The following is a 55,773-nucleotide window of genomic DNA, read 5'->3' as shown; positions in this document are numbered from 1 at the left end:
GCAGCGGCGGGTCCAGGAGACGGACCGTCACCGGCAGGCCGTCCATCGCCGAGAACAGCTCCACGAAGTCCTGCTTCTGCAGCGGGAGCAGCGCCTTCAGGGACTCCTCGCGCTCGTCCTGGGTGTCCGCGAGGATCAGGCGCTCGACCAGTTCGCGGCGGTCGCCGAGGAACATGTGCTCGGTGCGGCACAGGCCGATGCCCTGCGCGCCGAAGCGACGGGCGCGCAGCGCGTCCTCGGCGTTGTCGGCGTTGGCGCGCACCCGCAGCCGGCGCTTGCGGTCGGCGAACGCCATGATCCGGTGCACGGCCTCGACCAGTTCGTCGGCGTCCTGGGCGCCGGCGTGCATCCGGCCCTCGAAGTACTCGACCACGGGGGACGGGACCACCGGCACCTCGCCCAGGTAGACCTTGCCGGTCGAGCCGTCGATGGAGATGAGGTCGCCTTCCTCGACGACCCGGCCGCCGGGCACCGTCATCCGGCGGCGCTTGGTGTCGACCTCCAGCTCCTCCGCGCCGCAGACGCAGGTCTTGCCCATGCCGCGGGCCACGACGGCGGCGTGCGAGGTCTTGCCGCCGCGGCTGGTCAGGATGCCTTCCGCGGCGATCATGCCGTCCAGGTCGTCGGGGTTGGTCTCGCGGCGGACGAGGATGACCTTCTCGCCCGAGCGGGACCACTTCACGGCCGTGTACGAGTCGAAGACGGCCTTGCCGACCGCCGCGCCCGGCGAGGCGGCGATGCCCCGGCCGACCTGCTCGGTCTTCGCGTGCTCGTCGAAGCGGGGGAACATCAGCTGCGCGAGCTGGGCGCCGGTGACGCGCTGGAGGGCCTCCGTCTCGTCGATCAGGCCCTGGTCGACGAGCTGGGTGGCGATGCGGAAGGCGGCGCCGGCCGTGCGCTTGCCGACCCGCGTCTGGAGCATCCACAGCTGGCCGCGCTCGATCGTGAACTCGATGTCGCAGAGGTCCTTGTAGTGGTTCTCCAGCGTCTCCATGATCTGCATCAGCTGGTCGTACGACTTCTTGTCGATCCGCTCCAGCTCCGCCAGCGGGACGGTGTTGCGGATGCCCGCGACGACGTCCTCGCCCTGGGCGTTCTGGAGGTAGTCGCCGTAGACGCCCTGGTGGCCGGAGGCGGGGTCGCGGGTGAAGGCGACGCCCGTGCCGGAGTCGGGGCCCAGGTTGCCGAAGACCATGGAACAGACGTTGACGGCGGTGCCGAGGTCGTGCGGGATGCGCTCCTGGCGGCGGTACAGCTTCGCGCGGTCGCCGTTCCAGGAGTCGAAGACGGCCTTGATCGCGAGGTCCATCTGCTCGCGCGGGTCCTGCGGGAAGTCCCGGCCGGCCTCGGTCTTGACGATCTTCTTGAACCGGGTGACGAGCTTCTTGAGGTCCGCGGCCTCCAGCTCGGTGTCGACCGTGACCTGCTTGGCCGCCTTCGCCGCCTCCAGGGCCTCCTCGAAGAGGTCGCCGTCGACGCCGAGGACGGTCTTGCCGAACATCTGGATCAGGCGGCGGTAGGAGTCCCAGGCGAAGCGGTCGTCGCCGGCCTGCTTGGCGAGGCCCTGGACGGACTTGTCGGAGAGCCCGATGTTGAGGACGGTGTCCATCATGCCCGGCATCGAGAACTTCGCGCCGGAGCGGACCGAGACGAGGAGCGGGTCGTCGGCCTGGCCGAGCTTCTTGCCCATCTTCTCCTCGAGGGCGACGAGGTGCGCACTCACCTCGTCACGCAGTGCCGCCGGCGCCTCCCCGCTGTCGAGGTAGACCTTGCAGGCCTCGGTGGTGATCGTGAAGCCCGGAGGGACGGGAAGGCCCAGGTTGGTCATCTCGGCGAGGTTGGCGCCCTTGCCGCCGAGGAGGTCCTTGAGGTCCTTGTTGCCCTCGGTGAAGTCGTAAACGAACTTCACGCCCTCAACGCTCGCTGCCTGATCGGCTCCGCGGAGATCTTTGTTTTCCGACACGGGTCTCGACTCCTCGAGGACGCGGTGGCTGCCCTGACGGCGAGGAACATACCCAGATCGAAGGCGTCTGGGTACGTCCACTTGTGCGTCATGCGCCTGTAACCGGTCGTCCGCCAGGAGATCAAAAGTCAAGGCGGGGCAAGCGCTGAGCTGCCTTTGTTTTCACTTCTTGAACGCGACCACGCTCATGGGTACCGTTTTATCGCTCATATGAGCGCACCACAGCGCGTCTGATTTCGATCGATGAACGATCAAGGCGTGGCACTGAGTGCCACCCCTTGAGGAAGTGCAGTCGCCCATGATCCGCTCATCTGAGCGTCACCCCTATCAAGGGTGGCGAGAATCACGCTCCCACACCCGGCCCGAGACCACCATGCGGACGTGCCCCGGGAGGGGAAACGCGCCTGTCACACGCCGGATACCCCTCACACCCCGAGCGCCCGCAGCCGCTCCTCCACCCGCTCCGGCGCGTACAGGTGCTCCACGACCAGCGCACCGGCCCCCACCAGCCCCGCACGCTCCCCCAGCCGTGAGGTCACCACCTCCAGGCGGGCGGTGGAGCGGGGCAGCGCCCGCTGGTAGAGCAGCTCGCGCACGCCCGTCAGGAAGGGGGTGCCGGCCAGGTCGCCGGCGATCATCAGGACCCCGGGGTTGAGCAGCGTCACGACCGTCGCCAGCACGTCGCCGACCTGCCGCCCGGCCTCCCGGGCCAGTGCCGCCGCCCCCGGGTGCCCGGCGGCGAGCAGGTCCCGCACGTCCGAGCCCGAGGCCGCGGGGACCCCGGTCTCGGCCAGTTTCCGGGCCACGGCGCCACCGCTCGCGACGGCCGCGAGACAGCCGTGGGAGCCGCAGCGGCACAGCGCCTCCGCGCCGACGCGGATGTGGCCGATGTCGCCGGCCCCGCCGTCCAGGCCCCGGTAGACCGCGCCGTCGACGACGACCCCGGCGCCGATGCCCGTCGACACCTTGACCAGCACGAACGCCGGGCAGTCCGGGTACCCGGAGCGCTGCTCGCCGTACGCCATGAGGTTGGCGTCGTTGTCGACGAGGACCGGGACCGGCGGGGCGCCCGTGCGTTCCGTGAACGCCCTGGCGAGGCGGCCGCGTATGTCGTAGCCGTCCCAGCCGGGCATGATCGGCGGCTGGACGACCCGGCCGGTCTCGCTGTCGACCGGGCCGGGGACGGCGAGGCCGATGCCGCAGACCTCGTCCGCGCGGTGGCCGGCCTTCTCCAGCAGCTCGGCGAACCAGCGGCCCAGCTCGCCGAGGACGGCGTCCGGGCCGTCCTCGACGGCGAGCGTGCCCGAGTGTTCGGCGAGGAGTTCGCCGGTCAGGGAGAGCACGGCCGCGCGGGCGTGCCGGGTGTCGAGGTCGGCGGCGAGGACGACCGCGTGGGCGTCGTCGAACTCGAGGGTGATGGAGGGGCGGCCGCCGAGCGGGGAGTCGACCGGGCCGCCGGCACCCTCGCGCAGCCAGCCGGCCCGGAAGAGCCGGTCCAGGCGCTGGCCGACCGTGGCCCGGGAGAGGCCGGTGGCCTGCTGGAGGGCGCCGCGCGTCGTCGCCCGCCCCGTGCGCACCAGTGCGAGCAGGTCTCCGGCGCCTGTCCGATCCCCGCTCCTGCCGGTCCGTCCCGGCCGTCCGGTCATGCGCACCCCCTTGTGTTTCTCAAGCCTGCATTACATATTGAGTTTTGCGTGTTAAATAGACGTAACCCTACGGTAGCCACTGCCGAACCAGGTCGGCGGTGCCGTCGTCGTCGCTCTTCGGGGAGCCCCGAGTGGATCGCACCGCCCAGTTCGCCGCCCGTGCGGCGGAGTACCCCGCCGTATACGATCCGGCCCCGCCGACGGGGTCGTTGCACCTCAGAGCGGTGAACGTGCTCGAGGGCAACTGGACCGGGGCCTCGACGGTGCCCTCGCGCTCCCTGTACCCGCACCAGTGGTCCTGGGACTCGGCCTTCGTGGCGATCGGGCTGCGGCACGTCTCGCCGCACCGGGCCCAGAGGGAGCTGGAGACGCTGCTGGACGCCCAGTGGGGCGACGGACGGATCCCGCACATCGTCTTCAACCCCTCCGTGCCGCTCGACGCGTACTTCCCGAGCCCCGACTTCTGGCGCTCCTCGACCGCGGGGCGCGCTGCGGGCGCCCCGCGCACCGTACAGACCTCCGGCATCGTGCAGCCACCGGTGCACGCGCTGGCGGCCTGGCTGGTGCACTGCGCCGACCCGGAGCTGTCGCGGGCGCGCGGCTTCCTGGCCCGGGTGTACCCCCGACTGGCCGCCTGGCACCGCTATCTGCTGCACCGGCGCGACGCGGGCGGGGGCGGGCTGGTGTCCGTCGTGCACCCGTGGGAGCAGGGCATGGACAACGCCCCCTCGTGGGACGCCCCGCTCTCCCGGATCACCCCGGCCCCGGCCCGCTCCTTCCGCCGCGCCGACCTCGACCACGGCGCCGCGGAGGACCGGCCGACGGACCTGGACTACGGGCGGTACGTGCGGCTGGCGACGGACTACCGGGACGGCGGGTACGCCGACGGGGCGGGCGACTTCGCCGTCGAGGACCCCGCCTTCAACGCCCTGCTGATCGCCTCCGAGCACGCGCTGGCGCGCATCGCGCGTCAGTTAGGAGCTCCCGGCACGGCCCGGCACGCACGGGCCGAGCGGCTGACGTCGGCACTCGTCGACCGACTGTGGGACCCGGCGGCGGGTCTCTTCTTCTGCCGGGACGTGCGCGGCGGGGGGCCGATCCGTGAGCGCGGGGTGTCGGGCCTGGTCCCGCTGCTGCTGCCGGGCCTGCCGCGCGAGGTCGCCGCCGCCCTCGTACGGACCTTGTGCGGCCCGCACTTCGGGATGGGCGCCACCACCCGTCTCGTGCCCAGCTACGACCTGCTGGGCGAGGCCTTCGACCCGCACCGCTACTGGCGCGGCCCGGCCTGGTTCAACACGAGCTGGCTGCTGGAGCGGGGCCTGCGGGCGCACGGCGAGCGGGCGCGGGCGGACGCGCTGCGCGCGGCCGTGCTGGAGGTCGCGGACACCTCGGGGTTCGCCGAGTACGTCGACCCGTACACCGGCGAGGCCTGCGGGGCGACCGGCTTCAGCTGGACGGCCGCGCTCGCGCTCGACCTGCTGCACGACACGAACGACCTGCACCGCCTGCTCCACGACCCGCACGCCCGGCTGCACGGCCGGCCCCACGACCCGCTCGGCCGGCCCCACGATCAGCGCCACGACCCGCTCGACCTGCTCCACGACTCGGACGACACCGCACTCAAGGGAGGGGACCGGGGATGACGAACCGGCATCATCTGCTCGTGTACGGCGGGACGTTCGCCGCCGTCGGCGACCGCGGGGACATCGTCGGCGTGCGGGGCGCCGGCTCCCCCGACGGGCTGTTCGTCAGGGACGCGCGCCACCTCAGCCGCTGGCAGCTCACGGTCGACGGGGCCGTGCCGGACGTCCTCGCCCCGGTCGCCGACGGGGACGCCGCGCGCTGTGTGCTCGTCCCGCGCGGCGGCCGCACCGAGCCGCCGGCGTGCACGGTCTTCCGGGAGCAGGCCGTCGGGGACAGCTCCTTCGTGGAACTGCTGCGGGTGGTCGGCAACCGCCCGGTCCCGCTGACGGTCCGTCTGGCGCTCACCGTCGACGCCGACTTCACCGACCAGTTCGAACTCCGCTCCGACCACCGCACCTACGCCAAGGCCGGCGCCGTCCGCCGCCGTCAGGTCCTCGACCACGGCGTGGAGTTCAGCTACCAGCGGGGCGAGTGGCGGTCCGTGACGACGGTGACCGCCGAGCCCGCCCCGGACGGCGTCGAGGAGACCGGCACCGGCGCCCGCCGTCTGGTGTGGACCGTCGACCTGGAGCCGCACGGGTCCGCCGAGCTGACGCTGCGGGTGATGGCCCGCCCGCACGGCGAGAAGCGGGCGCTGCGGGTGCCCGGCTCCCCGTCGGCGCTGACCGAGAGGCTGCTCGTGCAGGAGGGGGAGTTCGTGGAGGGCGTGGCCTTCCCGACCGGCTGGCCCGAGCTGGCCGCCGCCTGTGCCCGCGGCCTGTCGGATCTGGCCGCGCTCCAGGTCCCGGCGAACGGCCCGGACGGCGAGGAGCTGCGCGTCCCGGCGGCCGGCGCCCCCTGGTTCCTGACCCTGCTGGGCCGCGACGCCCTGCTCACCTCCCTGTTCGCCCTCCCCTACCGCCCCGGTCTGGCCGCGGCCACCCTCCCGGCGCTCGCCGCGACCCAGGCCACGGAGACCGGCGTGGAGTCGGTGTCCCAGCCCGGCAAGATCGTCCACGAGGTCCGGCACGGCGAACTCGCCCACTTCCACCAGGTCCCCTACGGCCGCTACTACGGATCGGTGGACGCGACCCCGCTCTTCCTCGTCCTGCTCGGCGCGTACGTCGAGCAGACCGGCGACGCGGCCCTCGCCCGCCGCCTGGAGCCGAACGCCCGCGCGGCCGTCGGCTGGATGCTCGACCACGGCGGACTCACCTCGCGCGGCTACCTGGTGTACCGCGCCGATCACGGCGGCCTCGCCAACCAGAACTGGAAGGACTCCCCCGGCGCCATCTGTTCGGCCGACGGCACCCGCCCGCACGGGCCGGTGACGGCGGCGGGGGCCCAGGGCTACGCGTACGACGCGCTGCGCCGCACGGCGTGGGTGGCCCGCACGGTGTGGGAGGACGAGACCTACGCGGCCCTGCTGGAGCAGGCCGCCGCCGATCTGCGCGACCGCTTCCAGCGGGACTTCTGGATGCCGGAGCACTCCTTCCCCGCCCTCGCGCTGGACGGCCGGGGCCGGCGGGTCGACGCGCTCGCCTCCGACGCCGGGCACCTGCTCTGGTCCGGGCTGCTGGACAAGGAGTACGGGGAAGCGGTCGGCCGGCGCCTGCTGGAGCCGGACTTCTTCTCCGGCTGGGGGGTGCGCACCCTGGCGGCCGGGCAGCCGGCGTACCACCCGCTGTCGTACCACCGCGGTTCGGTCTGGCCCCACGACAACGCGCTGATCGCCCTCGGCCTGGCCCGCTACGGCCTGCACGACGAGGCCCGTACGGTCGCCCACGGCCTGGTCGACGCGGCCACCGTGACCGGCCACCGGCTGCCCGAGGTCCTCGCGGGCTACGGCCGCGACACCCATGCCGAGCCGGTGCCGTACCCGCACGCCTGCCTGCGGGAGTCCCGCTCGGCGGCGGCCCCGCTGGCGCTGCTCACGGCCGTGGGCGGGGCGTAGACGGGGCAGTTGGCCGAGCGTTTGCGCGGTGTTTGCCGAGCGCTGGCCGAGCGGGGTGAACACCGGCCGGGGGCAAGCCGTACGGAACGGTGGTGGATCCGGGACGCCCCTCGGATCCACCGATCCACCCGGCTCCGTACGGAAGGACCCCTCGGGTGCCCGTCTTCGCTCGCGCTCGTCAACTGCCCGACCGGTCCGACCCGAAGGAACCCGAGGAGTCCCCGGGGACCGCGGAGACCGCGGAAACCGCGGAAACCGCGAAAGCCGCGCCGGACACGGCGCCGGATGCGGCCCCGGACGCGGTGCCGTCGCCCGGGGCCGCCCGGCGCTCGTGGCGGGAGCGTGTCGCGCACTGGCGTGCCTGGCGCGCCCGGTATCCGCGGGTCGCGCGGGTCCTGTGGTGGACGGCGACCGTGCTGTCGGCCGTGCTCGTGATCGGGGCGATGCTGCTGCCGAACCGGCTGTTCGCGCTCCAGGTCCACCGGTTCGTGCGGCTGCCCGGTGAGGCGGTCGTGGGAGCGGCCGTGCTGCTGGCGCTGCCCCGCCGGCCGCGGGTCGTGGTGGCGGCGCTGACCGGGGTGTCCCTCGGGGCGCTGACCGTGCTGAACCTGCTCGACATGGGCTTCGTGGACTACCTGGGCCGGGACTTCAACCTGGTTCTGGACTGGGGCCTGCTCGACGACGCCCAGTCGTACGTGGCCGACTCGATGGGCCGCACGACGGCGATCGCCGCCACGGTGGGCGTGTTCCTGCTGGTCGCCCTGCTGTGCACGGTGATGGCCCTGGCGACGGTCCGGCTCTCCGGCCTGCTGGTCCGCGACGTCCCGCTGGCGACCCGGGCCACTTTGGCCTCCGGCACGGTCTGGATCACCTGCTCCGCCCTCGGTCTGCAGTACGCGGGGCTGCCGGTCGCCTCCGACCAGGTCGCCGACACGCTCACCACCGAGGCCAGGCGGGTGCGGGACACCCTCAGGGACGAGGCCGCGTTCGCCGAGGAGGCCCGTACCGACACCTTCGGCAACACCCCGCCCGCGCAGCTCCTGCCCGATCTGCGCGGCAAGGACGTGCTCTTCACCTTCATCGAGAGCTACGGCCGCAGCGCGATCGAGGACCCGGTCATGGCACCGGGGGTGAACCAGACGCTCGACGCGAGCACCGAGGCCCTGGCGAAGGCGGGCTTCCACGCCAGGAGCGGCTGGCTGACCTCGGCGACCTTCGGCGGCAGCAGCTGGCTCGGCCACTCCACCACGTTGACGGGCCTGTGGGTCGACAACCAGCAGCGCTACCGCACCGTGATGGCCAGCGACCACCTCTCCCTCACCAAGGCCTTCCAGAAGTCCGGCGCCTGGGACACCGTCGGGATCATGCCGGGCGTGCAGAAGGGCTGGCCGGAGCAGAAGTACTACGGCCTCGACAAGGTCTACAACGCCTTCCAGATGGGGTATCAGGGGCCGAAGTTCAGCTGGTCGACCATGCCCGACCAGTACGCGCTGGAGGCGTTCCAGCGGCTGGAGCACGGCAAGGAGCGCGACAAGCCGCTGATGTCGGAGATCATCCTGACGTCCAGTCACCAGCCGTGGGCACCGGTGCCGGAGATGGTCGACTGGGACGAGGTGGGCGACGGCTCGGTCTTCGAGGGCGTCGAGAAGGCGGGGCGGAAGGCGTCGGAGGTCATCAACGACTCCGGGAAGTCCAAGGAGGAGTACGGCAAGTCGATCCGGTACTCGGTGACCGCCCTCACCCAGTGGCTGGAGCGCTACGGCACCGACGACACCGTCCTGGTGTTCCTCGGCGACCACCAGCCGATCGCCCGCGTCAGCGGCGACAACGCCAGCCGGGACGTGCCGGTGTCGATCGTCGCCAAGGACCCGAAGGTCCTCGACAAGATCGCCGGCTGGAAGTGGACGGAGGGGTTGGCGCCGGCGCACGACGCCCCGGTCTGGAAGATGAGCTCGTTCCGCGACCGCTTCCTGCTGGCGTACGGGTCGACCCCGAATCCGTCGAAGGGGTGACCCCGGGGCCGGGGTGGGCGGACCTCGCCCCCGCCGCCCCTGCCCGTCCCGTCCCCAGGGGCTCCGCCCCCGCACCCCCTGTGGGGCTGCCGCCCCGCACCCCGCTCCGGCCCCGAACGGGCCTCGTCCTCAAGCGCCGGACGGGCTGAGACGCCGCGAACGGCGCGAGGAGCCGGACCTCCGAGGACACGGGGGCCTCGGGGCACGGGGGACACGGCCCGGAGAACGGTCACCCCGTGGCCGACCGAGTCGGACGGGCGGGCGCCCCACCGGGGTCCGGGGCGCAGTCCCCAGGGCCTGCTCCCCTGGCCGGCCGAACGGACCCGCGGGGCGCAGGGGGCGCGGCCCCCGCCCGGGTCCGGGGCGGAGCCCCGGGGGCCGTCGCCCTCCGGCCGACCGGGTCGGGCGGCTGGGTGGGCGGAAGCCGCTCAGCCGCCGGAGGTGTCCAGCTCCGCGTCCTCGCTCACGCCCGCGCAGTCGTACGGGTCCTTCAGCCAGCCGTCCGGCAGGACGACCCGGTTGTTGCCGGACGTCCGGCCCCGCGGCCCGGCGGCGCCGACGGGCCAGGGCTGGTCGAGGTCGAGCGAGTCGAGGCCGGCGCGGAGTTCCTCCAGGGAGGAGGTGATCGCGAGCCGCTTGCGCATCTCGGAGCCGACGGCGAAGCCCTTGAGGTACCAGGCGACGTGCTTGCGGAAGTCGACAACGCCCTTGGTCTCGTCGCCGGCCCACTCGCCGAGGAGGCCGGCGTGGCGGACCATGACGTCGGCGACCTCGCGGAGGGAGGGACGGGCGATGTCCGCCGTCCGGCCCTCGAAGGCGGCGACCAGGTCGGCGAAGAGCCAGGGCCGGCCGAGGCAGCCCCGGCCCACCACCACTCCGTCGCAGCCGGTCTCCCGCACCATCCGCAGCGCGTCCTGCGCCGACCAGATGTCGCCGTTGCCGAGCACCGGGATCTCCGGCACGTGCTCCTTGAGGCGGGCGATGGCGTCCCAGTCGGCGGTGCCGCCGTAGTGCTGGGCGGCGGTGCGGCCGTGCAGGGCGATGGCGGTCACGCCCTCCTCGACGGCGATCCGGCCGGCGTCGAGGTAGGTGATGTGGTCGTCGTCGATGCCCTTGCGCATCTTCATCGTCACCGGCAGGTCCCCGGCGCCGCTCACCGCCTCGCGCAGGATGGCGCGGAGCAGGTTGCGCTTGTAGGGGAGGGCCGAGCCGCCGCCCTTCCGCGTCACCTTGGGGACCGGGCAGCCGAAGTTCAGGTCGATGTGGTCAGCGAGGTCCTCCTCCGCGATCATGCGGACGGCCTTGCCGACGGTCGCCGGGTCGACGCCGTACAGCTGGATCGAGCGCGGCTTCTCGGTCGCGTCGAAGCGGATCAGCTGCATGGTCTTCTCGTTGCGCTCGACCAGCGCCCGGGTCGTGATCATCTCGCTCACGAACAGGCCCTTGCCGCCGCTGAACTCCCGGCACAGCGTGCGGAAGGGCGCGTTGGTGATCCCGGCCATCGGGGCGAGGACGACGGGCGGCCGGACGGTGTGCGGGCCGATCCGGAGGGCCGTGTTCTGCGGGGACGCGGTCGTGGGCATTGCCCCATTGTCCCGCACGCGGGGCGGTGCCCGGGCATCACCGGCATTATCATGTAACAGTCATTAGTTAGTCGCACTATTGATGTGGGCGTACGATGGACCCCATGCCCGAGCTCAGCCATCGCCGACGTCTGCTCGTGCTCGCGATCTGCTGCATGAGCCTGCTGATCGTGAGCCTCGACAACACCGTCCTCAACGTCGCCCTGCCCGCGATGGAGCGCGATCTGCACGCGAGCACCTCCGGCCTGCAGTGGACGATCGACGCGTACACGCTGGTGCTGGCCATGCTGCTGATGCTCGCGGGCTCCACGGCCGACCGGACGGGCCGCCGCAGAGTCTTCATGACGGGCCTGGTCGTGTTCTCGGCCGGCTCCCTGCTGTGCTCCCTCGCGCCGAACCTGGACCTGCTGATCGTGGCCCGGACGGTGCAGGCGGTCGGCGGTTCGATGCTCAACCCGGTCGCCATGTCGATCATCACCAACACCTTCACCGACCCGCGCGAGCGCGCCCGCGCGATCGGCGTCTGGGGCGCGGTCGTCGGCATCTCGATGGCCGCGGGACCGCTGGTGGGCGGTCTGCTGGTGGAGTCCGTGGGGTGGCGCTCGATCTTCTGGCTCAACCTGCCGGTCGGCCTCGCGGCCCTGCTGCTGACCCTGCGCTTCGTCCCCGAGTCCCGCGCGCCCAGGGGGCGCCGCCCCGACCCCGTGGGGCAGCTTCTGGTCATCGCGCTCTTCGGCTCCCTGACGTACGCGATCATCGAGGCGCCGGAGGCCGGGGCGGCGGTCAGCGGGCCCTTCGCGGCGGTGGCGCTGGCCGCGCTGCTCGGTCTGCTGTGGTACGAGCCGCGCCGGGACGAACCCCTCGTCGACCTGCGGTTCTTCCGGTCGGCGCCGTTCAGCGGGGCCACCGTGATAGCGATCAGCGCGTTCGCCGCGCTGGGCGGGTTCCTCTTCCTGTCGACGCTGTACCTGCAGAACGTGCGCGGTCTGGACGCCCTGCACGCGGGCCTGTGGATGCTGCCGATGGCCGTACCGACCTTCCTGTGCGCGCCCCTGTCCGGGCGGCTCGTGGGCAGCAGGGGACCGCGGCTGCCGCTGCTGGTCGCGGGGTGCGCGATGACCCTGAGCGCGGTGATGTTCGCCGTCTTCGACGCCGAGACGTCCGATGCCACGCTCTTCCTCGGGTACGCGCTGTTCGGCGTCGGCTTCGGCTTCGTGAACGCGCCGATCACCAACACGGCGGTGTCGGGGATGCCGCGCAGCCAGGCGGGGGTGGCGGCGGCCGTCGCCTCCACCAGCCGGCAGCTGGGGCAGACCCTCGGGGTCGCGGTGGTCGGCGCGGTCCTGGCGGCGGGCGTGAGCGCCTCGGCGTACCGGGAGACCTTCGTCTCCGCCGCCGTGCCCGGCTGGTGGGTGCTCACCGGCTGCGGTCTGGCGGTCCTCGTCCTCGGCGCCGTGACCACCGGGCCGTGGGCGCGGCGGACGGCCGAGCGGACGGCGCGCCGGCTGGAGGCGCGGGAGGTCCGGGAGGCGGCGGGCGTCAGCGCCTGAGCGGCACGGTCCGCCGCGCGGAGGCCGCCGCCCGGCCGTCGTCGGTGTAGTCGAAGAGGGCGACGGCGGCCACCCCGATGCCGAGCAGCGCCACGGTGGCGCCTCCGCCGGCGGACGCGGACGCGAGGGGCGACGCGCCGAGCACGGCGGCCGTCGGTCCGGCGGCGAAGCCGAGGGGCTGGGTCCGGTCGCGGCCGGTCTGGCGCTGGCGCCGATGGCGCTCGCGTTCTTCGCCGCCTCGCTCGCCGGCCCCCGGCTCGTGGCCCGGTACGGCGCCCGGGTGGTGACGGCGGGTGCGGTGGTGCAGGGCGCGGGCGTGGCCCTGATCGTGCTGGCCGTCCGGCACGGCTGGCCGGACCTGGGCGTCGTCGAGCTGCTGCCGGGTGCGGCGGTGGCCGGCGCGGGCCAGGCGCTCCAGCTTCCCGTCGTGATGCGGATCGTGCTGTCCGAGGTGCCGCCGGTCCGCGCGGGCGTCGGCGGCGGTGTGATGGTGACGACTCAGCAGGCCTCCCTGGCGCTGGGCGTGGCCACCCTCGGCACCCTGTTCCTGTCCCTGGTGCCGGGGATGGGCATGCGGGACGCGCTGATCACGACGCTCCTCGTGCAGGTCGCCGGGGTGGTCGTCACCGGTCTGCTGAGCCTGCGGCTGCCGCGCAGGGTCGGCTGAGGCGGGACGGGCGGAACCGGGGCACGGGCACGGCGGGGGGCCGGACAGGACACGGGTCGGTCACTTCGCCGCCCGGCGGCCCCTGCCGGTGGTGGACTGTGGTGCCGCGCGAGCGGAGTCGATGTCCTCGGACGCGGGAGGCGTCATGCCGGCGGTCAACACGAGCAGGGTGCGGCGCTGGGACCAGCACGGGCGGGAGCACGTGGTCCGGGTGGAGCGCAGCGGTGTGCAGCGCACGATCCGGTGCGGCACCTGCGGCTGGCGCAGGAACGTCCAGTTCCTGCCGTGGCTCAAGGCCGAGGAACACCTGGCGCAGGCGCACCAGGCGACGGTGGATCCGACGGCTGCGTAGGCGACCCCACGGCCGCGCAGGAGACGCACGGCGGCGCACGGGGGTCCCCGGCCGGGTGCGTGCCGGGCCCGCGGCCGCCGGGCGCGGGGGTCAGGCCCGCAGTCCGCGCAGCACCAGGGCGATCACCGCCGCGCAGTCCTCCCGGGCTCCGGGCTGCTGCCACTCGCGGGCGTGGCACGGGTCGTGGAAGCGGGCCGTGGCCTGGAAGACCGCGCGGGCGGCGGCCGCCGGGTCGGGGGCGGTGAAGGCGCCCGCCGTCACGCCCGCCTCGACGATCCCGGCCAGCTGGCCGGTGAGGTCGGCTATGTGTCCGGCGACCGCCTCGCCGTTCTCGCCGGTGAGCACCGTGTAGGTGGCGAACAGCTCGGGGTCGTCGCCGGCCTTGCGGCGCTTGGCCTCGAAGAGGGCGGCGAGCCAGTCGTGCAGCCGGGTCCCCGGGTCGCGGTCCTCGTCGGCGGCGATGCCCGCCAGCGCCTGTGCCGTACGGTCCAGCCAGCGCTTGGTGACCGCCTCGCGCAGCGCCGCCTTCGTGCGGAAGTGCCGGTAGACGCTGCCGTGGCTGACGCCGAGCGCGCGGGCCACGTCCACCACGGTGGCCTTGGCCGGGCCGTGGCGGCGCAGCACCTCCTCGGTCGCTTCGAGGATGCGCTCGGCGGTCAGGGTCTCGCTGGTCGGGGCCATGGGAGAGACGGTACCCGGCGCCCGGATCAGCGTTCGCTGTCGAGGTGGGTCATCTGACCGGCCGGGTAGCGGTCGCCGGCCGCCGCGTCCGCGGGGACGGCCTCCTCGATCGCGGCCAGGTCGGCGGCGTCCAGCGTCACGTCCAGCGCGCCGAGCGCCTCGGTCAGGCGGTTCCGGCTGCGGGCGCCGACCAGCGGCACGACGGTGGCGCCGTGCCGCGGCCCCTGGGCCAGCACCCAGGCGATGGCGATCTGGGCGACCGACACGCCCTTCTGCTCGGCGATCTTCCTGAGCGCCTCCACCAGGGCCAGGTTGTGCCGGAGGTTGTCGCCCTGGAAGCGCGGCGAGAGGGCCCGGAAGTCGTTCGCGGCGAGCTGCCGGTCCGCGGTGAAGTGGCCGGAGATCAGCCCGCGGGACAGGACGCCGTACGCGGTGACGGCGATGCCCAGCTCGCTGACGGCCGGCAGGATCCGCTCCTCGATGCCGCGGGAGATCAGCGAGTACTCGATCTGGAGGTCCGCGATCGGCGCGGTCGCCGCGGCCCGGCGGATCGTCTCGGCGCCGACCTCGCTGAGGCCGATGTGCCGGACGTACCCCTGCTCGACCAGCTCGGCGATGGCGCCGACCGTCTCCTCGATCGGCACGTCCGGGTCGAGCCGGGCGATGCGGTAGACGTCGATGTGGTCGGTTCCCAGGCGCTGGAGGGAGTAGGCGGCGAAGTTCTTCACGGCGGCGGGCCGGCCGTCGTAGCCCAGCCAGGAGCCGTCCGGGCCGCGCAGGGCGCCGAACTTCACGCTGACCAGTGCCTGCTCACGGCGGGCCGCGGGGGCGGTGCGCAGGGCCTCGCCGACGAGCAGCTCGTTGTGCCCCATGCCGTAGAAGTCGCCGGTGTCCAGCAGGGTCACGCCGGCCTCCAGGGCCGCGTGGACGGTCGCGATCGATTCGGCCCGGTCCGCGTCGCCGTACAACGCGGACATGCCCATGCAGCCGAGGCCGAGGGCGGAGACCTGGGGGCCGGTGGTGCCGAGGGTACGCGTAGGAGTGGTCATGCGGACAGCTTGGCATGACAGCTGACAGATTTCAATATCTGTCAGCTGTCATTTGTCATGCGCCGCCGCGCCGCAGCCGGTTGCCGCGGCGCGACGACGCACGGCCCCGGCGGCGCGCGGCCCCGGCGGCGCGCACACCGTCCGCGGAAGACGAAAGGCCGGCTCCGGCGGGGGGATCCCCGCCGGAGCCGGCCTTTCGCGTACGCGGTGCCTAGCAGCCGATCAGACGGGCGGCCAGGTAGCCCTCGATCTGGTCGAGGGACACGCGCTCCTGCTTCATCGAGTCACGCTCGCGCACGGTGACCGCGTTGTCCTCGAGGGTGTCGAAGTCGACGGTGACGCAGTACGGCGTGCCGATCTCGTCCTGGCGGCGGTAGCGGCGGCCGATGGCGCCGGCGTCGTCGAACTCGATGTTCCAGTGCTGGCGCAGCGCCTGGGCGAGGCCCTTGGCCTTCGGGGACAGCTCCGGGTTGCGGGACAGCGGGAGCACCGCGACCTTCACCGGCGCGAGACGGTGGTCGAGGCGCAGGACCGTGCGCTTCTCCAGCTTGCCCTTGGCGTTGGGCGCCTCGTCCTCGACGTAGGCGTCGAGCAGGAAGGCGAGCATCGCGCGGCCGACACCGGCCGCCGGCTCGATGACGTACGGCGTCCAGCGCTCGCCGGCCTCCTGGTCGAAGTAGGAGAGGTCCTGGCCGGAGGCCTTGGCGTGGGCGCCGAGGTCGTAGTCGGTGCGGTTGGCGACGCCCTCCAGCTCGCCCCACTCGTTGCCGCCGAACTGGAAGCGGTACTCGATGTCAGCGGTGCGCTTGGAGTAGTGGGAGAGCTTCTCCTTCGGGTGCTCGTACCACCGCATGTTCTCCTCGCGCAGGCCGAGACCGGTGTACCAGTTCCAGCGCTGCTCCATCCAGTACTCCTGCCACTTCTCGTCCTCGCCCGGCTTGACGAAGAACTCCATCTCCATCTGCTCGAACTCGCGGGTGCGGAAGATGAAGTTGCCGGGCGTGATCTCGTTGCGGAAGGACTTGCCCATCTGCGCGATGCCGAACGGCGGCTTGCGGCGCGAGGTGGTCTGCACCTGGGCGAAGTTGGTGAAGATGCCCTGGGCGGTCTCGGGGCGCAGGTAGGCGATGGAGCCGGAGTCCTGCGTCGGGCCGAGGTGGGTGGAGAGCAGGCCCGAGAACTGCTTGGGCTCGGTGAAGGTGCCCTTGTTGCCGCAGTTGGGGCAGTTCAGGTCCGCCAGGCCGTTCTCCGGCAGGCGGTTGTGCTTGGCCTCGTAGGCCTCCTCCAGGTGGTCCGCGCGGAACCGCTTGTGGCAGGAGGTGCACTCGGTGAGCGGGTCGGTGAACGTGGCGACGTGACCGGAGGCGACCCAGACCTCGGGGGCCAGGATGACGGACGAGTCGATGCCGACCACGTCCTCGCGCGACGTCACCATGTAGCGCCACCACTGGCGCTTCAGGTTCTCCTTGAGCTCGACACCCAGCGGTCCGTAGTCCCAGGCGGCACGCTGGCCGCCGTAGATCTCACTGCAGGGGAATACGAAGCCACGGCGCTTGCTCAGGCTGACGATGGTGTCGATCTTGTCGGCGGCCACGGTGCTCTCTTCATTACGACGACGGGCGACGAAGCGAGATGCTTCCAGCGAATGATTCAGGGTACCGGCGGGGGCTCCCCCTCGACCAAATCGGTGCCCCCTCCAGCCATCCCCGGGCCCCGGTCCGGGGATGACCGGCGTCTTGTTGACAACGGTTTCCATATTTGTTGAAAATGACTGTCATGAACGTGCGACGACTCATACCGGGCACCGCGATCGCGGCGGTCACGGCACTCGGCCTCTCCACCCTCACCGCCTGCGCCGGCCAGAGCGCCGCGGCCGGCAACACGGACAAGTTCGACGTCGTCGCGTCGTTCTACCCGATGGCCTTCCTCGCCGAGCGGATAGGCGGCGACCACGTGAAGGTCAGCAGCCTCACCGAGCCCGGCCAGGAGCCGCACGACCTGGAGATGAGCACCAAGCAGCGCGTCCAGGTCGAGGAGGCCGACGCGGTGCTCTACCTCAAGAGCCTCCAGCCCGCCGTCGACGACACGGTGGCCCAGTCCGAGGTCAAGACGAAGATCGACGCCGCGACGCTCACCTCGCTCGAGGAGCACGGCGACGAGGCCGGCGGCCACGCGGCCGAGCACGACGGCCACGACCACGACGAAGAGGGCGGCAAGGACCCCCACGTCTGGCTCGACCCGGTCAAGTACGCCGAGATCGCCGAGGGCGTCGGCGCGGCCTTCCAGAAGGCCGACCCCGACCACGCGGCCGACTACAAGAAGAACACCGCCACCCTGGTCTCCGAGCTCGACGCCCTGGACACGAAGTTCAGGACCGGCCTGGCCGGCACGAAGACCAAGGTCTTCATCACCACCCACGCCGCCTTCGGCTACCTCGCCGAGCGCTACGGCCTGACCGAGGAGGCCATCAGCGGCCTCGACCCCGAGTCGGAGCCCAGCGCCGCGCGCGTCAAGGACCTTGAGAAGATGGCCGAGGCCGACGGGGTCACGACCGTGTTCTACGAGACGCTCGTCAGCGACAGGACCGCGAAGACCATCGCCGGGGACTCCGGGCTGAGGACGGACGTCCTCGACCCGATCGAGGGCATCACGGACCAGTCCCGCGGCCAGGACTACTTCGCGGTCCAGGAAGCGAACCTCAAGGCGCTGCAGACCGCCCTGGGAACCAAGTGATCGTCACGGAGGACGTCATGGACGCACAGGGCGAGCCCGTCATCTCGCTGCACGGCGTGCGCGCCGAGCTCGGCTCGCGCCCCGTCCTGCGCGGCATCGACCTGACGGTGCGCCGCGGCGAGGTGGTCGCGCTGCTCGGCGCGAACGGCTCCGGCAAGTCCACGGCCGTCCGCAGCGTCATCGGCCAGGTGCCGGTCAGCGCCGGGCGGATCGAGCTGTTCGGCACGGACCGCCGGCGCTTCCGGGACTGGCGGCGCGTGGGCTACGTACCGCAGCGCACCACCGCCGCCGGCGGCGTCCCGGCGACCGTCACCGAGGTCGTCTCCTCGGGCCGGCTGTCCCGGACCCGCTTCGGCATCCTGCGCAAGGCCGACCACGAGGCCGTACGGCGCGCCCTGGAGCTCGTCGGCATGGCCGACCGGGCCAAGGACTCCGTGGGCGCCCTCTCCGGCGGCCAGCACCAGCGGGTGCTCATCGCCCGCGCGCTCGCCGCCGAACCCGAGCTGCTGATCATGGACGAGCCGATGGCGGGCGTCGACCTGGCCAGCCAGGAGGTCCTCGCGCGGACCCTGCGGGAACAGGTCGCGGCCGGGGCGACGGTCCTGCTCGTCCTGCACGAGCTGGGCCCGCTGGAGCCCCTCATCGACCGGGCGGTCGTCCTGCGCGACGGTTGTGTGACGCACGACGGCCCGCCCCCGCGCGCGGTCGGCCAGCACGCGCTGCCCGGCCACGACCACGTACACCCGCACGCGCCGGCGGGCGCCGAACCGATCCGCACGGGACTGCTGAGCTGATGGAACTCCTCGACTACGCCTTCATGCAGCGGGCGCTGCTCGCCGCCGTCCTGGTCGGCGTCACCGCCCCCGCCGTCGGCATCTACCTCGTGCAGCGCCGCCAGGCGCTCATGGGCGACGGCATCGGCCACGTCGCGATGACCGGCGTCGGCCTCGGCTTCCTGCTGTCCTGGTCCCCCGTGTGGATGGCGACGGCCGTCTCCGTCCTCGGCGCGATCCTCATGGAGCTGATCCGCTGGTACGGCCGCACCCGCGGCGACATCGCCCTCGCCATGCTCTTCTACGGCGGCATGGCCGGCGGCGTGATGTTCATCAACCTCGCGCCGACGGGCTCCAACGCCAACCTGAACTCGTACCTCTTCGGCTCCCTGTCGACGGTGTCGGAATCGGACGTGACGGCGATCTGCGTCCTCGCGGCCTTCGTCGTCCTGGTCACCCTGGGCCTGCGCCGCCAGCTGTTCGCGGTCAGCCAGGACGAGGAGTTCGCCCGCGTCACCGGGCTGCCGGTGCGCGCCCTGAACCTGCTGACGGCGGTCACGGCGGCGGTCACGGTGACGGTCGCCATGCGGGTCGTCGGCCTGCTGCTGGTCTCGGCCCTGATGGTGGTCCCCGTGGCCGCGGCCCAGCAGCTCAGCCGCAGCTTCGCCGCCACCTTCGCGATCGCGGTGGCCATCGGCATCACCGTGACCATCGGCGGCACCGTGACCTCGTACTACCAGGACGTTCCGCCCGGCGCGACGATCGTGCTGCTGACCATCGCCGCGTTCGTCGCGCTGACCGCGCTGGCGGCGCCACTGGCCCGGCGGCGCGCCCGCGCGCTCGCCGCCGGACAGCCCGCGGGGGACCCCGCCGAGTGCGCGATTCCGGCCACCCGGGCGGCCGACGACACCGCGGACGTCTGACCCGCCACAGCCCGGGCTGGCACAATGGCCCGGGCCAGGCGCAGACGTGAGGAGGCAACGGTGACGACCGCTGGATCGCCCGTGAAGGGCCGCGCCACGCGGCAGCGCGCCGCCGTGGCGGCCGCGCTCGACGAGGTCGACGAGTTCCGCAGCGCGCAGGAGCTCCACGACATGCTGAAGCACAAGGGCGATTCCGTCGGGCTCACGACGGTCTACCGCACGCTCCAGTCCCTCGCCGACGCCGGCGAGGTCGACGTCCTGCGCACCTCCGACGGCGAGTCCGTCTACCGCCGCTGCTCCAGCGGCGAGCACCACCACCACCTCGTCTGCCGCGGCTGCGGCAAGGCCGTCGAGGTCGAGGGCCCGGCCGTGGAGAAGTGGGCCGAGGCCATCGCCGCGGAGCACGGCTTCGTGAACGTGGCGCACACCGTGGAGATCTTCGGTACGTGCGCCGACTGCGCGGCCTCCTGCGGCGGCTGAGCCGTCGTTCGCCCGCCGTGGGCCCACGGCGGAGCCGCACGACGCCGACGCCCCGCGGGACTGCGGCGCCGCGCTCCCGGGGAGCTGCGGCGCCCCTGCCCGCGCGGCCCGCGGGGGCTACGAGGTGGCCTGCTGGTCCGGCGTCCTTCCCTCCATGGCCAGCAGCTCCTCGTTGGGGATCGCCCCGCCGAAACGGCGGTCCCGGGAGGCGAACTCCACGCAGGCCCGCCACAGGTCGCGGCGGTCGAAGTCCGGCCACAGGACGTCCTGGAAGACCATCTCGGCGTAGGCGCTCTGCCAGATCAGGTAGTTGGAGGTGCGCTGCTCGCCGCTCGGGCGCAGGAACAGGTCGACGTCCGGCATGTCCGGGTAGTACAGGTACTTCTGCAGGGTCTTCTCGGTGACCTTGGACGGGTCGAGGCGGCCCGCCTTCACGTCCTCCGCGAGGGCCTGCGCCGCGTCGGCGATCTCGGCGCGGCCGCCGTAGTTCATGCAGAAGTACAGGGTGAGCCGGTCGTTGTCCTTGGTCTGCTCCTGGGCGATCTGGAGCTCCTTGGCGACCGACTTCCACAGCTTGGGCATCCGGCCCACCCAGCGCACCCGGATGCCGAGCTCGTCGAGCCGGTCGCGGGTCTTGCGGATGAAGTCGCGGTTGAAGTTCATCAGGAAGCGGACCTCGTCGGGCGAGCGCTTCCAGTTCTCGGTGGAGAACGCGTACAGCGAGATGTTCTTCACGCCGATCTCGACCGCGCCCTGGAGGACGTCGAGGACGCGCTCGGCGCCGACCTTGTGGCCCTCGGTGCGGGGCAGCCCGCGCTCCTTCGCCCAGCGGCCGTTGCCGTCCATGACGATCGCCACGTGCTCGGGGACCAGTTCGCCGGGGAGCTTCGGCGCGCGGGCGCCGGACGGGTGCGGCTCAGGTGCCTTGTACTCCCGGCGCTGCCGCCCCAGGAACCCGCGTACGACCATGTGCTTCTCGTCTCCTTCGCTGCTTACTTTTCCACGTACCGAAGGGAGCGCAGTCCGCGCTCCAGGTGCCAGTGCAGGTAGGCGGACACCAGCCCGCTGCCCTCCCGGACGTAGCGCGCCTCGCACGCGTCCGCGGTCTCCCAGTCTCCCGTGAGCAGCGCCCCGAGGAGCTCCAGGGTCCGCGGCGACGGCACGACACTGCCGGGCACCCGGCAGTCGGCGCACACGGAGCCGCCCGAGGCCACGGAGAAGAACCGGTTCGGGCCGGGCATGCCGCACTTCGCGCAGTCGCCGAAGCTGGGCGCGTACCCGTTGACCGCGAGGGAGCGCAGCAGGAAGGCGTCGAGGACGAGGTGGGGCGCGTGCTCGCCGCGGGCGAGGGTCCTGAGCGCGCCGACGAGCAGCAGGTACTGCTGGACCGCCGGCTCGCCCTCGTGGTCGGTGAACCGCTCGGCGGTCTCCAGCATGGCCGTGCCGGCCGTGTAGCGCGCGTAGTCGGTCACGATCCCGCCGCCGTACGGCGCGATGGTCTCGCTCTGCGTGCACAGCGGCAGCCCGCGTCCGACCAGCTCGCTCCCCCGCGCGAAGAACTGCACGTCGACGTGGGAGAAGGGCTCGAGGCGCGCCCCGAACTTCGACTTCGTGCGCCGCACCCCCCGGGCCACGGCCCGCACCCGGCCGTGCCCACGCGTGAGGAGCGTGATGATGCGGTCGGCCTCACCGAGCTTCTGGGTCCGCAGGACGATGCCGTCGTCCCGGAAGAGACTCATCGCACACCCCCACGGCACCGCTGGGGGCGCGGGGGTCGCCCCCCGCACCGACGCAGCATGACGCGGTCGGCCTCACCGAGCTTCTGGGTCCGCAGGACGATGCCGTCGTCCCGGAAGGGACTCATCGCACACCGGCGCGGCACTGCTGGGGGCGGAAGGGGCTCATGCCGTCCATTCTCGCCTACGCCGGCGGGGCGGTGGTCCGCCGGTTCGGGGCCGGCCGTCCGGATCGTGCCGCGGGCGCGGGCGCACCGCGCTGACCACGGCCTCGGTCGGGGCGGGAAACGGGTCCTCGACATCCGCCGACGGCTTTCTTCGAAATCTTCTTCCGCGCCGCCGTCGACCGGCCCGCGCACCGGAGCGACGCGAACGATCAACCTACAGCGCGGCTCCACGCCGGCGTCGATCCTGCGCCCTGGTGAAGGGTCGGGCTCAGCCGCGGCCGTCGTCCTCCTCCCGGATCTCGTGGCCCCCGGCCCGGAGCCGGGCGACGGGCCCTACGATCCACCGGGTGGGGCGGCGGGCGCTGGGGCGCGACTTCGGGTGGTTGTGGGCGGCGTACGCCGTGAGCACGTTCGGGACCTGGCTCGCCTTCGGCGCCTTCCCGATGATCGCCGTGCTGGAGCTGCACGCGGGACCGTCGCAGGTGGCGGCGCTGGCGGCGGTGGGGCCCGCGGTGGGGGCCGTCCTGGCGGTGCCGCTCGGGCCGTGGGTGGAGTTCCGCCGCAAGCGGCCGGTGATGGTGGCGGCGGACCTGGTGCGGTGCGGGGCGCTGCTGAGCGTGCCGGCCGCCTGGGCGCTCGGCGGGCTGGGGTTCGGGCAGCTGCTGCTGGTGTCGGTGGTCGTCGCGGCGGCGGACATCTCGTTCACGGCGGCGAGCGGCGCCTTCCTGAAGGGGCTGGTGCCGCCGGAGGACCTGCTCACCGCGAGCGGGCGGTTCGAGTCGACGACCTGGACGGCCACCATGCTCGGGCCGACGCTCGGCGGGGCGGTGGTCGGAGCGTTCGGGCCGGTGGTGACGGTGGCGGCGGACGCGGTCAGCTACCTGCTGTCGGCGCTGGGGCTGCGGGCGGTCGGCGGCCGGGAGCCGGCGCCCGCGGCCGTGCGCGAGGTCCCCGCCGGCCGGCTGACCGCCGGGGACCTGCTGGCCGGGTGGCGGCATCTGCTCGCCCACCGGACGCTGCGGCCGCTGTTCCTGAACACGATGCTGGTCAACGGGCTGATCATGGTCGGTGCGCCGCTGCTGGCCGTGCTGATGCTGGGGCCGCTGCACTTCGCGCCCTGGCAGTACACGCTCGCCTTCGCCGTGCCCTGCACCGGCGGCCTGATCGGGTCGCGGCTGGCCCCGCGCCTGGTCGCCCGGCACGGGCGGCGCCGGGTGCTGCTGACGGCGGGGACGCTGCGCGCCTGCTGGCCGGTCGGGCTGGCCTTCGTCGGGCCCGGGGCGGGTGGGCTGGCGCTGGTGATGGTCCTGGAGTCCGGGCTGATCACCTGCTCGGCGGTCCACAACACCGTGCTCACCACGACCCGCCTGGAACTGACGCCGGCGGACCGGGTGGCCCGTACGCTGTCGGCCTGGTCGGTCGGGACCAAGGCGTCCATCGCCACGCTCACCGCCCTGTGGGGCGCCCTGGCAGCCCTCACCGGCGCCCGCACGGCCCTCGCCGTCGCCGGGGTGCTGCTGCTGGCGACGCCCCTGCTGCTCGCAACCGTGCGGCGGGACGGGACGTCCGTGACAGAAGGGACCGCGGAGATCAGCGAGGTCCCCTGACCCAGTCACCGACGGACGGAGAGAACGATCTTACGCTCGACGAACCGCCGTACCCTGCTCACCGCCACGGCCGCCACCGCGGCCTCGCTGCTGGCCGCCGGTCCCGCCCGCGCCGCCGGCGCCGCCGATCCCGTCACCGCCCGGCTGCGCGAGCTGGAGGAGCGGCACGGCGCCCGCCTCGGCGTCTTCGCGCACAACGTGCGGACGCGCCGGTCCGTGCGCCACCGGGCCGGCGAGCGCTTCCCGGTCTGCTCCCTGTTCAAGGTCCTCGCGGTGGCCGCCGTCCTGCGCGACCTGGACCGGGACGGCGAGGTGCTGGCCCGTCGCGTCCTCTACACGGCCGACGACGTGGTGGAGAACTCCCCGGTCACCGGGGACCCGGTGAACGTGGCCCGCGGCATGACGGTCGCCGAGTTGTGCGGGGCCGCCCTGTGCCGCAGCGACAACACGGCCGCGAACCTCCTCCTGCGGGAGCTGGGCGGCCCGACGGCGATCACCCGTTTCGCCCGCTCGATCGGCGACCGCGTCACCCGGCTCGACCGGTGGGAGCCGGACCTGAACTCGGCCGAGCCGTGGCGGGTGACGGACACCACGACCCCGTACGCGATCGGCCGCTCCTACGCCCGGCTGGTGCTGGGCGGCGCGCTGGAGGCCGGCGACCGGCGACGCCTGACGGACTGGATGCTCGCCAACGAGACGAGCGTCAACCGCTTCCGCAAGGGACTGCCGCCGACGTGGACGCTGGCCGACAAGACCGGCGGCGGCTGGTACGGCGCGAACAACGACGCCGGGATCGCCTGGACGCCGGACGGCGCCCCGGTGGTGCTGGTGGTCCAGGTCACCGGCCCGGACCGGGACGCGGCCCCCGACCACGACCTGATCGTCGAGACGGCCGCGCTGCTGGCGCGGACGCTCGGCTGAGCCGGCGGTGACGGATCCGGTCCGGACGCCTCACGCGGCGTCCGGACCGGTCCCGTCGGGGAGGACGGGGACGCCGTCGGGAACGCCGTCCAGCAGGCCGTTCAGGGCGGGCTCGTCCTGCGGCTCCTTGGCGGCGTCCCATATCTGGTGGAACCGCCGGATCAGGATCTGGACCTCGCCGCGGTCGGCGTTCACGGTCGTCGACGAGATGCCCTCCATCAGGTCGGCCTTGATCTCGTAGGACATCGCCTGGTCGAAGACGATGAAGTCGATCATCGTGCCCCGGCCGAGCCGGCGGGCGATCCTGTCCTGGGGCACCACCCGGACCTGGATGCCCATCTCCTGCTGCTCCTTGCAGATGGTGGCGAGGGCGGCGAGGGACTCGCGGTCCTGGCCCTCCTTCAGGATGAACACCCGCCGGACCGTGACCGTCCGGTCGTCGATCGCCTCCCGCTGCGCGGTGAGGTAGCGGCCCGCCGGCTCACTGGTCCAGAAGCCGTCGTCGACGACGGTGGTGCTGACGGCGTCGATGCTCCTCCTGGTGTGCTCGGTGAGGTTGATCAGCCACTCGTGGTTCTCCCCCGCGCAGTCGGCGCTGAGGTTCGTCAGCTTCTCCATCTGCCGGGCGAGCCGGTTGATCTCCTCGTGCGCGAAGTCGTGCAGGATCTCGGGCCCCGTGGAGACGACCTTGGTGGCGTGCTCGGCCAGCCGGGGCACCCCGTCGCCGCGCAGCTTCTCCACCTCGTTGAAGAGCTTGGTGGCCTCGCCGATGTCGGCGAAGCGCTTCTCCACCACCTCCTTCAGTTCGCCCAGCTGGTTCACGAAGGACGCCATGAACTGCACGATCAGCACCGTGCCGCCGCACAGCACCGACAGCACCAGCTGCCAGGGGCCCTCCTCCTTCGGCAGCAGCACGTTGGTGAGGACGTAGACCACCCCACCCACCACCGCGGTGACCAGCAGCTTCAGCGTCAGCTGCCGGGCGCCGTCCGTGTCGGGCCGCCCCTGCGGGCCACCCCTGAACGAGTTCGTCGGTGCGCTCATCTCACGTTCTCCCCCCGTCGGGACCGTGTGCGGACAGAAGTCGTAGCGGTGTTCTTCGGATGTGGGGCGCCGCCGGGGCTCCTCACTGCGTCGTCAGCGAGGAGCCCAGGGCGTCGCGCTGGGTGCGGATGGCCTGGAGGAGCAGCTGGTCGCGGATCCGCCGCACCAGGGTCTCCCACTGGCGGCTGAACCCGGGCTCCTTCTCCAGCCCGTCCCACAGGGACTCCAGCGACGGCTCGACGCGGGCCCTGGGCAGCCACAGGTGCAGCAGGTGGTCGACGAGCGGACGCAGGACCTTCAGCGCGGCCTCGTCGTCCGCGGCGCCGAGCCGGAGTCCGTCGAGCTTGTCGACGACGGTGGTCAGCAGCCAGTCGTGCAGGGCGAGGTCCTCGCACAGCGCGGCCGTCGCGGCCGGTGCGGTGCCGGGCGGCAGCCGCAGTTCGAGGGTGCGCAGCCCGTCGTCGGCGACGGTGAAGCGCAGGGACGGCCCCTCGCCGTCCGGGGCGGGCGACGCGGCCCAGCGGACCCGGGTGTCGATCGTGGTGAGCGGCGGGTCGAAGGAGTCCAGCAGCAGGCGCGAGATCCGCGACAGCTGGCCCTCGGCGATCGAGCCGACGTCCAGCTCGTCCTGCTGGTGGCGCGTCAGGAAGCCTTCCACGACGGCCTTCGGGGTCACCCTGCCGACCGGGACGAGGACGCCGGGACGCACCAGGTACCAGCCCCACGGCCGGCGCCGGTCCGGGCCGGCGGCGGGCGCGGAGAAGTACGCGGTGGCCTGGAGCACCCGGCCCTCGACGAGGGCCGCGCGGGCGGTCACCGTGCCGACCGCGCGGACCCTGGAGCCGCCCGCCGTGGGCAGCCGGCAGTCGACGCCGGTGAGGACGTCCGGGGAGACGGCGTACCGGTTGGGCCGCCGGGAGAGCCGGACCCGTTCGTCGGCGCGCAGCCGCAGCAGCCGTTCGGCGACCTGCTCGTCCACCGCCTCCCGGGTGGGCAGCAGACAGGTGCGGACCTCCCCGCAGGCGAGGACGGCGTCGGTCGTGCGCACGGTGCTCATGTCACAGCCCCGGCGGGAACACGTAGGAGGTGCGGTCCACGACGCCCGCGGGGACGTCGAAGCCCTCGCCCGAGGCGCGTTCGGCGGCCTGCCGCAGCGCGTCGGCCTCGACGTGGACCTGGTCGAGGATGACGCGGACGGCGTGCTCCACGGGCAGGAACCGGGCCGGGAGGATGCTGCACGTGGCGTACGCGGTGAAGGGGGCGGCCAGCGGGTTGAGGCGGACGACGGGCGGCAGGGCGTCCCACTCGGCGGGGAACTCCTTGGCGTCCCACGGGGCGGGGGCGAGGACCGCGCGGCCGTTGTCGCGCAGCAGGCCGAGCCGGACGAGCTGCCAGACGGCGGCGAGGAAGGCGCAGGACCAGGTGCGCTCGTCCGCGGGTCCGCTCCACAGTTCGACGTCCATGAAGACGGAGTGGCCGCGGGCGCCGGTCTCGCTCGGCGGCTCCCAGACGCCGCCGGTGAGCGCCGGGGAGGTGCGGTGGGTGGGGGCGCGCCGGCCGTTGGTGAGCCAGCCGGTGCGGCTGACGGGCGGGCGGAAGCCGTTGCTGCCGGGCGGCGGGGACTCCACCAGCCGGTGCAGGACGGCCTCGGCGAGTTCGACGCGGTCGCGGCGGCCCGGCTCGGCGACGGCGCAGCCCGACTCGCGGGCCAGGTAGTCGATGGTGAGGCCGGCCTCGGCCGCCGCCGCCAGCAGCGGCGGTATCAGCTCGGCGGGGGTGGACAGGCGGCTGAAGTAGTCGTCGACGAGGAAGCAGGTGCTGATCCGGGGCCGTCTGCCCGGCGGCAGCGGGCCGACGCCGGCCCGGGCGGCCTCCACCCAGGGCCGTACGGCGGCGAAGTGGCGGCGCAGCCGGTCCGGCCCCTCGACGAAGTCCTCCATGTACAAGTGCCCTAATTCCAGGGAGAGATGGGAGAAGGGAACGGATTCCGTGCGCGGCTGCGCGCTGGTCTCCCGGAAGACGGTTTCCCGTCCGCTCACAGCTGCCCCCAGTACTTGTCGTCGGTGAGGCGCTGTGCGAGTTCGCCCATCTTCTGCCAGGTCTCCACGTGGGCGATGCGGCGGTCGTGCACGTCCTCGTCGGTGATGAGCCGTTCCTGCCACTGCAGGACGGGCTCCAGCGGAATGGCCGACAGCACCCGGGTCTTGCCGATACCGCGATTGGCGGCGATTTCCTCGAGCTGGATGTCGCACTGCCGCATCCACGCGTACTGCGCGGGCGAGACCTGCGACCACAGCGGCGACTCGAGATTCGGCACGGCGGCCCGGACGAAGCGGATCGCGGCGGAAAGGGCGTCGGGGTCGTGGCCCATGGCGACACCGGCCTGCACAATGCCCTGCTTGCCGTACACGAGTTCGGCGGCCGCCATCACGTGCTGACGCGTCCAGCGGTGATAGACGAGCCAACGGGTTTTCAGGCGTCCGAGTCCCCCGCGCGGGGAGGTGGCGGCGAGGGCGAGGTCCATCGCATAACTGCGTCCGGCGCTCAAGTCGACGATGATGACGTCGAATTCGCGTTTCAGGCGCAGCACGAGGTCCACGCACCGGTGCAGGTTCTCCTCGTCGGTGACGAATTCTCCGCCGGTGCGGTCCCCGGGCAGCAGCACCAGCCGCCCGGATCCCCCGGGACGGCTGCGGAGCTGGGGGTGTTCGGTGCGGGCCCAGACGTCGACGCGGAGGGGTTCGCCGGCCTTGCCCTTCAGGTACGAGTGCAGCCCGCGGCCCTCGGCCTCGGACAGGACGTCGGGCAGGTCGAACACGGCGGCCGCGGTGGGCGAGCCGAAGTCGAAGTCCAGGTAGCAGACGTCGTCCCCGTCCAGCGCCCGGTGGTAGGCGACGTTGGCGCTGGTGACGGACCGTCCGGTGCCCCCCTTGTCGGATGCGGCGAACACGAGCACGCCTCACACCCCCCGGGACGAGGAGTCGCCGCGGGCCCGGGCGAGGGTGTCCAGCCGGGAGAGGATGCCGAGGGCGAGGGCGTAGGCGGTGCCGGGCTGCTCGTCGACCAGGAGGCGGGCGCGGCGCAGGTCCGCCTCGATGCCCTTGATCTCCTCGCCCTGCGGGCTCTTGGGGGCGGGCGCGGCCTGTTCCATCTGCTCCTTGCCGAAGAGGTGGGCCGCCTCGCTGATCAGCGCCCTGGACAGCAGGGAGAGTTCGGCGCTGCGGACCGGCGGCTGGTCGTAGAGGGCGTGCGCGGCGACCATGCACTCGGTCACGCGCTCGGTGACCGACCAGGACAGCGGGCCCTGGCGGGCCGGGGTCTCGGGGTACACGGCGTGGACGTTGTCCCACAGGCCGACGCCGTCGCCCTCGGTGATCCGGCGCTGCCAGAGGTGGTCGAGGATGTTCTCGGCGAGGCGCAGCAGCCGGTCCTGGGAGGCGATGTTCCGGGACAGCGAGCAGAGCTGGACGGTCCGTTTGAGCAGCTGCGCGGAGAAGTCGCCCATCGTCCACTTCATGGCGGGGCCCAGGGCCTCGCTGCCCAGCAGGGGCAGGGTGACGCCGGGGTTGTGCAGGACGATCGCCGGGTCGTCCCGGGTCATGTTGCTGGTGATGCGGCCGCGCTCGGCGAGGCGTTCCATGACCGCGACGGTGCGGGTGAGGTCGTCGTCGGTGGCGCGGCGGCGGACCAGGTCGTGGACGAGGATGGAGGCGACGGAGAGGGAGAAGTAGGGCGACTCCAGTTGCTGGAGGGTGGTGCGCCAGGGGATCTCCTCCAGCGGCCAGGTGCCGTCGCCGAAGCGGGCGATGGCCGACCAGTACTGCTGGGTGATCTCCCAGCGCAGCCGCAGCGCGTCGGCCAGCTTCTGCTGTTCGGGGTTGAGCAGGCCGAGGACGAGGGTGCGCTCGGAGAACAGGTCGGGGATGCCGTCGAGGGCGACCACGGTGAAGTAGAGGTAGGGCGTGGGGTGGGCGACGCCCGCGGGCTGCTTGCCGATGCCCTCGGCGGTCTGCGGCTCGACCTCGACCTCGGGGGCGCCCTTCACCAGGCTCCAGGCCCAGCCGCACTCGAACAGGCGGTTCTCGTTGCGCAGTTCCTCGGTGACGTCGGTGTCGAGGCCGAGGGTGACGCTTTCGCTGATGACGGCGCGCAGTGCCCGGAACCGCTCCTGGAAGCGGTGCAGGACCTGCCGTTCGGAGAGCCGGCCCTGTCCGAGGAGGCGGGTGAGGGCCTGTCCCTGGTCGGAGGAGACGTCGACGACGTTGACGGTGAACGAGCGCAGCAGGCTCACCATGGCGGCGGTCAGCCGGGCGCTGGTGGCCTCCCGGAGCCGGTCGATCTGGGCGAGGGTGCTCTTGCGCTGCGTCTTGCCCCGGTAGACCTTGAGGAAGCCGAGGGTGGCGAGGCACAGCGTGACCGACATGGAGTAGGAGTCGACCACCCCTACTTCCCGCTGTTCCTCGGAGAGTTCGTGGCGGGGGTCCTCGGGGGCGAAGTAGTAGCCGCCGGCGAAGGTGGGGCTCTCCTCACCGCGGTGCTTCTCCATGAAGTCGGAGAGGACCTTGACGAGGTTCCCGGGGATCTCGCTGGAGTCGCCCGCGCTCCTCAGCGACCGCTCCACGTCCCGCTGGGTGGTGTCGGGGTCGTCGAGACGGAACGCGGAGATCTCGGTGGCGGGGTACAGCAGGCACAGCAGGCGCTCCGCGTCGGCCACACTGCTGCGGCCGCCCCATTCGCCCCAGTCCCATTTCCCGTCCTCGAAGGAATGGCGGGCGATGGCCTGCCACACTTCGAGCAGATTCTGTCTCGGCTTGATCTGCATGCCCATCCCCCTCGCACAGGCCCGGCACCACGGAAAAACGGTCGGATATCAGGCTCTCCGTCGCCCGCAGGCCAGGATCATTCCCGTGTATCCGGTGCGCACCAGCTGCTTCGGATTGGCCATGCGGTGATAGGTGACGCCTTCCGCGTAATCCTTCAGCGCCGAGCGCACGTCGTCCGCGTCGATGTCGCGGGCGGGGAATTCCTGTGAGCCCACGCGATACCCCTCGGAATGCTCCATGAAAGCGGCGGCGAAGGGCGCGCCCCCGTGCAGGGAACTCATGAAGCAGCCCACGCCCCGCTGGAATTCGGTGAACGACGTGGTGATGGACTCCGCGACGAAGAACATCGTGCCGAGGTGCCAGCGGGGTTCCTTGCCGCAGAGGTCGAACAGGCTTCCCCGGAGGGGCTGTTGGACGGCTTCCTGGAAGCGCGCCCGGGGGTCGCCGATCCCGGCGTATTCCGGTTTCTCGCGCAGGACCTCCCAGAACTGGTCCCAGTTGGCGTCGTAACCGGAGAGCTGACCGTCGAGGTACGCGAGGTTGGCCTTCGACCGCTCCAGCAGGGTGATCTCGTCGCACCAGGGGAGCATGGCGAGGGCGGGGTAGAGATTGGGCCCGGCGCCGACGTCGACACCGGCGGGAACCCGCCCCTCGCGGCCCTTGAAATGATCACGGAAGTGGTCGCGCACCAGGGACAGGATCTGCCGGTCCACCGGCTGGATCTCGAGGTAATTGCGCTTGATGTACTCGCCGGGATCGAAGGTGTCCCAGCGCACATCGGCATTCAGTTTCTGCGCAGCGGTGCGCGATCCCGAGGTCATTGGTTCAGCCTAGCAGTCGACGGGGGTCTTGAAGGAGTGGATGCACCGGGCAATGATGGACGATCAGGTATGCATATCGCACAAGAGCCAGCGCACCAGCCATTCGCTTTGTCGATCCTTCACAAGGGGACGGTATGACTCCTCTTCCCGGAGATCGTTTTCCGTCGGTCGCCGGTTCGACGGTGAGCCAGGTGTCCGGAGAAAGGCGCTTATGGATCAGAGCGGCCACGGAGGAGGATCTCCCCCGCATCGTCCGCCTCGACGCCGAGGCCTTCCCGGCCGACCCGTACCCGTACTTCGTGCTGCGCCAGCTCCTGGCCTCCTTCCCGGACTTCGTGTTCGTCCTCGAGGACGGCGAGGAGCTGGGCGGCTACGTGCTGTCGACCCCGCCGAACGCGGCGCAGAGCTGGATCCTCAGCCTCGGCATCGCCCCCGGCCTGCGGGGACAGGGCCACGGGAAGCAGCTGATGACACAGATCCTGGGCCATCTGCGCGCGGAGGGCGTCCACTCCGTGTCGCTCTCCGTCGAACCGGGCAACGACACGGCCGTCGCGCTCTACCAGTCCCTGGGCTTCTCACCGGACCCCGGCGGCCCCCGCAAGGACTACTTCGGGCCCGGCGCCCACCGCCTGCTGATGACGCTCAGCCTCTGACGCCGCCCGCGCCCTCCCGGGTGAACTTCCGCACGTAGGCCCGCTGCCAGGGCGTCTCCACGGCGTGCCGGTCGTAGTGCCGGCGCACGAACGCGACCGCCTCCCCGGCCGGCACGCCGTCCAGCACCGCCAGACACGCCAGCGCCGTCCCCGTACGGCCGCGTCCGCCGCCGCAGGCGACCTCCACGCGCTCGGCGTCCGCCCGCCGCCACGCCTCGGCGAACGCCGCCCGCGCGTCCGCCCGGTCGGCGGGGAGCCGGAAGTCGGGCCAGCGGACCCAGCGCGCCTCCCAGGGCACCTGCGGGGGCGGTGAGCCGAGGAGGTAGAGGCCGTACGAGGGGGCGGGCGCCGCCGGGTCCGGGGGCCGGCGCAGGCCGCGCCCGCGCACCAGCCGGCCGGATGGTAGGGCGAGGACCCCGGCCTGCCCCGGCTGCCAGGCGCGCGCTCCCCGCTCCGGTCGTCCCTCTTCCCGTCGCCCGGCTCGCCCCACGGGCCCCTCCGCGTCCCGCCCCCCGGGCCCCGCTGCGTCCCGTCCCCCGGACCCCACTGCGTCCCGTCCCACGGTCCCCTCCGCACCCGTCTCCACGACCCCATTCGAACCCGTCCGCGATTCCCGGGCAACCGATTCCGCCGGACCGGTGGTCTGGAGGGCGAGGAGGGAGCTTGATGCAGGCCGAACTTGAGGCCCAGTTCCAGGAGTTCGTCAGGGCGCGGTGGACGCGGCTGGTCCGCACCGCGTATCTGCTCACGGGCGACGCCCACCACGCGGAGGACCTGACGCAGACGGCGCTGGCGAAGGCGTACCGGTCCTGGCGGCGGATCGCGCGCAGCGACAGCCCGGAGGCGTACGTCCGCCGGATGCTGGTCAGCTGCAACAGCGACCGGTTCCGCAAGCGGCGGGTCGCCGAGGCGCTGACCGCGGCGCCGCCCGAGACGCCGGGGCGCGACGAGGCGGTCGGGCAGGTGGAGGAACGCGGCTCCCTGCTCGCCGGGCTGGCCCTGCTGCCCGCGAAGCAGCGGGCGGTGGTGGTCCTTCGGTACTGGGAGGACCTCTCCGAGGCGGAGGTGGCCGAGGTGCTCGGCTGCTCGCCGGGGACGGTCAAGAGCCAGGCGTCGAAGGGGCTGGCCAAGTTGCGCACGTACCCGGGACTGGCCCGCGAGGGCCGTGCCGTGTCCGGGCGGGGAGGCGGAAAGTGAACCACCACGCGGACGACGAACGGGACTTCGAGGAACTCGTGAGGGACATGATGACGGACGACGCCTACACCATCCAGCCTTCTCCCGCGCCCTACCCGGCGATCCGCCGGCGGGGCGCGGTGCTGCGGCGGCGGCGGATCGCGGTGGCGGGGGCGGCACTGGTGGCGCTGGCCGCCGTGCCGGGGGCGTACGCCGTGGCCGGGGGGAACGGGGGAGGGGGCGCTGACACGGCGACGCCGATGTCGTCGGTCAGCGCCCCCCGAAGCCCCACCGCGAAGGCCTCCGAGCAGGCGGCCGCCGGGGGGATGCTGCTGGACGGGGTGACCGCCGAGCAGGCCGCGGACGGGCTGGAGAAGTGCATCGCCTACGACGACGCCAAGCCGTCGGGCGGCCTCGAGGCGGACTACCTGGGCGAGGCCGGGGACTACCGGATCCTGCTGGCGATGCGCAGCACCGGCGACACCAACGCGCCGGGCGACGGCCACTACGTCGTCGCGGTGAAGGAGAAGACCGACGTCCGGCTGATCTGCAACATCAAGGACGGCGAGGTGGCCGGCATCAACATCGGCTCTCCCGACGCGGGTCCCACCGGCACGGTGGTGTCCGACATCAACGGCGGCAAGCTGTACCAGCAGTCGTTCCTGGACAAGGGCCACTGGAAGCTGCCGTTCCGCTGGGGCGTCATCGGCACGGTCGAGCCGTCCGTGGCCGAGGTGACCGTCTCCTACGGCGACAGCGACACCACGGCCACCCTGGACGGCGGCTGGTTCGTCGCCGCCGGCATCCTCAACCAGCAGGTCACGCTGGCGCCGCACATCAAGGGCTTCGACGCCTCCGGCAAGCTGGTCTACGACTCCGACACGGACGAGACGTACGAGAAGACCCTTCCGTAGGGCGGAGGCGGGGGAGACTTCCCTGGTCGCCCGTACGTCGCAGCCGCCAGGGAGTTCCCGTGCCGTTCCCCGCCCCGCTGACCGGTGTCGTCCCGCCCCTGTGCACACCCCTGACACCGGAGCGGGAGGTCGACGTGGACTCGCTGCTGCGGCTGGTCGACCACCTCGTGGCGGCGGGGGTGGACGGGCTGTTCGTGCTCGGTACGACGTCGGAGGCCGCGTTCCTGACCGACCGGCAGCGCCGGCTGGTCGTGGAGGCGACCGCGGCGCACGTCGGCGGACAGCTCCCGGTGCTGGCCGGGGCGATCGACATGACGACGCCCCGGGTGCTCGACCAGGTCGCGTCCGTCACGGGGGCGGGCGCGGCCGCGGTCGTGGTGATCTCCCCGTTCTCCCCCCGGACCCACCCGGCGGAGATCGCCCGCCACTACCGGCTGGTCGCCGCCGCGAGCCCGGTGCCCGTCCTCGCCTACGACCTGCCGGTCGCCGTCCGCACCAAGCTCCCCGCCGAGGTCGTCCTGGAGCTGGCGGCCGACGGTGTGCTGGCCGGGCTGAAGGACTCCAGCGGCGATCTGGGGGACTTCCGCCGGATCGTCGCCGGGGCGCGGGCGTACCCCGGCTTCAGCGTCCTGACCGGGTCCGAGCTGCTCGTCGACGCGGCCCTCGCGCTCGGCGCGCACGGGGCGGTGCCCGGTCTCGCCAACGTCGACCCGCGGGGCTACGTCCGTCTCGACCGCCTCTGCCGCGCCGGCGAGGCGGAACGGGCGCGCGCCGAACAGGAACGGCTGTGCGCCCTGTTCGGCATCGTGCGGGCCGGCGACCCGGCCCGGATGGGCGCCGGCTCGGCGGCGATCGGCGCCTTCAAGGCGGCGCTCCACCTCCAGGGCGTGATCGCCTGCCCCGTCACGGCCGAACCCCAGATCCCGCTGACGCAGGAGGAGGTGGAGCGGGTGCAGGGGCACCTGATCGAGGCCGGACTCCTGTGAGCCGTGCCGGGCGCCCTGGCGGGGTCGGCGCTCGCGGGCAGGCAGCCGGTGACCCGGTCGTGCCGGACGTCGGCGGGTCTCGCGGCGGACGGCGGGACGCCCGCCGGCGCGCCCGCCCGCGGCGCCCGCGCCACCCGGGGGATGACGCGCTCGCCCTGCGTCGTCCCGGCCCCCACGCGTCGGGGCCTCCCTCCCGTGCCGGACGTCCGGTCGCGGCTCGCGGACGTCCGGCACGGGAGGGCGCGGTCGCCGGACGGGAGGGCGGGGCGGACCGTACCGCGGCGGGGGCGGCGGGCGGTCGCTCCCCGGGGGCGTCAGGACGGCGTGCGCGCCGCCGCCAGCAGCCGGGACACGTCGTCCGCGCGGATGGTCAGGGCCGCGCCGACGGTGGCCAGCGCCTCCCGCTCGGCGGGGGTGTACGGCCCGTCGGCCAGCGCGATCCGGGCCCCTTGCAGCAGGATCGACTCGCGGCCGGCCGGCGCGAGGTGCGGGGCGAGCGGGTCGAGGGCCTCGTGGAGCTCTATGGCGAGCCCGGGGGCGCAGGGTTCGCCGCAGGCGCGGCCGGTGTCGGCGGCGAGGGCGTCGACGAGGGCGGCGAGCTGCTCCTCGGTGCACTCCGGGAACCCGGCCGCGCGCACCGCCGTGGCCGCCGTCTCCAGGGCCGTGCGGGCGCAGGTGCCGCCCGCCGAGAGGACCGCGAGGGCGACGGTGTGGACGGCGTCGCGGAGCATCGCGGAGAAGCGGGTGGTGGTGGGGTGGTCGAGGACGTCGGTGCCGAAGTGGCGCCGGCAGGCCGCGCACTCGACGACCGGCCCGCTCGCGCCGCGCGGCAGCACGGGCACGCCCAGCAGGGTGAGGCGGCGGTGGCCGGTCAGCCGCTGGTAGTTGCGGTCGCCGCCGCAGCCGGGGCAGAAGAACTCGCCGTCCCCGACGGGTGTCCACGCGGTGCGGATGCCCAGCACGCGGGCAAGCCCGGTGGCACGGCCGTCTCGTCCCCGTCCTGGCAGCACGTCGCACCTCCGTAACCGTGCGGCAACATCGCCGCACGCTTGCGTGATGTTAGCCACATCGAAGAGGCGGAGTCAGCACCTCGTACGAGACCTTTCCGTGACCTCCACGTCCGAATGGCCGAGAAACGACGGGGCCCCGACCGCCGGCGTCGGCGGTCGGGGCCCCGGAACTCCCGTCCAGGGTGGTCAGCGCGTCGCGCGGTTGACGGCCGAGACGACCGCCTTCAGCGACGCACGCGTCGTGTTCGCGTCGATGCCGATGCCCCACAGGACCTTGTCGCCGATCGCGCACTCGATGTACGAGGCGGCCTGGGCGGAGGCGCCCTCGCTCATCGTGTGCTCCTGGTAGTCCAGCAGGCGCACGTCGACGCCGATGGACTCCAGGGCGTTGAAGAAGGCCGAGATCGGACCGTTGCCGGAGCCGGTCAGGACGGTGTCCTCGCCGTCGACGGTGGCCTCGACGGTCAGCGTGTCCACGCCGTCCGTGTCGGTGGTCGTCTGGCCGGCGCGGACCTGGATGCGGCCCCACGGGTTGTCCGGGTTCGGCAGGTACTCGTCCTGGAAGACGGCCCAGATGTCCTTCGGGGTGACCTCGCCGCCCTCGGCGTCCGTCTTCGCCTGGATGATCTTCGAGAACTCGATCTGCATCCGGCGGGGCAGGTCCAGCTTGTGGTCGTTCTTCAGGACGTACGCGACGCCGCCCTTGCCGGACTGCGAGTTGACGCGGATGACGGCCTCGTAGGAGCGGCCGACGTCCTTCGGGTCGATCGGCAGGTACGGGACCGCCCACTCGATGTCGTCGACCGTGACGCCCTTGGCCCTCGCGTCGGCCTCCATGGCGTCGAAGCCCTTCTTGATGGCGTCCTGGTGGGAGCCGGAGAAGGACGTGTAGACCAGGTCGCCCACGTACGGGTGGCGCGGGTGGACCTCCATCTGGTTGCAGTACTCCCACACGCGGCGGATCTCGTCGATGTCGGAGAAGTCGATCTGCGGGTCGACGCCCTGGGAGAACAGGTTCATGCCCAGGGTGACCAGGTCGACGTTGCCGGTGCGCTCGCCCTGGCCGAACAGGCAGCCCTCGACGCGGTCGGCGCCGGCCATCAGCGCCAGCTCGGCGGCGGCCACGGCCGTGCCGCGGTCGTTGTGCGGGTGGACCGACAGGCAGACGTGCTCGCGGCGGGAGAGGTTGCGGCCCATCCACTCGAAGCGGTCCGCGTGCGTCGACGGGGTCGAACGCTCCACCGTGGCGGGCAGGTTGAGGATGATCTCGCGGCCCGGGCCGGGCTGGTAGACGTCCATGACCGCCTCGCAGACCTCCAGCGCGAAGTCCAGCTCGGTGTCGGTGAAGATCTCCGGGCTGTACTGGTAGCCGAACTCGGTCTCCGGGCCCAGCAGCTTCTCGGCGTACTCCATCACCAGGCGGGTGCCGTCGACGGCGATCTGCTTGATGTCGTCCTTGGAGCCGCGGAAGACCACCCGGCGGAAGACCGGGGCGGTGGCGTTGTACAGGTGGACGGTCGCGCGCCTGGCGCCCTTCAGGGACTCCACGGTCCGCTCGATCAGGTCCTCGCGGGCCTGGGTCAGTACGGAGATGGTGACGTCGTCCGGGATCGCGCCCTCTTCCTCGATGATGGAGCGCACGAAGTCGAAGTCGGTCTGGCCGGAGGCAGGGAAGCCGACCTCGATCTCCTTGTAGCCCATCTTGACCAGCTGGTCGAACATCCGGCGCTTGCGCTCGGGCGACATCGGGTCGATCAGGGCCTGGTTGCCGTCGCGCAGGTCCGTGGAGAGCCAGCGGGGTGCGGCGGTGATCCGCCGGTTCGGCCAGCCGCGGTCGGGGAGGTCGACCTGGTCGTACCGGCCGTACTTGTGGATCGGCATGGTGCTGGGCTTCTGGCGGTTCGCCATGATGCGGTGGCTCCTCAGGGTGTCCGGAAGGACGGCCGACGACGCAACACCAAGCTCCGCGGGGAGGGGGTCGGCCTCGACTACAGGCCCTCGCCGCGGCAGCTAAGGAGAAGCAGCCCGAAAATCATGATGCTCCGCACTGTAGCCGAGCGGCATCGGGCACGCGGGCCTGTTCCAGTATGCGGGACCGGCGGAACCAATAGGGTGAAACGTGCCGTATACCACTCACCCGCACCGCTCTCGGCCCTTTGTCACCGTTTTTCACCGATCATGGTTGCAGCTCGTGACAGCGTCGTCACGGAGTGCAAGGGTGCCGGGCATGACGACTCACGGGGGCTTCGAGCCCGTCTTCTGCACCGTCGTACCGCCCCACGTCCTCGACCGGCTGGCGCGCCACGACGACCCCGCCCTCTCCCGCCCCGCCCGGCGCACCCTGGTCCGCGACAGCGAGCTGCGCTCCCGGCGCCGGGTCACCACCGAGTTCGGCCTGTGGGCCGGCCCGACGGCGAAGGCGCCCTCGGACCGTCCGCTGCGCTCGGTCCACGACGCCGGACACGGCACCGACCTGCCCGGCACCAAGGTCCGCGGCGAGGGCGACGACCCCGGCCAGGACGCCTCGGTCAACCGCGCCTACTCCGGCCTCGGCGCCACCTTCGACCTCTTCCTCAAGGCCTACGGCCGCCACTCCATCGACGGCGACGGCCTGCCCCTGGACGCCACGGTCCACTACGACGAGGACTACAACAACGCCTTCTGGAACGGCGAGCAGATGGTGTTCGGCGACGGCGACGGCGAGATCTTCGTCGACTTCACCCAGTCCGTCGACGTGATCGGCCACGAGCTGGCCCACGGCGTCACCCAGTACACGGCGAACCTCACCTACTACGGCCAGCCGGGCGCCCTCAACGAGTCGATGTCGGACGTCTTCGGCTCCCTCATCAAGCAGTACTCGCTCGGCCAGACCGCCGCCGAGGCCGACTGGCTGGTCGGCGCGGGGATCCTCGCCCCGGGCGTCAGCGGTTCGGCCCTGCGCTCGATGAAGGCCCCGGGCACCGCGTACGACGACGACGTCCTCGGCAAGGACCCGCAGCCCGCGACCATGGACGACTACGTCCGCACCGGCCGCGACAACGGCGGGGTGCACATCAACTCCGGCATCCCCAACCACGCGTTCTACCTGGCCGCCACCGCCCTCGGCGGCTTCGCCTGGGAGAAGGCCGGCCGGATCTGGTACGACGTGCTCACCGGCGGGGAGCTGTCGGAGAGGGCCCTCTTCACCGACTTCGCGGGGCTGACCGTCAAGGCCGCCCGGGAGCGCTTCGGCGACGGCGGGGACGAGTTCCAGGCCGTGTCGAAGGCGTGGGAGCAGGTGGGGGTGCGGATTCTCTGACCGACCGGTAGACAGGGACCCATGCGTATTCGGGTGAGGCGCACGGGCGGTTTCGCGGGCATCGAGCGGCAGGCCGAGGTGGACACCTCGGAGCAGCCCGACGCGCACGAGTGGCACGCCCTGGCCGAGCAGGCGGTCGCCGCCGGCCGGAGCGTGCCGCCGGCCGGTGTGCCGGACGGCTTCCGTTACGAGATCACGGTGGACGGCCGGACGGTGTACGCGGCCGATCCCCGGCTCACCGGGGAACAGCGGAGGCTGATCTCCAGAGTGCTGAAGGAGGGCGCTTGACTCGCCCTGCGGGCCCGCCCGTTGACTTCCGTCACCGGTGGTGCGGATGATCCGGCGCATGGCGACGAACCCGATACCCCGGTTCCCGGCCGGCTTCCTGTGGGGCGTGTCGACCTCCGCCCACCAGATCGAGGGCGCGGCGGAGGAGCGCGAGCCGTCCGTGTGGGACGCCTTCACGGCCGAGCCGGGGCGGGTGAAGGACGGCTCGACGGCGGCGGTGGCCTGCGACCACTACCACCGCTACCGCGAGGACGTGGCGCTCCTGGCGGACCTCGGCGTGGACGCGTACCGCTTCTCGGTCTCCTGGCCGAGGGTGAACTCCCCCGGCGGCCTGGACTTCTACGACCGTCTCGTCGACGAGCTGCTGACGGCGGGGGTCCGCCCCGTGCCGACCCTCTTCCACTGGGACCTCCCGGCGGACCTGGACTGGCTGGAGCGGGACACCGCGTCGCGTTTCGCCGAGTACGTGTCGGTGGTCGTGGGCCGGCTCGGCGACCGCGTCCGGAAGTGGATCACCCTCAACGAGCCCGCCGAGCACACCCTGCTGGGCCACGCGCTCGGCACCCACGCCCCCGGCGGGCGGCTGCTCTTCGACGCGCTGCCGGTGGCCCACCACCAGCTCCTGGCCCACGGTCTGGCCGTACGGGCCCTGCGCGCGGCCGGCGCCACGGACATCGGCGTCGCCAACTCCCACGGCCCGACCTGGCCCGCGTCCCGGGAGCCGGCCGACCTGGAGGCGGCGGCCTTCTACGACCTCCTGCTCAACCGGCTGTTCGCCGAACCGCTCCTGCTGGGCGCGTACCCGGAGGGCATCGGCGCGTTGATGCCGGGCGACGTCGCCGCGGACCTGGAGGTCATCGGCGAGCCGCTCGACTGGTACGGGATCAACTACTACGCCCCGACGAGGGTGGGCGCCCCGCAGGGCACCGAGATCGAGTTCGGCGGGATCACCATGCCGGCCGAACTTCCCTTCTCCGTCCGGGACATCGAGGGCGTCCCGGTGACGGACTTCGGCTGGCCGGTGGTCCCCGAGGGCCTCACCGAACTGCTCACCGCCTTCGAGGACCGCTACGGCGACCGCCTCCCGCCGGTGGTCATCACCGAGAACGGCTGCTCCTACGAGGGCCTCGACGACCAGGCCCGGATCGCCTACCTGGACGGCCACATCCGCGCCCTGCACGAGGCGATGGAGGCGGGCGTGGACGTGCGCGGCTACTTCGTGTGGTCGCTGCTGGACAACTTCGAGTGGGCGGAGGGCTACGCGCGCCGCTTCGGCCTGGTCCACGTGGACCGCACGACGCTCCGGCGCACCCCGAAGGCGTCCTACGGCTGGCTGCGGGACGTCCTGCGGGCGCAGAGGTGACGGCGCCCCGGCGGACCGGACCCCGGCGGGCCCGGGTTCACAGGGCTCCGGCGTCCCGGGCCGTGTGGACGCTGGGGTACAGGGGGCGGTAGCCGAGTTCCCGGCGGATGCGGTCGGTGGAGACGATCCCGGCCCACGGGTCGGGGTCGGTGCGGGTGTGGAGCTCCGCCGGGACCTCGACGCCGTTGAGCTGGTGCAGCTCCACCGCGGTGACGGGAGCGTCGTCGGCGATGTTGTGGATCCGGCCGACGGCGCCCGGCGCGTGCAGCAGGCGCAGCAGGGCCTGGGCGACGTCCGCGTGATGGCCCATGTGCAGCCGCTGGGTCGCCGCCCAGTTCCGGGCCCACCTCATGGACTGCGCGAGGTGCGGATCGCCCTCGCCGTAGACGAAGGGGAGCCGGCCGATCCGCACGTCCAGCCCCTCCAGCGCGAGCAGTTCCCGCTCCGCCTCGGCCTTGGACTCGGGATAGGCCCCCCACATCGCCCCGCCGGGCCGGACCTCGTCCTCCTCCGTCAGCGGGCGCCCCCGCCCGACGCCGTACACCAACCCCGTGCTGACCTGCACGAACCGCCGCACCCCGGAGGCCAGCGCGGCACGGCCCAGCTCCACGGCCGCGTCCCGGTTGACCGCCCACGCCTCCTCGTCGGGCACTCCGCGGAAGGACGCCGCGACGTTCACCACCGCGTCCGCCCCGGCCACCGCCTTGCCGAGCGCCTCCACGTCCCGGAGGTCCCCGACCACGACCTCGGCGCCCAGCTCCGCGAACCGCTCCCCGCGGGCCGCGTCCCGCACCAGCACCCGCACCCTCTCCCCCGGCCTGGCCTGCGCCAGCAGCCTCGGCACGAACCGCCGGCCGACCTGCCCCGTCGTACCCGTCACCAGTGTCAGCATGATCTGCTCCTTCGCTCTCCGACCGGTGACACCACCCTCGGACGGGACGGAGGCGACCGGGAGAGACCCGTCGATCATGGGATCGGCGGTCCCTGGTTGAGGAGGGCCGGATGCCGCAGCCTGGAAAGGTGGACCGACTCGAACTCGCCGACTTCCTGCGCCGCGGCCGTGCCCGCCTGAACCCGTCGGACGTGGGCCTGGCGCCGGGTGCCCGCCGCCGTACGCCCGGCCTGCGCCGCGAGGAGGTGGCGCAGCTGGCGGGCATGTCGGTCGACTACTACGCGCGCCTGGAACAGTCCCGCGGCCCGCGCCCCTCCCGGCAGACGCTGACGGCGCTGGCCCGCGCCCTGCGCCTCACCGACGACGAACGCGACCACCTGTTCCACCTGGCCGGCGAGGAGCCCCCGCGCCGGGGGACGGCGTCGACGCACGTCTCCCCCGGCCTGATGCTGATCCTGGACCGCCTGCACGACACACCGGCGCAGGTGGTGACCGACTGCGGTGAGGTGCTGGCCCAGAACGCGATGGCCAGGGCGCTGACCCTCGACGTGATGTCCCGCCCCCGGCGGGAGCGCAACCTCACCCGCCTGTTCTTCCTGGACCCGGACGCCCGCGCCCTGTTCCCGGAGGAGGACCGCGCGCACCACGCCCGCGCCCACGTGGCGAGTCTGCGCGTGGTGGCCGCCGCCCGCCCCGACGATCCGGAGCCGGCCGCGCTGGTCGCCGAACTGCGTGCGGCCAGCGAGGAGTTCGCGCGCCTGTGGGACACCCACGAGGTGGCCCTGCGCCACGGGGCCGTGAAACGCTTCCAGCACCCGCTGGTGGGCCTCCTGGAACTGGACTGCCAGGTCCTGCTCAGCCACGAGCACCACCAGCTGCTGATCGTCCACACGGCCCGCCCGGGCACGGACGCCTACGAACGGCTGCGACTGCTGCGGGTGGTGGGCCTGCAGGACATGTCCCCCCAGGGCGCCTAGAACCCGGCCGTCCGGTACCCCGGCTGCCTAGAACCCCAGCTTGCGCAGCTGCTTCGGGTCCCGCTGCCAGTCCTTGGCGACCTTCACGTGCAGGTCCAGGAAGACGGGGGTGCCGAGCAGTGCCTCGATCTGCTTGCGGGACTTGATGCCGACGTCCTTCAGGCGGCGGCCCTTCGGGCCGATGATGATGCCCTTCTGGCTGGGGCGCTCGATGTAGATGTTGGCGTGGATGTCGAGCAGTGGCCGGTCCGCCGGGCGGTCCTCGCGCGGGAGCATCTCCTCCACCATCACGGCGATGGAGTGCGGGAGTTCGTCGCGGACGCCCTCCAGCGCCGCCTCGCGGATCAGCTCGGCGACCATCACCTGCTCGGGCTCGTCGGTCAGGTCGCCCTCGGGGTAGAGGGCGGGCCCCTCCGGCAGCATGGGGACCAGCAGGTCGGCCAGCAGCTCGACCTGCTGGTCGCCGACCGCCGAGACCGGGATGATCTCCGCCCACTCGATGCCCAGCTCCTTGCCCAGCTGGTCGATCGCGATGAGCTGTTCGGCGAGCGCCTTGCCGTCCACCAGGTCGGTCTTCGTCACGACCGCGACCTTCGGGGTCTTCTTGATCCCGGCCAGTTCCTTGGCGATGAACCGGTCGCCGGGGCCGATCTTCTGGTCGGCGGGCAGGCAGAAGCCGATCACGTCGACCTCGGCCCAGGTGGTGCGGACCACGTCGTTGAGCCGCTCGCCCAGCAGGGTGCGCGGTTTGTGCAGGCCCGGCGTGTCCACCAGGATCAGCTGCGCGTCCGGGCGGTGCACGATGCCGCGCACCGTGTGCCGGGTGGTCTGCGGACGGTTGGAGGTGATCGCCACCTTCTTCCCGACCAGAGCGTTCGTGAGGGTGGACTTGCCCGCGTTGGGGCGGCCCACGAAACAGGCGAAGCCGGCACGGTGCAGGGTCCCGGCCGACTGCTCGGATGACTGGTTACGAACGCTCATGGCCCCCATTCTCCCTGATTCATGGAGCCCCGCCGCACACACGAGCGGGCCCGCCCCGCCCGGTGAGGTTCCGGAAACCCGCCCGCAACGAAACGTCACGGAAACACACCCGTACGCGACCGGAAACGCGCGCCGAAGACCCTCTGACGAGCCCCCGCCCCGTTGGAGACGCCCGTGACCCTCGCCGCCGCGCCCGTGAACACCGGTGACACCGCCTGGCTGCTCGCCGCCACCGCCCTCGTCCTGCTGATGACCCCGGGTCTGGCCCTGTTCTACGGCGGCATGGTCCGCACGAAGAGCGTCCTCAACATGCTGATGATGAGCTTCGTGTCGATCGCGCTGGTCACGGTGGTGTGGCTGGCGGCCGGCTACTCCCTCGCCTTCGGGGACGACATCGGCGGCGGGCTGGTCGGCGGGCTGGAGCACGCGGGCATGGCGGGCCTCGGCCCGGACAGCGTCCACGGCACGGTCCCCACCCTCCTCTTCGCCACCTTCCAGCTCACCTTCGCGATCGTCACCGCCGCCCTGGTCAGCGGCGCGATCGCGGACCGCGCGAAGTTCGCGGCCTGGATGGTGTTCGTCCCGGTCTGGGCGCTGCTCGTGTACGTTCCCGTCGCCCACTGGGTCTGGGGCCCCGGCGGCTGGGTCCTGGAGGGGCTCGGCGCTCTGGACTTCGCGGGCGGTCTCCCCGTGGAGATCACCTCCGGCGCCTCCGGTCTCGCGCTCTGCCTGGTCCTCGGCCCGCGCCTCGGCTTCAAGAAGGACGCCATGCGTCCGCACAACCTCCCCATGGTCGTCCTCGGCGCGGGCCTGCTCTGGTTCGGCTGGTTCGGCTTCAACGCGGGCTCGGCCCTGCGCGCCGACGGCCTGGCCGCCGCCGTGTTCCTCAACACCCTCGCCGCCGGCTGCACCGGCCTGCTGGGCTGGCTGTTCGTCGAGCAGAAGCGCGACGGCCACCCCACCACGCTGGGCGCGGCCTCCGGCGCCGTCGCCGGCCTGGTCGCCGTCACCCCGTCCTGCGGTTCGGTGTCCCTGCCGGGCGCCCTGGTCGTCGGCCTGGCCGCCGGCGTCGTCTGCTCGTACGCCGTGAGCTGGAAGTTCAAGCTGGACTACGACGACTCGCTCGACGTCGTCGGGGTCCATCTCGTCGGCGGCGTCATCGGCACCCTGCTCATCGGCGTCTTCGCGGTCGACTCGATGACCGGCGGCCCGGAGGGCCTGCTGTACGGCGGTGGCCTCGCCCAGTTCGGCAGGCAGCTGGTGGCCGTCGTCGCCGTGGGGGCGTACGCCTTCGGCGTCACCTACGGCATCGGCAAGCTGCTCGACCGCACGATGGGCTTCCGGGCGGACGAGGACCAGGAGCACACCGGCCTGGACCTTACGGTGCACGCCGAGACGGCATACGATCACGGCGTCCTGGGCCACGGCGCCCCGGTCACCCACTCCGTCCCCTCCTCCGTCCGGAAGGCCGAGCCGCAGGCATGAAGCTCATCACCGCGATCGTCAAGCCCTACCGCCTCGACGAGGTGAAGACGGCCCTGCAGGAGCTGGGTGTGCGGGGCCTGACGGTCACCGAGGCCAGCGGGTACGGCCGCCAGCGCGGCCACACCGAGGTGTACCGGGGTGCCGAGTACCAGGTCGACCTGGTGCCCAAGGTCCGCATCGAGGTCGTCGTCGAGGACGCGGAGTCCGACGCCGTGATCGACGCGATCGTGCGCGCCGCGCAGACCGGCAAGATCGGCGACGGCAAGGTGTGGGCGCTGCCGGTGGAGACGGTGGTGCGGGTGCGGACGGGCGAGCGGGGCCCGGACGCGCTCTAGGCTCCGCCGGTCCGGTCCGGCCTCCGGGTACGGGGGCGGGCGCGGGGGCGTCGTGGCCGGTCACGCCCTGCGGCGGAGCCGCGCGCGTCGTCGCCCGGCGTTCCCTCGGGCCCGTTCCTTCGGGGCGCCCCCGCCACCGGAGCGCGGTGCGGGGGGGGGGGGGAGATCGTCGTCGTGCCGGCGCCGCGGCCCGGTACCGGGAGCCGGCGGTGGGCGGCGGGAGCGTCCCCGGCGGCCGCCCGGTCCGCCGTCCGGTGCGGGCGGGGCGGGACCCGGCACGGTCGTGTTCCCGCCGGGTTCCCCCCTGGGCGTCAGCCGGCGGAGACGGTGAGCCGGACCGTCCCGTCCGGCGCGGCCACCAGCACGGGGGTGCCCGGGCCGCCCAGGTCCGCGACGGCGGCCCGGTCCTCGTCGGAGACCCCGTCCGCCTCCGTCACGACGGCGGCGGCCTCCAGCGACTTCGCCCCGGACGCCACCGCCATGGCCACCGCCGTCCGCAGCGCGCTCAGCTCCAGCGACGGCAGGGCGACCGTCCCGGCGACATAGGTGCGTCCCGTCTCGTCCCGTACGGCGGCCCCCTCCGGCACCCCGTTGCGGGCGCGCGCGGAACGGGCGAGGGTGACGATCTTGCGGTCTTCGGCGTCGAGCGCGTTGCTGTCGGTCATGCCCCGAGCATACGGAGGACGGGAGCGCCGGCCCCGTCACGGGTGCCCGCCCGGCCGCCACGGGCGGCTCCCCGGCGCGGCTCCCGCGAGCCCGATGCCGGTCCGCGCCGCGCACGGCGCGGGCGGGCCGTGCGGGCCGCCCGCCCTCAGGGACGGTCGAGACGGAGCCGCTCGGCGCGCGGCAGACCGGCGACGACCAGGTCGTACGAGTCCTCGACGAGCTCGCGGACCAGCCGGTCCGGGAGGCCTCCGTCGACGGTCACCGTGTTCCAGTGCCGCTTGTTCATGTGGTAGCCGGGGGTGATCAGTCCGGGGTGGTCGGTGCGCAGCCGGACCGCGTCCTCGGGGTCGCACTTGAGGTTGACCCGCAGGGGCCGCTCGTCCGTCCAGCTCAGTGCGAACATCTTGCCGCCGACCTTGAAGACCGAGATCTCCGGCCGGAAGGGGAAGTCCTCCACGGCCGCGGTGAAGGACAGGCAGAGGGCACGCAGCTCCCGCGGGGTCACTCCGGGGTCTCCTCCCCGGCGGGCTCCGCCCGCTTCAGCGGCTCCACCAGCACCGTCACGATCTTGTTCCGGCGGCCGGCCGCGGCCTCCGCCGTCAGCCGCAGCTCGCGGCCGTCGGGCAGGGGGACGACGCTCGACGCCCCGGCGATCGGCACCCGTCCCAGCGCCTTCGCGAGGAGACCGCCGACGGTCTCCACGTCCTCGTCGTCGTACTCCTCCAGGCCGTACAGCTCTCCGAGGTCGGTGATGTCGAGGCGGGCGGTGACCCGGTAGCGGTCCTCGCCGAGCTCCTCCACCGGGGGCAGCTCGCGGTCGTACTCGTCGGTGATCTCGCCGACGATCTCCTCGAGGATGTCCTCGATGGTGACGATGCCGGCGGTGCCGCCGTACTCGTCGATGACGACGGCGACGTGGTTGCGCTCCTGCTGCATCTCGCGCAGCAGGTCGCCGGCGTTCTTGGTGTCGGGCACGAACGCGGCGGGCCGCATCGCCGTCGAGACGAGTTCGGTCTCCGCGTCGCGGCTGATGTGCGTCTTGCGGACCAGGTCCTTCAGGTACACGATCCCGACGATGTCGTCCTCGCTCTCCCCGGTCACGGGTATGCGCGAGAAGCCCGAGCGCAGCGCCAGGGTGAGGGCCTGGCGGATGGTCTTGTAGCGCTCGATGACGATCAGGTCGGTGCGCGGGACCATGACCTCGCGGACGAGGGTGTCGCCCAGTTCGAAGACGGAGTGCACCATGCGGCGCTCCTCGTCCTCGATCAGCGACTCCTTCTCGGCGAGGTCGACCAGCGCGCGCAGCTCCGCCTCGGAGGCGAAGGGGCCGCGCCGGAAGCCCTTGCCGGGGGTGAGCGCGTTGCCGATGAGGATCAGCAGCGACGGGACCGGGCCCATGATCCGGGCCAGCGGCAGCAGGACGTACGCGGCGGCCGTCGCCGTGTTCAGCGGGTGCTGGCGGCCGATGGTCCGCGGGGAGACGCCGACGGCCACGTACGACACGAGGACCATCACGCCGATCGCGGCGAGCAGCGCGGGGGCCGTGCCGTCGATCTCGTTCAGGCAGGCGTAGGTGACCAGCGCGGCCGCCGCCATCTCGCAGGCGACGCGGACCAGCAGCGCCACGTTGAGGTAGCGGGTGGGGTCGGCGGCGACCTGGGCGAGCTTGGCGCTGCCCCGCCGGCCGACGCGGACGGCCTCCTCGGCGCGGAAGCTGGAGACGCGCGCGAGGCCCGCCTCCGCGCAGGCGGCGAGCCAGGCGACGACGACCAGGGCGATCGCGCCGGCGACGAGAGTCGGGCTCATGACACGGTCGGAGCCGGGGAGGGGCCGGTCAGGCCCTTCTCCGCCCGCCAGCCGTCCACGATGGCCGCCTGCAGGCCGAACATCTCGGCCTTCTCGTCGGGTTCCTCGTGGTCGTAGCCCAGCAGGTGCAGCACGCCGTGGACGGTGAGCAGCTGGAGCTCCTCGTCCATGGAGTGCCGGGTCGGGGCCTCGGCCCCCTGCTTGGCCGCGACCTCGGGGCAGAGCACGATGTCGCCGAGGAGGCCCTGCGGGGGCTCGTCGTCGTCCTTGCTCGGCGGACGCAGTTCGTCCATCGGGAAGGACATGACGTCCGTCGGCCCCGGCAGGTCCATCCACTGGATGTGCAGCTGCTCCATGGCGTCGGCGTCCACGACGATCACCGAGAGCTCGGAGAGCGGGTGGATGCGCATCCGCGCGAGTGCGTAGCGGGCGACGTCGAGGATCGCCTGCTCGTCGACCTCGGTTCCGGACTCGTTGTTGACGTCGATCGACATGGTCGTGCTCGGTCTACTTCCCCTTGTGCCCGGACTTCGCCCGGCCGCCCTTGTGCGTGCCGTTCTCCGTGCCGTGCTTGGTGTCGTACTTCTCGTACGCGTCGACGATACGGCCCACCAGCTTGTGCCGTACGACGTCGTGGGAGGTGAGGCGGGCGAAGTGGACGTCCTCGACGCCCTCCAGGATCTCCTGCACCTGCCGCAGGCCCGACCGGGTGCCGGCCGGCAGGTCGACCTGGGTCACGTCACCCGTGATCACGATCTTCGAGTCGAAGCCGAGGCGGGTGAGGAACATCTTCATCTGCTCGGGGCTCGTGTTCTGGGCCTCGTCCAGGATGATGAAGGCGTCGTTGAGCGTCCGGCCGCGCATGTAGGCCAGCGGCGCGACCTCGATCGTGCCCGCGGCCATGAGGCGCGGGATGGAGTCGGGGTCGAGCATGTCGTGCAGCGCGTCGTACAGCGGGCGCAGGTAGGGGTCGATCTTCTCGTACAGCGTGCCCGGGAGGAATCCGAGCCGCTCCCCCGCCTCGACCGCCGGCCGGGTCAGGATGATGCGGTTGACCTGCTTGGACTGGAGGGCCTGGACCGCCTTGGCCATGGCCAGATAGGTCTTGCCGGTGCCCGCGGGTCCGATGCCGAAGACGACCGTGTGCTTGTCGATCGCGTCGACGTACCGCTTCTGGTTGAGGGTCTTCGGTCGGATGGTGCGGCCGCGCGAGGACAGGATGTTCTGCGTCAGTACCTCGGCCGGGGTCTCCTGGCCGTCGCTCGTCCCGTTCTCGCTCGCCCGCAGCATGGCGATCGAGCGTTCCACTGCGTCCTCCGTCATCGGCTGCCCGGTGCGGAGCACCAGCATCATCTCGTCGAACAGGCGCTGGATGAGGGCGACTTCCCGTGCGTCGCCGGTCGCGCTGATCTCATTGCCCCGGACGTGAATGTCGGCCGCCGGGAAAGCCGTCTCGATCACGCGCAGGAGGGAGTCGCCGGACCCCAGCACCGTGACCATGGGGTGCTGGGCGGGAACCGTGAACTGTGCTCTCGCCTTGCCCTGCGCGGGCGTCTGAGCTGTGGGTGTCTGAGTCATAGGCCGGCCCGAAGGCCTCTACGTCCTCCCGGATGCGTCTCGCCTGCCACGAGGGCGGCCTGGCGAGTTCAAGGGTACGCCAGAGGGCTGACAACGCCGTAGGACTTTTGTCACCGGGCCGCCGGGGCGCCGGCTATGCGGAGCGGCGGAAACCGATCGTCGGGACCGCCCTGCGCAGCGGCCAGGGCGGGGTCTCCCGCCGGGGCAGCAGTCCCTCCAGGAACGCGTACCGGCGCAGCGCCTGCGGGTCCTGGGCCTCGACCGACTGCACCTTGCGCCACCAGGCCGCGATCTCCGACCAGCCCGGGGCCGAGAGGGAGCCGCCGAACTCCTGGACGGAGAGGGCGGCCGTCAGCCCGGCGAAGGCGAGGCGGTCGGCGAGCGGCCAGCCGGCGAGGGTGCCGGTGACGAAGCCCGCCACGAAGACGTCCCCGGCACCGGTGGGGTCCAGCGCCTCCACGGCGATCGCCGGGACCTCGGCGGTCTCCCCGGTCCGGCGGTCCACCGCGTACGCGCCCTCCGCGCCGAGCGTCACGACCGCGAGCGGCACGTGCTCGGTGAGGGCGTGGGCCGCGGCGCGGGGGCAGTCGGCGCCGGTGTAGCGCATGGCCTCCTCGGCGTTCGGCAGGAAGGCCTCGCAGTGCTCCAGGTCGGCCAGGCCGGCCAGGTCCCAGGTGCCGGTGTCGTCCCAGCCGACGTCGGCGAAGACGCGGGTGCCGCGGCTCGCGGCCTGCGCGATCCACGGGGCCGGCTTGCCCGGGGTCAGGGAGGCGACGGCGGCGCGGGCGTGCGGCGGGGAGGCGGGGGCGGGCTCCGTGGGGGGCGGCTCGTGGCCGTGGGAGACCATCGTGCGCTCGCCCTCGTACGCCATGGAGACGGTGACCGACGAATGCCAGCCGGGGACCATGCGGGAGGCGGTGAGGTCGATGCCCTCGCCCTGCTCCAGGGCGTCCCAGCAGTACTCGCCGTAGTGGTCGTCGCCGAACGCGGCGGCGAGGGAGGTGCGCAGGCCGAGGCGGGCCAGCGCGGTCGCCATGTTGGCCACGCCGCCGGGGCTCGAGCCCATCCCGCGCGCCCAGGACTCGGTTCCCCGCACCGGCGCCGAGTCGAGCCCGGTGAAGACGATGTCGAGGAAGACCGTGCCGGTCAGGTAGACGTCCCAGGGCGGATCGCCGGGGGCGCGCAGGCCGGCCAGCGGGTCGACCCGGGCGGCATGGCAGCTCTGACGGTGGTGTCCCTCTCCGGTGGACGCGGCGGACGCGGTCACGGTGCGCTCCCTGACGTGGTGCGGTTCTGGCCAGTGTGCACCAAGCCGCCGACACCGCGCCGTCGCCCGCACCGGAAACCGGGGGTGCGCCGGGATCACCGGCACGGCGCGCCCACGGCCCCGCGCGGCCCCCTCCGGGCCGCGCCCCCGCCCCCCGCTCCCGAACCGCCCCCCGCGTCACCTCCCGTGGCGCCGGGGCCGCCGCGTCCCCGCGCCGGCCCCGGCGGTTCCGGGCGCGGCGGGGACGCGGCGGAGGGGGAGGTTCACCACCGGGGGACGGCGGGGGCGACCCACGCGGGGTCGGCGGCGCGCATCGCCGCCGCGTCGTCGCGCTCGCGCAGCGTCCCGTCGTCGTCGAGCCAGCGCCGGTGCAGGAGGGCCAGCTCGTCCCGGTCGAGGTCGACGCCGAGGCCGGGCGCGTCGGAGACGGCGACCCTGCCGCCCTCGAAGGTCACCCGCTCGGTCAGGACGTCCTCCGACTGCCAGGGGTAGTGGGTGTCGCAGGCGTGGTGGAGACCGGGCACGGTGGACGCGACGTGGGTCATCGCGGCGAGGCTGATCCCCAGGTGGGTGTTGGAGTGCATGGACACGCCGACGCCGAAGGCGCGGCAGACGGCGGCGAGCTGCTGGGTGTTGCGCAGCCCGCCCCAGTAGTGGTGGTCCGAGAGGACGACCTGCACGGCCCCCTCGGTGAACGCCTCCTCGATCTCGGCGAACGTCGTCACGCACATGTTGGTGGCGAGCGGTACGTCCGTGCCGGCGGCCACCTCGGCCATGGCCGGCGTGCCGAGCGCGGGGTCCTCCAGGTACTCCAGGACGTCCCCGAGCTCCTTCGCCACGGCCAGCGAGGTCGGCACGCTCCAGGCCCCGTTGGGGTCCAGGCGCAGGGGGTGGCCGGGGAACGCCTCGGCGAGGGCGCGTACGGCCGCGATCTCCTCCCGCGGCGGGAAGACCCCGCCCTTGAGCTTGAAGGAGGTGAAGCCGTACCGCTCCGTGAAGCGGCGGGCCTGTGCGACGACGCCGGCCGGGTCGAGGGCGGCGCCCCAGTCGTCCTTCTCGCCGGCCACGCCCTCGGGGTGGCCGGCCCACCTGTAGAAGAGGTAGGCGCTGTACTCGACGGCGTCGCGCACCTTGCCGCCGAGGAGGGCGTGCACGGGCAGGCCGAGCGCCTTGCCCAGGGCGTCGAGGCAGGCGACCTCGAAGGCGGAGACGACGGACAGCCGCAGCTTGTCGGCGGTCTGGACACCGCGCAGACCGCCCACGTCGACCCGGCCGGAGATCCGGGACCGGTCGACGGCCAGCTCGTCGGCGACCGTGAACAGGCCGTTGAGGTCGCTCACCCGGCGGCCGACGAGCCGGTCCGCGAACGGCCGGGCCAGCTCCAGGTACTTGGTGTCGCCGTAGGTCTCGCCCACGCCCGTGACGCCGTCGGCCGTCACGACCTCCACGATCAGCCGGGGGGTGTACGGCTGGTGCACGCCCTGCGTGTTGAGCAGGGGCGGGTCGGCGACCAGGATCGGGGTGAGCCGGACGTCGGCGACGGTGAGGTTCACAGGGCGGCTCCCACGAGGCCGAGTCCGGTGCCCAGGAGGGTTTCGAGGGCGGCGAGGTCGCCGGGCGACGGGTCGGTGAGCGGGGCGCGCACCGGGCCCACCGGCCGGCCGCGCAGCCGGGCCGCGGCCTTCACCAGGGACACGGCGTATCCCGGCACCCGGTCGCGCAGGTCGACGAACGGGACGTAGAAGTCGCGCAGCAGCTTGTCGGCCGTGCCCGGGTCACCGTCCCGGAGCGCGGCGAAGAAGGCGTTCGCGATCTCGGGGGCGAAGGCGTGGACGGCGGAGGAGTAGGCGGGGACGCCGACGGCGGCGTAGGCGCGGGCCTGCATCTCGGCGGTGGCGGCGCCGTTGAAGAAGAGGAAGTCCTCGGGGGCGGCGAGGGTGAGCCGCTGGAGGCGGTCGAGGTCGCTGTGGCCGTCCTTGAGGCCGATGACGTTCGGGAGGGCGGCGATCCGCCGCAGCGAGGCCGCGGTGAAGGCGACCTGACCGCGCTGGTAGGCGATGAGGGGCAGCCGGGTGCGGGCGGCGATCTGCTCCAGCTGGGCGACGAGCCCGTCCTGCGGGGCGGCGACGAGGTAGTGCGGCAGGACGAGCAGGGCGTCGGCGCCGGCCTCCTCGGCGAGGCGCGCGAACCGGGCGGCCTGCGCCCAGCCGTACCCGACGCCGGCGACGACCGGGATCCGGCCGGCCGCCTCCTCGACGGCGATGGTCACGACCCGCCGGTACTCGTCCTCGTCCAGGGAGAAGAACTCGCCGGTGCCGCAGGCGGGGAAGAGGGCGCCGGGGCCGGTGGCGAGCTGGGCGGCGACGTGGGCGCGGAAGCCGTCGGGGTCGAGCGAGCCGTCCCCGTGGAAGCTCGTGAGCGGGAACGACAGCACCCCCCGCGCCATGCCCTCCCGCAGCCGCCGGGCCGTGTCGGTGTCGGGACTCACCCTCACTCATCTCCCCATGTAGACACTGTTCATGTATGAAGATGGAGGTTAGATAGGCGAACCGGACCCGTCAATGGGCCGGACGGGCCGGATTACGATCGGCGCATGCCGGAGACAGACGGGGAGGGCGGCGTCCGCGAGGTGAAGTCGGCCGCGCGCACGGTCGAGCTGCTGGAGCTGCTCGCCGCGCGCGGGGACCGTCCGGCGCGGCTGCGGGAGCTGGCGGACGAGCTGGGCGTCCCGCGCAGTTCGATGTACGCGCTGCTCCAGACCCTGATCGGCCGGGGCTGGGTGCGCACGGACACCACCGGGTCCCTCTACGGCATCGGCATCCACGCCCTGCTGACCGGCACGAGTTACCTCGACTCCGACCCCCGCGTCCGGCTGGTGCGCCCGTACCTCGACGAGGCGTCCGAGGCGCTGGGCGAGACGATCCACCTGGGGCGGCTGGACGGGCTGGACGTGGCCTATCTGGCGACCCGCGAGTCGCACGCATACCTGCGCACCCTCAGCCGCGTCGGACGGCGGCTGCCCGCACACGTGGGCGCGCTGGGCAAGGCACTGCTGGCCGAACGCCCCGACGAGGAGCTGCCCGAGGGGCCGTACGAGGCGCTCACCCCGCGGTCGCACACGAGCCGGGAGTCCCTCCTCGCCGACCTGGCCGCGGTGCGGGAGCGGGGCTGGTCCGTGGACCGGGAGGAGGGCGTCACGGGCATCGTCGGCTTCGGCTTCGCGCTGCGCTACGACGTGCCCGCGCAGGACGCGATCAGCTGCTCGGTGCCGGTGGCCCGGCTGACGCCGGAGCACGAGGGGCGGATCGTCGTGGTGATGCGGGAGATCAGGGCGAGGATCGAGGCGACGGCACCGGGGGCCGGCGGGGCCGTGAACTGGCGCTGAGACCGCCCCTCCTACCCGACTCGCCCCGCGACAAACGCGAAGTGATCCACATCACCCGGCCCGCGCTTCTGCTCGTACTGCGTGCTTGATACAAATTTCCCGCGCGTTCCTGTCCGTCGACGGTCGGCGCCCTCTCCCCCCTTCCGAGCCGCCGCCTCCGCACGCCCTGGAACGCCCGTGTTCTCCCGCCGCACCACGCCCTGGCCCCTCGTCGCCCTCTTCACGGCCGGGTACCTCGCCCCCTACCTGCTGCCGACCGTCGTCGGCCGACTGGACGCGGGGCTGCCGCTGTCCGCCACCCAGGCCGGCGCCGTCGGCAGCGCGCTGCTGCTGAGTTCGGCCTCGGCGGGCTTCGCGCTGGCCTCACGCGTCGAGCGCGTCGGCGCGCGGACCCTCGCCCGGATCGGGCTGACGCTCGCCGTCCTCGGGTACGGCGGGGCCGCGCTGGCCGGCGGCGTACCGGCGGTGGTCGCGGGCGCGGTCCTCGGCGGCTTCGGCTCCGGTACGGCCACGACGGTCGCCGCCACCCGGATCGCCGCCCAGCCCGACCCGCACCGCGCCTCCGCGCTCGGCCTGCTCGGGGTCTCCGCGCTCGCGGGCGCCGTCTACCTGACGGTCCCGCACCTCGGTCCCGGGCACGGGCAGCCGCTGGCCGCGATCGCGCTGACGGCCGTCGCCGTCTGGCCGCTGACCGGCCGCCTCCCGGGCCGTACGGCCGCGGCGCCGGCCCGGCACGACGCCCCGGCCTCCCCCCGTCCTCCGCATCTGCGCCTGGGCCTGGTCCTGGTCGCGGCCATGCCCTGCTGGTCCCTCGTGCAGAACTCCCTCTGGGGAGTCAGCGGGCGGATCGGTCTGACGCAGGCCCACCTCGGCGAGACCGCCGTGGGCGCGGTGTTCGCCGTGGCCCTGGGGGCCGGGCTGCTGGGGGTCCTGGGCGCGGGGGCGCTGGGACCGCGGCTGGGCCGGGCGGTGCCCATCGGCGGCGGGACCGTGCTGATCGCCGGGTGCGTCGTGGTGAGCGCGTCGGCGACCGGGCCGGTCGGCTTCGCGACCGGTGAGATCGCCTGGAACACGCTGTACCCGATCGTCCTGTCGTACCTGATCGGGCTGGCCGCCTCGCTCGACCCGCGCGGCCGCTGGGCGGTGCTGGTCGGTTCGGCGTCCTCGCTGGGGACGGCGGCGGGGCCGCTGACCGGCAGCGTGCTGGCGGACCGGGCCGGGTTCCCCGCGATGGGCCTGATCCTGGCGGCGGGGCTGCTGGTCGTGGCCGTTCCGATGACCGCGGTCGCCCTGCGCGCCGGCGGTCGCCCGCTGCTGCCGGGAGCGGTACGCCGGCGGGGCGGCACCCCGGCCGCCGTGGTCGCGGCGAGCACCGGCGCCCCGAACGGCTCGGTGCCGCCGATCGGCGCACCGGAGCAGCCGGTCGTGGACATCCCGGTGGACGCCCCGGCCGTCCCCGCCCGGGGCGCGTACGACACGGCGGGCCCGCGCCGGGCGGGGGGGGGGGGGCCCCCCCCGCGCCCCCCCCGCGGGCCCGGGCGCAGGGGGGGGGGGGGGGCCCGGCGCGGTTCCCCCCCCCCCCCCCCCCGGCGTGCACCACGGAGG

The 55,773-nt window shown here is 73.0% G+C and carries 51 protein-coding genes and 1 pseudogene (1 of these 52 cut by a window edge); 24 read left to right on the top strand and 28 right to left on the bottom strand.

Annotated features, from left to right (window positions below; translation table 11 throughout):
• Together ppdK and ACH4F6_RS08770 are read right to left on the bottom strand one after the other, a co-directional pair.
• Positions 1-1,963, bottom strand: the 5' portion of a protein-coding gene (ppdK, locus tag ACH4F6_RS08775) for a pyruvate, phosphate dikinase (RefSeq protein WP_397959189.1). The gene continues 785 nt to the left of window position 1, outside the view; 1,963 of the gene's 2,748 nt are visible here — the first part of the coding sequence; it begins with the start codon at positions 1,961-1,963; its stop codon lies beyond the left edge, outside the window.
• 425 nt (positions 1,964-2,388) lie between these two features.
• Positions 2,389-3,609: an ROK family protein gene (locus tag ACH4F6_RS08770; protein ID WP_397959188.1), complete on the bottom strand. Its 1,221-nt coding sequence runs from the start codon at positions 3,607-3,609 to the stop codon at positions 2,389-2,391.
• A gap of 131 nt (positions 3,610-3,740) precedes the next feature.
• Here ACH4F6_RS08770 and ACH4F6_RS08765 point away from each other — a divergent pair, with 131 nt between their 5' ends.
• The 3 genes from ACH4F6_RS08765 to ACH4F6_RS08755 all read left to right on the top strand — a co-directional run bounded on the left by ACH4F6_RS08765 (position 3,741) and on the right by ACH4F6_RS08755 (position 9,198).
• Positions 3,741-5,252: an MGH1-like glycoside hydrolase domain-containing protein gene (locus tag ACH4F6_RS08765; RefSeq protein ID WP_397959187.1), complete on the top strand. Its 1,512-nt coding sequence runs from the start codon at positions 3,741-3,743 to the stop codon at positions 5,250-5,252.
• Positions 5,249-7,186: a glycogen debranching N-terminal domain-containing protein gene (locus ACH4F6_RS08760; protein WP_397959186.1), complete on the top strand. Its 1,938-nt coding sequence runs from the start codon at positions 5,249-5,251 to the stop codon at positions 7,184-7,186. Before ACH4F6_RS08765 ends, ACH4F6_RS08760 begins: the two co-directional genes overlap by 4 nt.
• 155 nt (positions 7,187-7,341) lie before the next feature.
• Entirely contained in the window at positions 7,342-9,198 is a 1,857-nt protein-coding gene (locus ACH4F6_RS08755) for a CDP-alcohol phosphatidyltransferase (protein WP_397959185.1), read from the top strand.
• 428 nt (positions 9,199-9,626) lie between these two features.
• On the opposite strand, the gene dusB is transcribed toward ACH4F6_RS08755, so the two are convergent.
• Positions 9,627-10,781 (bottom strand): tRNA dihydrouridine synthase DusB, encoded by a 1,155-nt coding sequence (gene dusB, locus ACH4F6_RS08750; RefSeq protein WP_397959184.1) that lies wholly within the window; start codon positions 10,779-10,781, stop codon positions 9,627-9,629.
• A gap of 104 nt (positions 10,782-10,885) precedes the next feature.
• On the opposite strand from dusB, the gene ACH4F6_RS08745 reads away from it, so the two are divergent.
• Positions 10,886-12,331 carry an MFS transporter gene (locus ACH4F6_RS08745; RefSeq protein WP_397959183.1) on the top strand — a complete coding sequence of 482 codons (1,446 nt, stop codon included), beginning with the start codon at positions 10,886-10,888 and terminating at the stop codon, positions 12,329-12,331.
• Here ACH4F6_RS08745 and ACH4F6_RS08740 read toward each other — a convergent pair.
• Positions 12,321-12,476 carry a hypothetical protein gene (locus ACH4F6_RS08740; RefSeq protein ID WP_397959182.1) on the bottom strand — a complete coding sequence of 52 codons (156 nt, stop codon included), beginning with the start codon at positions 12,474-12,476 and terminating at the stop codon, positions 12,321-12,323. The two genes, ACH4F6_RS08745 and ACH4F6_RS08740, sit on opposite strands and share 11 nt — an antisense overlap.
• Positions 12,477-12,497: 21 nt before the next feature.
• On the opposite strand from ACH4F6_RS08740, the pseudogene ACH4F6_RS08735 reads away from it, so the two are divergent.
• Positions 12,498-12,998 (top strand): annotated as a pseudogene (locus ACH4F6_RS08735) (MFS transporter); the annotation flags it as partial.
• A 145-nt stretch (positions 12,999-13,143) separates the two neighbouring features.
• Positions 13,144-13,350, top strand: a complete 207-nt coding sequence (locus tag ACH4F6_RS08730) for a hypothetical protein (RefSeq protein ID WP_397959181.1) — start codon at positions 13,144-13,146, stop codon at positions 13,348-13,350.
• A gap of 90 nt (positions 13,351-13,440) precedes the next feature.
• Here the strand turns inward: ACH4F6_RS08730 and ACH4F6_RS08725 are convergent, their stop codons facing one another.
• From ACH4F6_RS08725 to ACH4F6_RS08715, 3 genes are all read right to left on the bottom strand, one after another.
• Complete coding sequence (locus ACH4F6_RS08725; RefSeq protein WP_397959180.1) at positions 13,441-14,031, bottom strand: TetR/AcrR family transcriptional regulator; 591 nt, start codon at positions 14,029-14,031, stop codon at positions 13,441-13,443.
• Positions 14,032-14,057: 26 nt separating this feature from the next.
• A complete protein-coding gene (locus ACH4F6_RS08720) occupies positions 14,058-15,080 on the bottom strand; it encodes an aldo/keto reductase (RefSeq protein ID WP_397959179.1) in 1,023 nt (340 codons plus the stop codon).
• A gap of 211 nt (positions 15,081-15,291) precedes the next feature.
• Positions 15,292-16,674: a glycine--tRNA ligase gene (locus ACH4F6_RS08715; RefSeq protein ID WP_397959178.1), complete on the bottom strand. Its 1,383-nt coding sequence runs from the start codon at positions 16,672-16,674 to the stop codon at positions 15,292-15,294.
• Positions 16,675-16,856: 182 nt separating this feature from the next.
• Between ACH4F6_RS08715 and ACH4F6_RS08710 the strand changes: the two genes are divergently transcribed.
• From ACH4F6_RS08710 to ACH4F6_RS08695, 4 genes are read left to right on the top strand one after another with little or no spacing between them, the layout of a single operon-like run.
• Positions 16,857-17,813: a metal ABC transporter substrate-binding protein gene (locus ACH4F6_RS08710; RefSeq protein WP_397959177.1), complete on the top strand. Its 957-nt coding sequence runs from the start codon at positions 16,857-16,859 to the stop codon at positions 17,811-17,813.
• 17 nt (positions 17,814-17,830) lie between these two features.
• A complete protein-coding gene (locus tag ACH4F6_RS08705) occupies positions 17,831-18,607 on the top strand; it encodes a metal ABC transporter ATP-binding protein (protein ID WP_397959176.1) in 777 nt (258 codons plus the stop codon).
• On the top strand, positions 18,607-19,509 hold the full coding sequence (locus ACH4F6_RS08700) for a metal ABC transporter permease (protein WP_397959175.1): 903 nt from the start codon (positions 18,607-18,609) through the stop codon (positions 19,507-19,509). The genes ACH4F6_RS08705 and ACH4F6_RS08700 overlap by 1 nt, the downstream gene beginning before the upstream one ends.
• Before the next feature lie 60 nt (positions 19,510-19,569).
• Positions 19,570-19,989, top strand: a complete 420-nt coding sequence (locus ACH4F6_RS08695; RefSeq protein WP_397959174.1) for a Fur family transcriptional regulator — start codon at positions 19,570-19,572, stop codon at positions 19,987-19,989.
• A gap of 117 nt (positions 19,990-20,106) precedes the next feature.
• Here ACH4F6_RS08695 and ACH4F6_RS08690 read toward each other — a convergent pair whose 3' ends face one another.
• Positions 20,107-20,958 (bottom strand): isoprenyl transferase, encoded by an 852-nt coding sequence (locus ACH4F6_RS08690; RefSeq protein WP_397959173.1) that lies wholly within the window; start codon positions 20,956-20,958, stop codon positions 20,107-20,109.
• A 23-nt stretch (positions 20,959-20,981) separates the two neighbouring features.
• Positions 20,982-21,728, bottom strand: a complete 747-nt coding sequence (gene recO, locus ACH4F6_RS08685) for a DNA repair protein RecO (protein ID WP_397959172.1) — start codon at positions 21,726-21,728, stop codon at positions 20,982-20,984.
• A 511-nt stretch (positions 21,729-22,239) separates the two neighbouring features.
• Between recO and ACH4F6_RS08680 the strand changes: the two genes are divergently transcribed.
• Both ACH4F6_RS08680 and bla read left to right on the top strand, forming a co-directional pair.
• Positions 22,240-23,499 carry an MFS transporter gene (locus ACH4F6_RS08680; RefSeq protein WP_397959171.1) on the top strand — a complete coding sequence of 420 codons (1,260 nt, stop codon included), beginning with the start codon at positions 22,240-22,242 and terminating at the stop codon, positions 23,497-23,499.
• 27 nt (positions 23,500-23,526) lie between these two features.
• Complete coding sequence (gene bla, locus ACH4F6_RS08675) at positions 23,527-24,420, top strand: class A beta-lactamase (protein ID WP_397959337.1); 894 nt, start codon at positions 23,527-23,529, stop codon at positions 24,418-24,420.
• A gap of 30 nt (positions 24,421-24,450) precedes the next feature.
• Here the strand turns inward: bla and ACH4F6_RS08670 are convergent, their stop codons facing one another.
• The 6 genes from ACH4F6_RS08670 to ACH4F6_RS08645 all read right to left on the bottom strand — a co-directional run bounded on the left by ACH4F6_RS08670 (position 24,451) and on the right by ACH4F6_RS08645 (position 31,108).
• Positions 24,451-25,464, bottom strand: coding sequence for a DUF6879 family protein (locus tag ACH4F6_RS08670; RefSeq protein WP_397959170.1), 1,014 nt, complete (start codon positions 25,462-25,464; stop codon positions 24,451-24,453).
• Positions 25,465-25,546: 82 nt separating this feature from the next.
• On the bottom strand, positions 25,547-26,521 hold the full coding sequence (locus ACH4F6_RS08665) for an SCO2521 family protein (protein ID WP_397959169.1): 975 nt from the start codon (positions 26,519-26,521) through the stop codon (positions 25,547-25,549).
• Position 26,522: 1 nt separating this feature from the next.
• Positions 26,523-27,503: an SCO2522 family protein gene (locus tag ACH4F6_RS08660; RefSeq protein WP_397959168.1), complete on the bottom strand. Its 981-nt coding sequence runs from the start codon at positions 27,501-27,503 to the stop codon at positions 26,523-26,525.
• Positions 27,500-28,420, bottom strand: a complete 921-nt coding sequence (locus ACH4F6_RS08655; RefSeq protein ID WP_397959167.1) for an SCO2523 family variant P-loop protein — start codon at positions 28,418-28,420, stop codon at positions 27,500-27,502. The genes ACH4F6_RS08660 and ACH4F6_RS08655 overlap by 4 nt, the downstream gene beginning before the upstream one ends.
• 3 nt (positions 28,421-28,423) lie before the next feature.
• Positions 28,424-30,286, bottom strand: coding sequence for an SCO2524 family protein (locus ACH4F6_RS08650; RefSeq protein WP_397959166.1), 1,863 nt, complete (start codon positions 30,284-30,286; stop codon positions 28,424-28,426).
• Positions 30,287-30,334: 48 nt separating this feature from the next.
• Positions 30,335-31,108 carry an SCO2525 family SAM-dependent methyltransferase gene (locus tag ACH4F6_RS08645; RefSeq protein WP_397959165.1) on the bottom strand — a complete coding sequence of 258 codons (774 nt, stop codon included), beginning with the start codon at positions 31,106-31,108 and terminating at the stop codon, positions 30,335-30,337.
• Positions 31,109-31,299: 191 nt separating this feature from the next.
• On the opposite strand from ACH4F6_RS08645, the gene ACH4F6_RS08640 reads away from it, so the two are divergent.
• Positions 31,300-31,761, top strand: a complete 462-nt coding sequence (locus ACH4F6_RS08640) for a GNAT family N-acetyltransferase (RefSeq protein ID WP_397959164.1) — start codon at positions 31,300-31,302, stop codon at positions 31,759-31,761.
• Here ACH4F6_RS08640 and ACH4F6_RS08635 read toward each other — a convergent pair.
• Positions 31,751-32,149 carry a protein phosphatase gene (locus ACH4F6_RS08635; protein WP_397959163.1) on the bottom strand — a complete coding sequence of 133 codons (399 nt, stop codon included), beginning with the start codon at positions 32,147-32,149 and terminating at the stop codon, positions 31,751-31,753. The genes ACH4F6_RS08640 and ACH4F6_RS08635 overlap by 11 nt on opposite strands.
• Positions 32,150-32,427: 278 nt before the next feature.
• Here ACH4F6_RS08635 and ACH4F6_RS08630 point away from each other — a divergent pair, with 278 nt between their 5' ends.
• The 3 genes from ACH4F6_RS08630 to ACH4F6_RS08620 are packed head-to-tail and all read left to right on the top strand — an operon-like array spanning position 32,428 to position 34,837.
• Positions 32,428-32,958: a SigE family RNA polymerase sigma factor gene (locus ACH4F6_RS08630; protein ID WP_397959162.1), complete on the top strand. Its 531-nt coding sequence runs from the start codon at positions 32,428-32,430 to the stop codon at positions 32,956-32,958.
• Positions 32,955-33,851 carry a hypothetical protein gene (locus ACH4F6_RS08625; RefSeq protein WP_397959161.1) on the top strand — a complete coding sequence of 299 codons (897 nt, stop codon included), beginning with the start codon at positions 32,955-32,957 and terminating at the stop codon, positions 33,849-33,851. The genes ACH4F6_RS08630 and ACH4F6_RS08625 overlap by 4 nt, the downstream gene beginning before the upstream one ends.
• A gap of 59 nt (positions 33,852-33,910) precedes the next feature.
• Positions 33,911-34,837: a dihydrodipicolinate synthase family protein gene (locus tag ACH4F6_RS08620; RefSeq protein ID WP_397959160.1), complete on the top strand. Its 927-nt coding sequence runs from the start codon at positions 33,911-33,913 to the stop codon at positions 34,835-34,837.
• Between the two features lie 314 nt (positions 34,838-35,151).
• Here ACH4F6_RS08620 and ACH4F6_RS08615 read toward each other — a convergent pair whose 3' ends face one another.
• Together ACH4F6_RS08615 and leuA are read right to left on the bottom strand one after the other, a co-directional pair.
• Positions 35,152-35,847: a TerB family tellurite resistance protein gene (locus ACH4F6_RS08615; protein WP_397959159.1), complete on the bottom strand. Its 696-nt coding sequence runs from the start codon at positions 35,845-35,847 to the stop codon at positions 35,152-35,154.
• Between the two features lie 186 nt (positions 35,848-36,033).
• Positions 36,034-37,755, bottom strand: a complete 1,722-nt coding sequence (gene leuA, locus ACH4F6_RS08610; protein WP_397959158.1) for a 2-isopropylmalate synthase — start codon at positions 37,753-37,755, stop codon at positions 36,034-36,036.
• 319 nt (positions 37,756-38,074) lie between these two features.
• Between leuA and ACH4F6_RS08605 the strand changes: the two genes are divergently transcribed.
• From ACH4F6_RS08605 to ACH4F6_RS08595, 3 genes are read left to right on the top strand one after another with little or no spacing between them, the layout of a single operon-like run.
• The gene (locus ACH4F6_RS08605; RefSeq protein WP_397959157.1) at positions 38,075-39,145 is read left to right on the top strand and encodes a M4 family metallopeptidase; all 1,071 of its coding nucleotides are present in this window, start codon (positions 38,075-38,077) and stop codon (positions 39,143-39,145) included.
• A 21-nt stretch (positions 39,146-39,166) separates the two neighbouring features.
• Entirely contained in the window at positions 39,167-39,433 is a 267-nt protein-coding gene (locus tag ACH4F6_RS08600; RefSeq protein ID WP_397959156.1) for a protealysin inhibitor emfourin, read from the top strand.
• A 46-nt stretch (positions 39,434-39,479) separates the two neighbouring features.
• Positions 39,480-40,796, top strand: a complete 1,317-nt coding sequence (locus tag ACH4F6_RS08595; RefSeq protein WP_397959155.1) for a GH1 family beta-glucosidase — start codon at positions 39,480-39,482, stop codon at positions 40,794-40,796.
• Between the two features lie 37 nt (positions 40,797-40,833).
• Here the strand turns inward: ACH4F6_RS08595 and ACH4F6_RS08590 are convergent, their stop codons facing one another.
• Complete coding sequence (locus ACH4F6_RS08590; protein WP_397959154.1) at positions 40,834-41,688, bottom strand: NAD-dependent epimerase/dehydratase family protein; 855 nt, start codon at positions 41,686-41,688, stop codon at positions 40,834-40,836.
• Positions 41,689-41,816: 128 nt separating this feature from the next.
• On the opposite strand from ACH4F6_RS08590, the gene ACH4F6_RS08585 reads away from it, so the two are divergent.
• Positions 41,817-42,665 (top strand): helix-turn-helix transcriptional regulator, encoded by an 849-nt coding sequence (locus tag ACH4F6_RS08585; protein ID WP_397959336.1) that lies wholly within the window; start codon positions 41,817-41,819, stop codon positions 42,663-42,665.
• A 27-nt stretch (positions 42,666-42,692) separates the two neighbouring features.
• On the opposite strand, the gene era is transcribed toward ACH4F6_RS08585, so the two are convergent.
• Positions 42,693-43,646: a GTPase Era gene (gene era, locus ACH4F6_RS08580; protein WP_397959153.1), complete on the bottom strand. Its 954-nt coding sequence runs from the start codon at positions 43,644-43,646 to the stop codon at positions 42,693-42,695.
• Between the two features lie 174 nt (positions 43,647-43,820).
• Between era and ACH4F6_RS08575 the strand changes: the two genes are divergently transcribed.
• The gene (locus ACH4F6_RS08575) at positions 43,821-45,131 is read left to right on the top strand and encodes an ammonium transporter (protein WP_397959152.1); all 1,311 of its coding nucleotides are present in this window, start codon (positions 43,821-43,823) and stop codon (positions 45,129-45,131) included.
• A complete protein-coding gene (locus ACH4F6_RS08570) occupies positions 45,128-45,466 on the top strand; it encodes a P-II family nitrogen regulator (RefSeq protein ID WP_397959151.1) in 339 nt (112 codons plus the stop codon). Before ACH4F6_RS08575 ends, ACH4F6_RS08570 begins: the two co-directional genes overlap by 4 nt.
• 311 nt (positions 45,467-45,777) lie before the next feature.
• Here ACH4F6_RS08570 and ACH4F6_RS08565 read toward each other — a convergent pair whose 3' ends face one another.
• From ACH4F6_RS08565 to ACH4F6_RS08530, 8 genes are all read right to left on the bottom strand, one after another.
• Positions 45,778-46,131 (bottom strand): cytidine deaminase, encoded by a 354-nt coding sequence (locus ACH4F6_RS08565; RefSeq protein ID WP_397959150.1) that lies wholly within the window; start codon positions 46,129-46,131, stop codon positions 45,778-45,780.
• Between the two features lie 146 nt (positions 46,132-46,277).
• The gene (locus ACH4F6_RS08560; protein WP_397959149.1) at positions 46,278-46,637 is read right to left on the bottom strand and encodes an MmcQ/YjbR family DNA-binding protein; all 360 of its coding nucleotides are present in this window, start codon (positions 46,635-46,637) and stop codon (positions 46,278-46,280) included.
• Positions 46,634-47,938, bottom strand: a complete 1,305-nt coding sequence (locus tag ACH4F6_RS08555) for a hemolysin family protein (protein ID WP_397959148.1) — start codon at positions 47,936-47,938, stop codon at positions 46,634-46,636. The genes ACH4F6_RS08560 and ACH4F6_RS08555 overlap by 4 nt, the downstream gene beginning before the upstream one ends.
• The gene (gene ybeY, locus ACH4F6_RS08550) at positions 47,935-48,432 is read right to left on the bottom strand and encodes an rRNA maturation RNase YbeY (protein WP_384658078.1); all 498 of its coding nucleotides are present in this window, start codon (positions 48,430-48,432) and stop codon (positions 47,935-47,937) included. The genes ACH4F6_RS08555 and ybeY overlap by 4 nt, the downstream gene beginning before the upstream one ends.
• Positions 48,433-48,445: 13 nt before the next feature.
• Positions 48,446-49,516: a PhoH family protein gene (locus tag ACH4F6_RS08545; RefSeq protein ID WP_397959147.1), complete on the bottom strand. Its 1,071-nt coding sequence runs from the start codon at positions 49,514-49,516 to the stop codon at positions 48,446-48,448.
• Between the two features lie 133 nt (positions 49,517-49,649).
• Entirely contained in the window at positions 49,650-50,783 is a 1,134-nt protein-coding gene (locus tag ACH4F6_RS08540; protein WP_397959146.1) for a carbohydrate kinase family protein, read from the bottom strand.
• A gap of 263 nt (positions 50,784-51,046) precedes the next feature.
• Positions 51,047-52,336 carry a glucarate dehydratase family protein gene (locus ACH4F6_RS08535; protein WP_397959145.1) on the bottom strand — a complete coding sequence of 430 codons (1,290 nt, stop codon included), beginning with the start codon at positions 52,334-52,336 and terminating at the stop codon, positions 51,047-51,049.
• Positions 52,333-53,271 (bottom strand): 5-dehydro-4-deoxyglucarate dehydratase, encoded by a 939-nt coding sequence (locus ACH4F6_RS08530; RefSeq protein WP_397959144.1) that lies wholly within the window; start codon positions 53,269-53,271, stop codon positions 52,333-52,335. Before ACH4F6_RS08530 ends, ACH4F6_RS08535 begins: the two co-directional genes overlap by 4 nt.
• A gap of 105 nt (positions 53,272-53,376) precedes the next feature.
• Here ACH4F6_RS08530 and ACH4F6_RS08525 point away from each other — a divergent pair, with 105 nt between their 5' ends.
• Complete coding sequence (locus ACH4F6_RS08525) at positions 53,377-54,168, top strand: IclR family transcriptional regulator (protein WP_397959143.1); 792 nt, start codon at positions 53,377-53,379, stop codon at positions 54,166-54,168.
• Between the two features lie 177 nt (positions 54,169-54,345).
• Positions 54,346-55,773: MFS transporter (locus ACH4F6_RS08520; protein WP_397959142.1), on the top strand; the 1,428-nt coding region annotated here is incomplete at its 3' end.

This window comes from Streptomyces sp. NPDC017936 (genome assembly GCF_044328485.1).
Taxonomy (GTDB): domain Bacteria; phylum Actinomycetota; class Actinomycetes; order Streptomycetales; family Streptomycetaceae; genus Streptomyces.
The sequence above is the reverse complement of the archived record's forward strand: the minus strand, read 5'-3'. Positions and strand labels throughout refer to the sequence as shown.

What these genes read in the sequence shown, in the direction of transcription:
- recO (WP_397959172.1), bottom strand. Translation starts at nt 21,728, where the DNA reads ATGAGTCTCTTCCGGGACGACGGCATCGTCCTGCGGACCCAGAAGCTC.
- ACH4F6_RS08720 (WP_397959179.1), bottom strand. Translation starts at nt 15,080, where the DNA reads ATGACCACTCCTACGCGTACCCTCGGCACCACCGGCCCCCAGGTCTCC.
- ACH4F6_RS08605 (WP_397959157.1), top strand. Translation starts at nt 38,075, where the DNA reads ATGACGACTCACGGGGGCTTCGAGCCCGTCTTCTGCACCGTCGTACCG.
- ACH4F6_RS08525 (WP_397959143.1), top strand. Translation starts at nt 53,377, where the DNA reads ATGCCGGAGACAGACGGGGAGGGCGGCGTCCGCGAGGTGAAGTCGGCC.
- ACH4F6_RS08630 (WP_397959162.1), top strand. Translation starts at nt 32,428, where the DNA reads ATGCAGGCCGAACTTGAGGCCCAGTTCCAGGAGTTCGTCAGGGCGCGG.
- ACH4F6_RS08745 (WP_397959183.1), top strand. Translation starts at nt 10,886, where the DNA reads ATGCCCGAGCTCAGCCATCGCCGACGTCTGCTCGTGCTCGCGATCTGC.
- ACH4F6_RS08650 (WP_397959166.1), bottom strand. Translation starts at nt 30,286, where the DNA reads ATGCAGATCAAGCCGAGACAGAATCTGCTCGAAGTGTGGCAGGCCATC.
- ybeY (WP_384658078.1), bottom strand. Translation starts at nt 48,432, where the DNA reads ATGTCGATCGACGTCAACAACGAGTCCGGAACCGAGGTCGACGAGCAG.
- ACH4F6_RS08730 (WP_397959181.1), top strand. Translation starts at nt 13,144, where the DNA reads ATGCCGGCGGTCAACACGAGCAGGGTGCGGCGCTGGGACCAGCACGGG.
- ACH4F6_RS08725 (WP_397959180.1), bottom strand. Translation starts at nt 14,031, where the DNA reads ATGGCCCCGACCAGCGAGACCCTGACCGCCGAGCGCATCCTCGAAGCG.
- ACH4F6_RS08565 (WP_397959150.1), bottom strand. Translation starts at nt 46,131, where the DNA reads ATGACCGACAGCAACGCGCTCGACGCCGAAGACCGCAAGATCGTCACC.
- ACH4F6_RS08665 (WP_397959169.1), bottom strand. Translation starts at nt 26,521, where the DNA reads ATGAGCACCGTGCGCACGACCGACGCCGTCCTCGCCTGCGGGGAGGTC.
- ACH4F6_RS08690 (WP_397959173.1), bottom strand. Translation starts at nt 20,958, where the DNA reads ATGGTCGTACGCGGGTTCCTGGGGCGGCAGCGCCGGGAGTACAAGGCA.
- ACH4F6_RS08710 (WP_397959177.1), top strand. Translation starts at nt 16,857, where the DNA reads ATGAACGTGCGACGACTCATACCGGGCACCGCGATCGCGGCGGTCACG.
- ACH4F6_RS08770 (WP_397959188.1), bottom strand. Translation starts at nt 3,609, where the DNA reads ATGACCGGACGGCCGGGACGGACCGGCAGGAGCGGGGATCGGACAGGC.
- ACH4F6_RS08590 (WP_397959154.1), bottom strand. Translation starts at nt 41,688, where the DNA reads ATGCTGACACTGGTGACGGGTACGACGGGGCAGGTCGGCCGGCGGTTC.
- ACH4F6_RS08570 (WP_397959151.1), top strand. Translation starts at nt 45,128, where the DNA reads ATGAAGCTCATCACCGCGATCGTCAAGCCCTACCGCCTCGACGAGGTG.
- ACH4F6_RS08545 (WP_397959147.1), bottom strand. Translation starts at nt 49,516, where the DNA reads ATGACTCAGACACCCACAGCTCAGACGCCCGCGCAGGGCAAGGCGAGA.
- dusB (WP_397959184.1), bottom strand. Translation starts at nt 10,781, where the DNA reads ATGCCCACGACCGCGTCCCCGCAGAACACGGCCCTCCGGATCGGCCCG.
- ACH4F6_RS08700 (WP_397959175.1), top strand. Translation starts at nt 18,607, where the DNA reads ATGGAACTCCTCGACTACGCCTTCATGCAGCGGGCGCTGCTCGCCGCC.
- ACH4F6_RS08760 (WP_397959186.1), top strand. Translation starts at nt 5,249, where the DNA reads ATGACGAACCGGCATCATCTGCTCGTGTACGGCGGGACGTTCGCCGCC.
- ACH4F6_RS08555 (WP_397959148.1), bottom strand. Translation starts at nt 47,938, where the DNA reads ATGAGCCCGACTCTCGTCGCCGGCGCGATCGCCCTGGTCGTCGTCGCC.
- ACH4F6_RS08670 (WP_397959170.1), bottom strand. Translation starts at nt 25,464, where the DNA reads ATGAGCGCACCGACGAACTCGTTCAGGGGTGGCCCGCAGGGGCGGCCC.
- era (WP_397959153.1), bottom strand. Translation starts at nt 43,646, where the DNA reads ATGAGCGTTCGTAACCAGTCATCCGAGCAGTCGGCCGGGACCCTGCAC.
- ACH4F6_RS08600 (WP_397959156.1), top strand. Translation starts at nt 39,167, where the DNA reads ATGCGTATTCGGGTGAGGCGCACGGGCGGTTTCGCGGGCATCGAGCGG.
- ACH4F6_RS08595 (WP_397959155.1), top strand. Translation starts at nt 39,480, where the DNA reads ATGATCCGGCGCATGGCGACGAACCCGATACCCCGGTTCCCGGCCGGC.
- ACH4F6_RS08645 (WP_397959165.1), bottom strand. Translation starts at nt 31,108, where the DNA reads ATGACCTCGGGATCGCGCACCGCTGCGCAGAAACTGAATGCCGATGTG.
- ACH4F6_RS08705 (WP_397959176.1), top strand. Translation starts at nt 17,831, where the DNA reads ATGGACGCACAGGGCGAGCCCGTCATCTCGCTGCACGGCGTGCGCGCC.
- leuA (WP_397959158.1), bottom strand. Translation starts at nt 37,755, where the DNA reads ATGGCGAACCGCCAGAAGCCCAGCACCATGCCGATCCACAAGTACGGC.